Origin of the sequence: Pseudomonas sp. NPDC087639, from assembly GCF_044743385.1 — a bacterium.
GTDB lineage: Bacteria > Pseudomonadota > Gammaproteobacteria > Pseudomonadales > Pseudomonadaceae > Aquipseudomonas.
In genome coordinates, this window is record NZ_JBIUWI010000009.1 from 54,952 (window position 1) to 108,716 (window position 53,765).

Annotated in this window: 39 protein-coding genes; 8 read left to right on the plus strand and 31 right to left on the minus strand. The window is 60.5% G+C overall.

Annotated elements, in window-relative coordinates; genetic code table 11:
* Together ACIOVB_RS06480 and ACIOVB_RS06485 are read left to right on the plus strand one after the other, a co-directional pair.
* A partial coding sequence (locus ACIOVB_RS06480) for a DnaJ C-terminal domain-containing protein (RefSeq protein WP_401265932.1) occupies positions 1-871 on the plus strand: 871 nt, incomplete at its 5' end.
* Positions 872-894: 23 nt separating this feature from the next.
* The gene (locus tag ACIOVB_RS06485) at positions 895-1,200 is read left to right on the plus strand and encodes a chaperone modulator CbpM (protein WP_401265935.1); all 306 of its coding nucleotides are present in this window, start codon (positions 895-897) and stop codon (positions 1,198-1,200) included.
* A gap of 148 nt (positions 1,201-1,348) precedes the next feature.
* On the opposite strand, the gene ACIOVB_RS06490 is transcribed toward ACIOVB_RS06485, so the two are convergent.
* From ACIOVB_RS06490 to cbiE, 26 genes are all read right to left on the minus strand, one after another.
* A complete protein-coding gene (locus ACIOVB_RS06490) occupies positions 1,349-2,476 on the minus strand; it encodes an ATP-binding protein (protein ID WP_401265937.1) in 1,128 nt (375 codons plus the stop codon).
* Positions 2,477-2,629: 153 nt separating this feature from the next.
* Positions 2,630-4,330, minus strand: a complete 1,701-nt coding sequence (ureC, locus tag ACIOVB_RS06495) for an urease subunit alpha (protein ID WP_401265940.1) — start codon at positions 4,328-4,330, stop codon at positions 2,630-2,632.
* Positions 4,331-4,486: 156 nt separating this feature from the next.
* On the minus strand, positions 4,487-4,792 hold the full coding sequence (locus tag ACIOVB_RS06500) for an urease subunit beta (RefSeq protein ID WP_007915947.1): 306 nt from the start codon (positions 4,790-4,792) through the stop codon (positions 4,487-4,489).
* Positions 4,792-5,325 carry a GNAT family N-acetyltransferase gene (locus ACIOVB_RS06505; RefSeq protein WP_401265943.1) on the minus strand — a complete coding sequence of 178 codons (534 nt, stop codon included), beginning with the start codon at positions 5,323-5,325 and terminating at the stop codon, positions 4,792-4,794. Before ACIOVB_RS06505 ends, ACIOVB_RS06500 begins: the two co-directional genes overlap by 1 nt.
* Before the next feature lie 5 nt (positions 5,326-5,330).
* Positions 5,331-5,864, minus strand: a complete 534-nt coding sequence (locus ACIOVB_RS06510) for a GNAT family N-acetyltransferase (RefSeq protein ID WP_401265945.1) — start codon at positions 5,862-5,864, stop codon at positions 5,331-5,333.
* Between the two features lie 9 nt (positions 5,865-5,873).
* Positions 5,874-6,176: an urease subunit gamma gene (gene ureA, locus ACIOVB_RS06515; RefSeq protein WP_008085431.1), complete on the minus strand. Its 303-nt coding sequence runs from the start codon at positions 6,174-6,176 to the stop codon at positions 5,874-5,876.
* Between the two features lie 157 nt (positions 6,177-6,333).
* Positions 6,334-7,173, minus strand: a complete 840-nt coding sequence (locus ACIOVB_RS06520) for an urease accessory protein UreD (protein WP_401265948.1) — start codon at positions 7,171-7,173, stop codon at positions 6,334-6,336.
* Positions 7,174-7,203: 30 nt separating this feature from the next.
* The gene (urtE, locus tag ACIOVB_RS06525) at positions 7,204-7,902 is read right to left on the minus strand and encodes an urea ABC transporter ATP-binding subunit UrtE (RefSeq protein WP_008031204.1); all 699 of its coding nucleotides are present in this window, start codon (positions 7,900-7,902) and stop codon (positions 7,204-7,206) included.
* A gap of 133 nt (positions 7,903-8,035) precedes the next feature.
* A complete protein-coding gene (gene urtD, locus ACIOVB_RS06530) occupies positions 8,036-8,905 on the minus strand; it encodes an urea ABC transporter ATP-binding protein UrtD (protein WP_008078129.1) in 870 nt (289 codons plus the stop codon).
* Entirely contained in the window at positions 8,902-9,981 is a 1,080-nt protein-coding gene (gene urtC, locus ACIOVB_RS06535; RefSeq protein ID WP_401265951.1) for an urea ABC transporter permease subunit UrtC, read from the minus strand. Before urtC ends, urtD begins: the two co-directional genes overlap by 4 nt.
* Complete coding sequence (gene urtB / locus ACIOVB_RS06540; protein WP_401265954.1) at positions 9,981-11,483, minus strand: urea ABC transporter permease subunit UrtB; 1,503 nt, start codon at positions 11,481-11,483, stop codon at positions 9,981-9,983. The genes urtC and urtB overlap by 1 nt, the downstream gene beginning before the upstream one ends.
* 238 nt (positions 11,484-11,721) lie before the next feature.
* Entirely contained in the window at positions 11,722-12,987 is a 1,266-nt protein-coding gene (gene urtA, locus ACIOVB_RS06545) for an urea ABC transporter substrate-binding protein (protein WP_401265957.1), read from the minus strand.
* A gap of 310 nt (positions 12,988-13,297) precedes the next feature.
* Complete coding sequence (locus tag ACIOVB_RS06550) at positions 13,298-14,308, minus strand: FecCD family ABC transporter permease (RefSeq protein ID WP_401265959.1); 1,011 nt, start codon at positions 14,306-14,308, stop codon at positions 13,298-13,300.
* Entirely contained in the window at positions 14,305-15,252 is a 948-nt protein-coding gene (locus ACIOVB_RS06555) for an ABC transporter substrate-binding protein (protein ID WP_401265961.1), read from the minus strand. Before ACIOVB_RS06555 ends, ACIOVB_RS06550 begins: the two co-directional genes overlap by 4 nt.
* Positions 15,249-16,037, minus strand: a complete 789-nt coding sequence (locus ACIOVB_RS06560; RefSeq protein WP_401265964.1) for an ABC transporter ATP-binding protein — start codon at positions 16,035-16,037, stop codon at positions 15,249-15,251. The genes ACIOVB_RS06555 and ACIOVB_RS06560 overlap by 4 nt, the downstream gene beginning before the upstream one ends.
* 221 nt (positions 16,038-16,258) lie before the next feature.
* A complete protein-coding gene (locus ACIOVB_RS06565; protein WP_401265966.1) occupies positions 16,259-18,403 on the minus strand; it encodes a TonB-dependent receptor in 2,145 nt (714 codons plus the stop codon).
* Between the two features lie 150 nt (positions 18,404-18,553).
* On the minus strand, positions 18,554-19,933 hold the full coding sequence (locus tag ACIOVB_RS06570) for a PepSY-associated TM helix domain-containing protein (RefSeq protein ID WP_401265969.1): 1,380 nt from the start codon (positions 19,931-19,933) through the stop codon (positions 18,554-18,556).
* A 110-nt stretch (positions 19,934-20,043) separates the two neighbouring features.
* Complete coding sequence (locus ACIOVB_RS06575; RefSeq protein WP_401265971.1) at positions 20,044-22,164, minus strand: TonB-dependent copper receptor; 2,121 nt, start codon at positions 22,162-22,164, stop codon at positions 20,044-20,046.
* 84 nt (positions 22,165-22,248) lie between these two features.
* Positions 22,249-22,698, minus strand: coding sequence for a DUF2946 domain-containing protein (locus tag ACIOVB_RS06580; protein WP_401265974.1), 450 nt, complete (start codon positions 22,696-22,698; stop codon positions 22,249-22,251).
* Positions 22,699-22,719: 21 nt separating this feature from the next.
* Positions 22,720-23,199, minus strand: a complete 480-nt coding sequence (locus tag ACIOVB_RS06585) for a copper chaperone PCu(A)C (RefSeq protein WP_401265976.1) — start codon at positions 23,197-23,199, stop codon at positions 22,720-22,722.
* Positions 23,200-23,247: 48 nt separating this feature from the next.
* Complete coding sequence (locus ACIOVB_RS06590) at positions 23,248-23,646, minus strand: DUF2946 domain-containing protein (RefSeq protein WP_401265979.1); 399 nt, start codon at positions 23,644-23,646, stop codon at positions 23,248-23,250.
* A 97-nt stretch (positions 23,647-23,743) separates the two neighbouring features.
* Entirely contained in the window at positions 23,744-24,034 is a 291-nt protein-coding gene (locus ACIOVB_RS06595) for an addiction module antidote protein (protein ID WP_401265982.1), read from the minus strand.
* Between the two features lie 3 nt (positions 24,035-24,037).
* A complete protein-coding gene (locus ACIOVB_RS06600) occupies positions 24,038-24,340 on the minus strand; it encodes a type II toxin-antitoxin system RelE/ParE family toxin (RefSeq protein ID WP_401265984.1) in 303 nt (100 codons plus the stop codon).
* Between the two features lie 192 nt (positions 24,341-24,532).
* A complete protein-coding gene (locus ACIOVB_RS06605; RefSeq protein WP_401265987.1) occupies positions 24,533-25,261 on the minus strand; it encodes a cobalt-precorrin-6A reductase in 729 nt (242 codons plus the stop codon).
* Complete coding sequence (locus ACIOVB_RS06610; RefSeq protein ID WP_401265989.1) at positions 25,258-26,355, minus strand: cobalt-precorrin-5B (C(1))-methyltransferase; 1,098 nt, start codon at positions 26,353-26,355, stop codon at positions 25,258-25,260. Before ACIOVB_RS06610 ends, ACIOVB_RS06605 begins: the two co-directional genes overlap by 4 nt.
* A complete protein-coding gene (gene cbiE, locus ACIOVB_RS06615) occupies positions 26,348-27,559 on the minus strand; it encodes a precorrin-6y C5,15-methyltransferase (decarboxylating) subunit CbiE (RefSeq protein WP_401265992.1) in 1,212 nt (403 codons plus the stop codon). Before cbiE ends, ACIOVB_RS06610 begins: the two co-directional genes overlap by 8 nt.
* 132 nt (positions 27,560-27,691) lie before the next feature.
* Here cbiE and cobG point away from each other — a divergent pair, with 132 nt between their 5' ends.
* The 6 genes from cobG to ACIOVB_RS06645 all read left to right on the plus strand — a co-directional run bounded on the left by cobG (position 27,692) and on the right by ACIOVB_RS06645 (position 46,768).
* A complete protein-coding gene (gene cobG, locus ACIOVB_RS06620; protein ID WP_401265993.1) occupies positions 27,692-28,984 on the plus strand; it encodes a precorrin-3B synthase in 1,293 nt (430 codons plus the stop codon).
* On the plus strand, positions 28,984-29,610 hold the full coding sequence (locus ACIOVB_RS06625) for a precorrin-8X methylmutase (protein ID WP_401265996.1): 627 nt from the start codon (positions 28,984-28,986) through the stop codon (positions 29,608-29,610). The genes cobG and ACIOVB_RS06625 overlap by 1 nt, the downstream gene beginning before the upstream one ends.
* Complete coding sequence (locus ACIOVB_RS06630) at positions 29,607-30,341, plus strand: precorrin-2 C(20)-methyltransferase (protein ID WP_370872600.1); 735 nt, start codon at positions 29,607-29,609, stop codon at positions 30,339-30,341. Before ACIOVB_RS06625 ends, ACIOVB_RS06630 begins: the two co-directional genes overlap by 4 nt.
* Positions 30,341-32,029: a precorrin-3B C(17)-methyltransferase gene (cobJ, locus tag ACIOVB_RS06635; protein WP_401265998.1), complete on the plus strand. Its 1,689-nt coding sequence runs from the start codon at positions 30,341-30,343 to the stop codon at positions 32,027-32,029. Before ACIOVB_RS06630 ends, cobJ begins: the two co-directional genes overlap by 1 nt.
* 309 nt (positions 32,030-32,338) lie before the next feature.
* A complete protein-coding gene (locus ACIOVB_RS06640; protein WP_401265999.1) occupies positions 32,339-39,421 on the plus strand; it encodes a TcdA/TcdB pore-forming domain-containing protein in 7,083 nt (2,360 codons plus the stop codon).
* 285 nt (positions 39,422-39,706) lie between these two features.
* Entirely contained in the window at positions 39,707-46,768 is a 7,062-nt protein-coding gene (locus ACIOVB_RS06645; RefSeq protein ID WP_401266002.1) for a TcdA/TcdB pore-forming domain-containing protein, read from the plus strand.
* 79 nt (positions 46,769-46,847) lie between these two features.
* Here ACIOVB_RS06645 and ACIOVB_RS06650 read toward each other — a convergent pair whose 3' ends face one another.
* From ACIOVB_RS06650 to fis, 5 genes are all read right to left on the minus strand, one after another.
* Positions 46,848-47,444, minus strand: coding sequence for a MarC family protein (locus ACIOVB_RS06650; protein WP_187678526.1), 597 nt, complete (start codon positions 47,442-47,444; stop codon positions 46,848-46,850).
* Positions 47,445-47,508: 64 nt separating this feature from the next.
* Complete coding sequence (locus tag ACIOVB_RS06655) at positions 47,509-50,286, minus strand: response regulator (protein ID WP_401266004.1); 2,778 nt, start codon at positions 50,284-50,286, stop codon at positions 47,509-47,511.
* A 99-nt stretch (positions 50,287-50,385) separates the two neighbouring features.
* Positions 50,386-51,681, minus strand: coding sequence for a phosphoribosylamine--glycine ligase (purD, locus tag ACIOVB_RS06660; RefSeq protein ID WP_401266007.1), 1,296 nt, complete (start codon positions 51,679-51,681; stop codon positions 50,386-50,388).
* A gap of 147 nt (positions 51,682-51,828) precedes the next feature.
* The gene (gene purH, locus ACIOVB_RS06665) at positions 51,829-53,436 is read right to left on the minus strand and encodes a bifunctional phosphoribosylaminoimidazolecarboxamide formyltransferase/IMP cyclohydrolase (protein WP_401266010.1); all 1,608 of its coding nucleotides are present in this window, start codon (positions 53,434-53,436) and stop codon (positions 51,829-51,831) included.
* 82 nt (positions 53,437-53,518) lie between these two features.
* Positions 53,519-53,765 (minus strand): DNA-binding transcriptional regulator Fis (gene fis, locus ACIOVB_RS06670; protein WP_401266013.1); only part of this gene is annotated, 247 nt, incomplete at its 5' end.

Genomic DNA, 53,765 nt, shown 5'->3' on the forward strand with positions numbered 1-53,765 from the left:
GCTGGCGCGCAAATACCACCCCGATGTCAGCAAGGAAAAGGACGCCGAGGCCAAGTTCAAGGACGCCTCGGAAGCCTATGAAGCGCTGAAAAGCGCCGACAAACGCGCCGAATACGACGAGCTGCGCCGCTATGGCCAGCACGGTCAGCCGTTCCAGGGGCCACCGGGCTGGCAGAGCCGTGGCGGTTTTGGCGGCGGCGGTGGCGACACCGGCGACTTCTCGGACTTCTTCAGTTCGATCTTCGGCAATCGCGGCCCCGGTTTCGGTGGCGGTGAAGGTCGGCAACAACGCAGTGCAGGGCGCCGAGGGCAAGACGTGGAAATGGAACTGCCGATCTTCCTCGAGGAAACGCTCTCGAACGAATCGAAGAAGGTCACCTTTCAGGTGCCGCAATACAACGCCAACGGCCAGCACGTCAGCAACACCAGCAAGAGCCTGAACGTGAAGATCCCGGCGGGCGTGACCGACGGCGAGCGCATCCGCCTCAAAGGTCAGGGCGCACCTGGCGCAGGTGGCGGGGCGAATGGCGATCTGTACCTGACCATTCGTTTCGCGCCGCATCCGAAGTTCGATGTCGAAGGCGAAAACCTGATCATTACGTTGCCGCTGGCACCGTGGGAGTTGGCGTTGGGCGCTGAAGTGGCCGTGCCGACCCTGACCGGCAAGATCAACCTCAAGGTTCCGGCCGGCAGTCAGAACGGTCAGCGCATGCGCGCCAAGGGCCATGGTCTGAAAAACAAGGCCGGCGAGCGCGGTTATCTGTTCGTGCAGCTCAAGGCCGTGATGCCGAAAGCAGCGGACGATGACGTCAAGGCGTTGTGGCAGGAACTGGCGAAAAAAGCCGCCTTCAATCCGCGAGAGAACTTCTGAACCCAGCGACGGAGTAGCCCATCATGAGCAGCCCCCTGATCGTTCAACTGGACATGGCAGAATTCTGTGAGGCGGCCGATTTGTCGGACGTCTACGTGATCGAAATCGTCGAACACGGCATCCTCGAACCTCAGGGCGCGCAGCCCAGGGAATGGCGTTTCACCGATTACGAACTGACTCTGGCCAAACGCGCCGCCAAGCTGCGGCGCGATCTGGATCTGGAGTGGGAAGGCGTCGCCCTGGCGTTGAATCTGCTGGAAGAAGTGAAGGAACTGCGGGCCGAGAACCGTATGTTGCGCCAGCGATTGGGGCGGCTGGTGGTCGAGTAGTTTTACCGTTGTTTACAGTTTGCACTGAAGGGCCTCTTCGCTGGCAAGCCAGCTCCCACAAGTATCGCGTCGAATGCATATTTTGCGACCGACGCAGAACCCTGTGGGAGCTGGCTTGCCAGCGATGAATTCCCCTCGGTTTATCTGCTTAAACCTTTCTGGGCAACACCACTCTGAACAGCGTCCCGTCAGCCGCGTTCGAGCTGACTTCGATTGTCCCGCCATGGGCGATGACTACTTCCTTGACGATAAACAACCCCAAACCGAGGCTGGTAGAAGGCTGCCCGAGCTGTTCGTCGGCGCTGCGCACCAGCGGGTCGAAGATCGTACCGACTGCTTCTTCGGGAATCGGTGTGCCGAAGTTATGCACCGTAAGGCACACGCTATCGCCTTCTGCGCTGAGGCTCACGGTCACGTCGTGCTGGTTTGAACCGTGCTGCAAGGCATTGCCAATCAGGTTTTGCAGCAGTTGATCGATGCGCCCGGCATCCCATGTTCCCCTGGTATCGCCTTCTACAGTCAGCGTCGGATCGCATTCCGGATTGCCCGCGCAAGCCTCGGCAATCGCTGCCCGCGTCGCGTCGGCCATGTCCATCGGCGCCGGCTCGATCGGCAGGCTTCTGCCCAGACGACTGCGCACCAGTTCCAGCAAGTCGCTGACCATGGCCGCCATGTGTCGTGCGCCACGTTTGATATTGAGGGCGCACGTCAGGGCATCGCCTTCCAGACGGGTTTTGCGCAGCAGCAATTCGGTGGACATGCTCACCGCTTGCAGCGGCGCGCGCAGGTCATGGCCAAGGATGGCAAGGAAGATGTCGCGCGAACGGTTGACCTGTTCGGCATAGGCGGCGGTCGATTCGGCCAGGGCCTCGTCGATGGCTTCGTTGAAGCGGATCATGTCCTGGAAATAGGCGACGTCAGGGGATTGCAGGCTGTTGACCCACAGGCGAATCACACAGGCCCGCAGATGGCGGAATTCACTGGTCATCTGCACCAGATCAAAACCCACGGTGTGGCGCAACTCGCCATGGCTGGCGCCGGCCTCGTCCAGGCTTGGGGTTTTCTCCGGGCCTTCGCCCTTGGCTTTGGCAGCCTGTTCGGCGGGGCTCTGTGGTTTGTTCATGTCGCGAGCGGCGGCCCGCAGAATTTCGCTGGCGTGATCGCGCAGCGCGGTGGAGTCCAGATGGTCGGCGGCCGGGGTAATGGTAGCGGCAAATTGTTCCCACTCATCGACGATAGGGTCGATGTTGGCCACGATGAACTCGGAAAGACGCATGGGCGGTCCCTGAAAATAGTGAAGCGAATCGAATATTAGTCCCTTTGGCGGGAAATACACGACCGTTTGTGCGGTGGTTTTCTACCGCCATCAAAAAGGCCCCGAGACCGTGCTGCAGGGCACGGTATCGGGGCCTGTTTTATGGCGTTGAGGTCAGAACAGGAAATAGCGCTGAGCCATCGGCAGGGTGTCTGCCGGTTCGCACCACAGCAACACGCCGTCGGCCTTGACCTGGTAAGTCTGCGGATCGACATCGATGTTCGGTAGGTAATCGTTGTGGATCAAATCGGTTTTCTGCACCTCGCGGCAACCTTTGACCACGGCGATTTTCTTCTTCAGCCCCAGCGTTTCCGGCAACCCGGCTTCCTGCGCGGCCTGACTGATAAAGGTCAGGCTGGTAGCGTGCAGCGAACCGCCATAACTGGCAAACATCGGGCGGTAGTGCACCGGTTGCGGTGTCGGAATCGATGCGTTGGCATCACCCATCAGGCTCGCCGCAATGGCCCCTCCCTTGAGAATCAGCGTCGGCTTCACGCCAAAAAACGCCGGGCGCCACAGCACCAGGTCCGCCCATTTCCCTACTTCGATCGAGCCCACTTCATGGCTGATGCCATGAGTGATCGCCGGGTTGATCGTGTATTTGGCGATGTAGCGCTTGGCGCGGAAGTTGTCGTTGCCTTCACCGTCCTGGGGCAGGGGGCCGCGCTGCTTTTTCATCTTGTCGGCGGTCTGCCAGGTGCGCGTGATGACTTCGCCGACGCGGCCCATGGCCTGGCTGTCGGAACTGATCATCGAGAACGCGCCAAGGTCATGGAGGATGTCTTCGGCGGCAATCGTCTCGCGGCGGATGCGGCTCTCGGCGAACGCCACGTCTTCGGCAATGCTCGGGTCGAGGTGGTGGCAGACCATCAACATGTCGAGGTGTTCGTCGATGGTGTTGCGGGTGAACGGCCGGGTCGGGTTGGTCGAACTCGGCAGCACGTTGGCAAAACCGCAGGCCTTGATGATGTCCGGCGCATGACCGCCACCGGCACCTTCGGTGTGATAGGTGTGGATGGTGCGGCCCTTGAAGGCGCCGAGGGTGGTTTCCACAAACCCCGATTCATTGAGGGTGTCGGTGTGGATCGCCACCTGTACGTCATATTGATCGGCGACATTCAGGCAGTTGTCGATGCTCGCCGGGGTGGTGCCCCAGTCTTCGTGCAACTTAAGGCCGATGGCGCCGGCCTTGACCTGTTCGATCAGCGGCTCCGGCAGGCTGGCGTTGCCCTTGCCGGTGAGGCCGATGTTCATCGGGAAGGCATCGGCGGCCTGGAGCATGCGCGCCAGGTGCCATGGGCCCGAAGTGCAGGTGGTGGCGTTGGTGCCGGTGGCAGGTCCCGTGCCGCCACCGATCATGGTGGTGACGCCACTCATCAGCGCTTCTTCGATCTGCTGCGGGCAGATGAAGTGAATGTGCGTGTCGATGCCGCCAGCGGTGAGGATCATGCCTTCGCCGGCGATCACTTCGGTGCTGGCGCCGATGGCGATGTTCACGTTGGGCTGCACGTCCGGGTTGCCGGCCTTGCCGATCGCGGCGATGCGCCCGTCCTTGAGGCCGACGTCGGCTTTGACGATGCCCCAGTGGTCGATGATCAGCGCATTGGTGATCAGTGTGTCGACCACTTCGGCGGCGAGCAGTTGACTCTGGCCCTGGCCGTCGCGGATGACTTTACCACCGCCGAATTTCACTTCTTCGCCGTAGGTGGTGAAGTCTTTTTCGACTTCGATCCACAGCTCGGTATCGGCCAGGCGCACCTTGTCGCCGACGGTGGGGCCGAACATGTCGGCGTAGGCTTGTCTGGAGATTTTCATGCTGCGTCCTTCAGGAAAATAGTGGTGAGCCGTCGACCCTCACCCTAGCCCTCTCCCGGAGGGAGAGGGGACTGATCGCGGTGTGGCGGCTATCGGTGCTCGGCTCCCTCTCCCTCGGGAGAGGGCTGGGGTGAGGGGCAGCGGTGCGCACGCAATTCAGAGATCACCCATGACCCGCCCGGCAAAGCCGAACACCCGTCGATGCCCGGCGTAATCCACCAGCTCAACCTCGCGGCTCTGCCCCGGCTCGAAGCGTACCGCCGTGCCGGCCGGAATATTCAGACGCATGCCACGGCTGGCCGCGCGATCAAAGGTCAGCGCGTCGTTGGTTTCGAAAAAGTGATAGTGCGAACCCACCTGGATCGGCCGGTCGCCGCTGTTGGCGACTTTCAGGCTGACGGTGCGGCGGCCGACGTTGAGTTCGATGTCGCCGGGCTGGATCTGGTATTCACCGGGAATCATCACTGGGCTCCTTGCAGAATCTTGTAGTAGAGGGCGGTCGGTCGATAGGTGCCGTTCGGGTCGCAGGCGTAGTCGGGTATTTCGCCGGCGCGGGTGTAACCCAGGGCTTTATAGAAATCTTCAGCGGGGGAGCCGGCCTCAGTGTCGAGGAAGAGCATGCCGCGCTTGTGCTTGGGCGCTTCCAGTTCCAGCGCATGCATCAATTGCTGGCCGAGGCCGCGACGGCGGGCGTGTTCGCGCACCAGCAGTTTCTGCACCTCGGCGCGATTGAGACCGTTGGCCTTCTGGCACAGTCCCAGTTGCACGCTGGCCAGCACCTGCTCGTCCTTGACCACCACCCAGAGCAATACGCTGCCCTTGTTGACGTTGTCCTGAACGTCATCGAAGTAGGCGCGGGCCTGGGCGGCGTCGAGGTCGGCCATGAAGCCGACACTCGCGCCATAGCCCACCGCATCGAGCAACAGATCGATCAGGCCCTGACGATAGTGCGCAAAACTTTCAGCGTTGACGCGGCGCAGTTGGGCGGCGTTCATCAGTGTCACTCCTTGTTGGCTTCGGGCGGCTCCGCGCCAGGGTTGAGGGTCAGTTGCATGAAGGTCAGATCGAGCCAGCGGCCGAACTTGGTGCCGACTTGCGGCATCTGTCCGGTGATGATGAAACCGGCACGTTCATGCAGACGAATAGAGGCGGCGTTGCCGCTTTCGATGGCGGCCACCATCACGTGCTTGCCGCAGGTTTTTGCCCGCGCGATCAGCGCCGTCATCAGTTGCGGGCCAAGACCGTTGCCGCGTTGGTCGCTGCGTACGTAAACCGAATGCTCGACGGTGTGGCGGAAGCCGTCGAAGGGCCGCCAGTCACCGAACGAAGCGTAGCCGAGCACGCTGTTGTCGATGTCGCAGATCACCAGAATCGGATAGGCCTGCGACTGACGGGCGCTGAACCACGCCTGACGGTTGCCGAGGTCCACGGCGGATTCGTTCCAGATCGCCGTGGTGTTGAGCACGGCGTCGTTGTAGATGTCGCGGATCGCCGGCAGGTCGGCGTGCAGCGCATCGCGAATGCTGTAAGTCATGGCGCGGCCTCAGACGATCGGTTGGTGGACGGTCACCAGTTTGGTGCCGTCGGGAAACGTCGCTTCGACCTGGATCTCCGGGATCATTTCCGGGATGCCTTCCATCACTTGTTCGCGGGAAAGCAGGGTGGTGCCGAAGTGCATCAGCTCGGCCACGGTCCGGCCGTCACGGGCGCCTTCGAGCAGCGCGGCGGAGATGTAGGCCATGGCTTCCGGGTAGTTGAGCTTCACACCGCGAGCCAGTCGGCGCTCGGCGACGAGGCCGGCGGTGAAGATCAGCAGCTTGTCTTTTTCGCGTGGAGTCAGGTCCATTGTGGATTTCCATCAGGGCAGATTGAAAAGAGTCGGGACTGTTGGCACAGATCCCTGTGGGAGCGAGCCTGCTCGCGAATACGGACTCATATTCAGCGAATTTGTTGGCTGACATGACGCTTTCCCGAGCAGGCTCGCTCCCACATTAGATTGCATTTCAGGTGTTCCAGATTCGTGGGGGCATGGCCTCGCGACCGAGCAGGGCGGGTCTGAGCAATCGCCACAGATCAATCAACCAGCCTCGCGCCAACAACGCCTCACTGGCCAGACACCTGGCAACCAAAAGCCCCGGCAGCTGCGTCAGATCCCCGCGCACTTCATGCCCCAGCGAGCGGCAGCGCTCAAGCAGTTCGGCATCAATTTCGCCAGTGACCAACAGCGTCGCAAACACCGGTTGCCCGTCCAGCCCGATCGGCGACTCAAGCAAACCGTCACCGCCGACAATGCGCTGGCGTTCATGCCAGAGCAATCGACCATCGCGACGAATATCCAGATGGCTCTGAAAGTGCCCGAGGTCGAAACGCTCGCCACTGGCCGGTCGACCCAGCGCAACCACATCCCAGTAGAACAGCCGCGCATCACCCTCAAGATCGATCGAGGTGGTCAGTTCAGCCTGAGCGGCGCTGTAGACGATGGTCTCTTGCGGCAACCATTCCAGTGTCGCCCCGGCAGCCACCTTCAAGTCGAGCTTCTGATAAGCGGGCCCCGCCGCGCGATACCACTTGGCCGCGCCGGGGCTGGTGATCTGTGCCCAGGCGTCTTGTTCGACACGGGCGCTGATATCGAGCCGATCACCGCCGGCAATCCCGCCCGGTGGGTGGACGATGATGTGCTGACAGACCTCAGGGCCCTCGGCGTACAGATGCTTTTGCACCCGCAGCGGGCCGAGATGGCGGCGCATGACCGGGCGCGTGCAGTCGCCGAAGCGGGCGTAGGCCAGCTCCAGCTCGGCGTGCCAGCTCGGGGTAAACAGGGCAGGTGAGACAGTCGAGTTCATATTTTCTAATTATCGTTAGGAAGCTACAGGTTAGATGGTTACCAGCCCACGCACACCCTCGGCCTCCATATTTTCTCCGCGACCCTGCTGGACGATCTCGCCCCGGGACATCACCAGGTATTGATCGGCCAGTTCGGCGGCGAAATCGTAGAACTGCTCGACCAGCAGAATCGCCATGTCGCCGCGAGCCGCCAGTTTCTTGATCACCGCGCCGATCTCCTTGATCACCGACGGTTGAATGCCTTCGGTGGGTTCGTCGAGGATCAGCAAGCGCGGACGGCTGGCCAGTGCGCGACCAATCGCAAGCTGTTGTTGCTGGCCACCGGACAAGTCACCGCCGCGCCGCTGCTTCATTTGCAACAGCACCGGGAACAGTTCGTAGATGAACGCCGGGACTTCCTTGGCCTCGGAGCCGGGAAAACGCGACAGGCCCATCAGCAGGTTTTCCTCCACCGTCAGCCGCCCGAAAATCTCCCGGCCCTGTGGCACATAAGCGATACCGGCGTGTACCCGCTGGTGTGGCTTGAACGTGGTGATCGGTTTGCCTTCCCAATTTACTGCGCCTTCCTTGGCCGGCAACAGGCCCATCAGGCATTTGAGCAGGGTGGTCTTGCCCACGCCGTTACGGCCTAGCAGGCAGGTGACTTCGCCGACCTTCACGTCAAAAGTGAGGCCGCGCAGGATGTGGCTACCGCCGTAATACTGGTGCAGCTTGTCGACTTGCAGCATTCTCAAATTCTCCTCAAGTCCCCTGTGGGAGCGAGCCTGCTCGCGAAAGCGGTGTGTCAGGCGATGAATGGTTTGAATGTCAGTCCGCATTCGCGAGCAGGCTCGCTCCCACAGTCTTGATCAGTGTTCAGGGCTAGCGGCCGAGGTAAACCTCGATCACCCGCTCGTTTTCCTGCACCTGCTCAAGCGACCCTTCTGCCAACACGCTGCCCTGGTGCAACACCGTCACATGGTCGGCAATCGAGCCGACAAAGCCCATGTCGTGTTCCACCACCATCAGCGAATGCTTGCCTGCCAGCGACTTGAACAACTCGGCGGTGAACTCGGTTTCGGCATCGGTCATGCCCGCCACCGGCTCGTCGAGCAGCAGCAGTTGTGGGTCTTGCATCAGCAACATGCCGATTTCCAGGAACTGCTTTTGGCCGTGGGACAACAGGCCCGCCGGGCGATTGACCGAGGTGGTCAGGCGAATGGTCTCCAGCACTTCGCTGATGCGATCTTTCTGCTCACCACTCAACCGTGCCCGCAAACTGGCCCACACCGACTTGTCGGTCTTCTGCGCCAGTTCGAGGTTTTCAAACACGCTCAGCGCTTCAAACACCGTCGGTTTCTGGAACTTGCGGCCGATGCCAGCCTGGGCAATCTGCACTTCGCTCATCTGTGTCAGGTCGAGGGTTTCGCCGAACCATGCCTTGCCGTGGCTGGGGCGCGTCTTGCCGGTGATCACGTCCATCAGCGTGGTCTTGCCCGCGCCGTTGGGGCCGATGATGCAGCGCAATTCGCCGACACCGATGTACAGATTGAGATTGTTCAGCGCGCGGAAGCCGTCGAAGCTGACGCTGATGTCTTCCAGGGTCAGGATCGTGCCGTGGCGGGTATCTAGGCCCGGGCCGACGCGTTGGCCGAGACCGATGGAATCGCGGCTGGTGCCGGCGTCCTTGTTCGGCTCGACGGGGAAGAAGGCTGGCTCCAGCATGAATTCAGCGCTTGCCGTGACTCTCATGATTCACCTCGTTTCTTCAGCAGACCGATCACGCCTTTGGGCAGGTACAGGGTCACGACGATGAACAGCGCGCCGAGGAAGAACAGCCAGTATTCCGGGAAAGCCACGGTGAACCAGCTCTTCATGCCGTTGACCACACCGGCGCCGAGCAAAGGCCCGATCAGCGTGCCACGACCGCCAAGGGCGACCCAGACTGCCGCTTCGATCGAGTTGGTCGGCGACATCTCGCTCGGGTTGATGATCCCCACTTGCGGCACATACAGCGCACCGGCCAAACCGCACAGCACCGCGCTCAGTACCCAGACGAACAGCTTGAATCCGCGCGGATCGTAGCCGCAGAACATCAGACGGTTTTCCGCATCGCGCAGCGCGGTCAGCACCCGGCCGAACTTGCTCTGCGCCAGACGCCAGCCGATAAACAGACTCGCCACCAGCAGCAGTACGGTCGCCAGAAACAGCACCGCGCGAGTGCCCGGTTCAGTGATGCCGAAGCCCAGAATCGTACGGAAATTGGTGAAGCCGTTGTTGCCGCCAAACCCGGTCTCGTTGCGGAAAAACAGGAGCATGCCGGCGAAGGTCAGGGCCTGGGTCATGATCGAGAAGTACACGCCCTTGATCCGCGAACGGAAGGCGAAGAAGCCGAACACCAGCGCCAGCAAACCCGGCGCCAACACCACCAGGCACATGGCCCAGACAAAGCTGCTCGTGCCGGTCCAGTACCACGGCAACTCCGTCCACGACAGGAAGGTCATGAACGCCGGCAAGCCATCACCGGCGGCCTGACGCATCAGGTACATGCCCATCGCATAACCGCCGAGGGCGAAGAACAAGCCATGGCCGAGGGACAACAGACCGGCGTAACCCCAGACCAGATCCAGCGCCAGCGCGACAATGGCGTAGCAGAGGATTTTGCCGACCAGCGTCAGGGTGTAAGCGGAGACGTGCAGCGTGCTGTCCGGTGACAACAGCGACAGCAACGGCAATGCGATCAGTAACGCGAGAATCACTGCGCCGATGGCAATCGTGACTTTCGGGCCGGCCTTTTGCGTGGCCGTGACTAACAGAGGCTGGTTCATCAGTCGATCACCCGTCCTTTCAGTGCGAAGAGGCCTTGCGGACGTTTCTGGATAAACAGAATGATCAGCGCGAGGATCAGGATCTTGCCGAGCACCGCACCGATCTGCGGTTCAAGGATCTTGTTGGCGATACCGAGGCCGAACGCCGCGAGCACGCTGCCGGCCAACTGGCCAACACCTCCGAGCACCACCACGAGGAACGAGTCGATGATGTAGCTCTGACCCAGGTCCGGGCCGACGTTGCCAATCTGGCTCAGCGCTACACCACCGAGGCCGGCGATGCCCGAGCCAAGTCCGAAGGCGAGCATGTCGACGCGTCCGGTCGGCACGCCGCAGCAAGCGGCCATGTTGCGGTTCTGGGTGACCGCGCGGACGTTGAGGCCCAGGCGAGTCTTGTTCAGCAGCAGCCAGGTGAGGACAACCACAAACAGCGCGAAGGCGATGATGACGATGCGGTTGTACGGCAGCACCAGATTCGGCAGCACTTGAATGCCGCCGGACAGCCACTCCGGGTTCGCCACTTCGACGTTTTGCGCACCGAACAGCAGGCGCACCAGTTGAATCAGCATCAGGCTGATGCCCCACGTCGCGAGCAATGTTTCCAATGGTCGCCCGTAGAGGTGGCGAATCACCGTGCGCTCCAGCGCCATGCCGATGGCGGCGGTGACGAAAAACGCCACCGGCAGCGCGATCAGCGGATAGAACTCGATGGCCTGCGGGGCGTAACGCTGGAACATCAGCTGCACCACATACGTCGAGTAGGCACCGAGCATCAGCATCTCGCCGTGGGCCATGTTGATCACGCCGAGCAAGCCGAAAGTGATCGCCAGGCCGAGGGCCGCCAGCAGCAGGATCGAACCGAGCGACATACCGCTGAATGCCTGACCGAGTATTTCGCCGATCAGCAGTTTGCGTTTGACCTGGGCGAGGCTGGTTTCGGCGGCCGTGCGCACGCCAGCATCGGCTTCGACACCGGGTTCGAGCAAGCCTTCGAGGCGGGTGCGGGCCAGTGGGTCGCCGGTTTCACCGAGCAAGCGCACGGCGGCCAGACGCACCGCCGGATCGGTATCGACCAATTGCAGATTGGCCAACGCCAGGCTCAGAGCGGCGTGGACACTTTCATCTTTTTCGCCAGCGAGTTGCTGGTCGAGGAATTTCAGCTGCGCGGGTTTCGCGCTTTTCTGCAATTGCTGCGCGGCAGTCAGACGGATTTTGGCGTCGGCGGCGAGCAATTGGTGGCTGGCCATGGCGGTGTCGATCAGACCCCGCAGGCGGTTGTTCAGGCGCAGGGTTTTTGGTTGGCCGTCGACGGTCAGTTCGCCTTGTTGCAGGGCGTTGATCAGTTCGATACGGGCCGGGTCGGGCTGCGCGGCCCAGGCTTCGAGCAGTTTGGCCTGCTGCACGGGATTGGCCGCGACGAAGTCTTCGGCGTCGCCGGCGTGGGTGGCCATCGGCAGCAACAGTGCGATGGCGCAGATAAAACGGTAGAGGGCAGTGGGCATAGTCAGTCGCCTTGACGCGGACATTGTGGGAGCGAGCCTTTGTGGCGAGGGGATTTATCCCCGATCGGCTGCGAAGCAGTCGCGAAATCAGTCGACGCGATCAATCTGATACACCGCGACTGCTTGATTGGGGGCTGCTTCGCAACCCATCGGGGATAAATCCCCTCGCCACAAAAGCCCGCTCCCACAGGGGAATTGCATCAGCCCCACGCCAAGCGCAAGGCTGACATCCAGTGACTCAGTTGCTCTTCACCGCATAATCCGGCTTCTTGTCGTTGCCATCGATGAACGGGCTCCACGGCTGCGCACGGATCGGCCCTTCGGTCTGCCAGACCACGTTGAACTGACCATCGGCCTGAATCTCGCCGATCATTACCGGTTTGTGCAGGTGGTGATTGGTCTTGTCCATGGTCAGGGTGTAGCCAGACGGTGCGGCGAAGGTCTGGCCGGCCAGCGCTTCGCGGACTTTGTCGACGTCGGTGGACTTGGCTTTCTCAGCTGCTTGCGCCCACATGTGGATGCCGACGTAAGTGGCTTCCATCGGGTCGTTGGTCACCGCCTTGTCGGCGCCCGGCAGGTTGTGTTTCTTCGCGTAGGCTTTCCAGTCCGCGACGAATTTCTTGTTCTGCGGGTTCTCCACCGACTCGAAGTAGTTCCACGCCGCGAGGTTGCCCACCAGCGGTTTGGTGTCGATGCCGCGCAGTTCTTCTTCGCCGACCGAGAACGCCACGATCGGTACGTCAGTCGCCTTCAGACCCTGGTTGGCCAGCTCTTTATAGAACGGCACGTTGGAGTCGCCGTTGACCGTGGATATAACGGCAGTTTTGCCGCCAGCCGAGAATTTTTTGATGTTGGCGACGATGGTTTGATAGTCGCTGTGACCGAACGGGGTGTAGACCTCTTCGATGTCCTTGTCGGCCACGCCTTTGGAGTGCAGGAACGAACGCAGGATCTTGTTGGTGGTGCGCGGGTAGACGTAGTCGGTGCCGAGCAGGAAGTAGCGCTTGGCGCTGCCGCCTTCTTCGCTCATCAGGTATTCACCCGCCGGGATCGCTTGCTGGTTCGGCGCGGCGCCGGTGTAGAACACGTTCGGCGACATCTCTTCGCCTTCGTACTGCACCGGGTAGAACAGCAGACCGTTGAGTTCTTCAAACACCGGCAATACCGATTTGCGCGATACCGAAGTCCAGCAACCGAACACCACCGCTACCTTGTCCTGGGTCAGCAACTGCCGGCCCTTTTCGGCGAACAGCGGCCAGTTCGACGCCGGGTCGACCACCACTGGTTCAAGCATCTTGCCGTTAACACCGCCTTTGGCGTTGATCTCGTCGATGGTCATCAGCGCCATGTCTTTGAGCGATGTTTCGGAGATCGCCATGGTGCCGGACAACGAATGCAGAATCCCGACCTTGATGGTCTCGGCGGCCTGGACGGTCCAGGTCATGCCCATCGCGGCAATGGATGCCGAGAGTGTGAAAGCCTTGATCAAACTGCGACGCTTCATTGTGCGATCTCCATGAACGTTAAAGTTTTTTATGGTTGGCAGATGCGGACGACTGAAGGGTGTTTTGCAAGGGCTGTGCCCGGTCGGGTTTGGGCAGGAAAATGTCGGTTTAGAGCGCTTGCGCGCGATTGCGATGCACCATGAAGGGACGCTGGTGGAGCGTTGGTGCAGGCGGCCGCGCCAGATTGGGGCGCGAACCGATCCCTGTAGGAGCTGCCGAAGGCTGCGATCTTTTGATCTTGTCTTTTAAGCAAAAAATCAAAAGATCGCAGCCTTCGGCAGCTCCTACAGTGGGGAGGGGGGTGTTGGGTCAGCGGCGGCGCATCAGGCCGATAAAGAACAGCCCGCCAATGGCCGCGGTGGCGACACCGATGGGCAGGTCTTCGGGGGCGATCATTGTGCGGGCGGCAACGTCGACCCAGATCAGAAACACACTCCCGATCAGCACGCACACCGGCAGCAAGCGCCGGTGTTCGGCGCCGACCAGACGCCGCGCAATGTGCGGCACCATCAGCCCGACAAACCCGATGGAGCCGCTGATCGACACCAGCACCCCGGTCATGAGCGAGGCTATGACGAACACCCGCAAGCGCACCGACCGCGCGTTCAGGCCTAAGGTGACGGCGGTCTGTTCGCCAGCCATCAACGCGTTCAACGGACGCGCCATGCCCAACAGCAAGATCAACCCGAGCAACACGCTGGCCGCCGGCACCGCGAGCAACTCCCAACGCGCCAGCCCAAGTCCGCCGAGCATCCAGAACATCACCGCTGAACTGGCGCGGTGGTCGCCCATGAACAGCAGCAAATTGGCGATCGCCATCATCACGAACGACACCGCCACACCGCACAGCAGCAAGCGATCGCTGTCGAGCCGGCCATGCCGACTGGCTATCGCCAGCACCACCAGCATGCTCAGCAACGCGCCGATAAACGCCGCGATCGGCAAGGTCAGCAGGCCGATGATTTCACCGACATGCAGCACCACAATCACCGCGCCCAATGTCGCCCCGGAGGTGACGCCGAGCAGATGCGGATCCGCCAGAGGATTACGCGTCACGGCTTGCAGCACCGCGCCGATCAGCGCGAGGCCGGCGCCGACCAACGCGCCGAGCAACATGCGCGGCACGCGGATCAGCCATACGATATGTTCCTGCCCAACGCTCCAGCTCACCTCGCCGAAACCAAACGCCTTGTGCAGCAAAATCCGCCACACCACATCGACCGGCACCCGCGCGGGGCCGAAGCCGAGCGACACCACGCACGACACCAGCAACACGGCGCCGAGGGCAATCAGCAACAGGGCGTAGCGACGGTTGATCATTGGCCGTGGAAACCTTTGGCCAGGGTTTCAACGGCCAGCACGTTGTCGATCCCCGGCGTGGCCTGCACGTACGGGATGACGATGAAACGCTGATTCTTGATCGCGTCGATCGATTGCAGGGCTTTGTTCTTCAGCAGGAATTCAATCTTCTGCTCGGCGGTGATTTCGCTGTAGTCGACGATCACGATCACCTGCGGATTGTGTTCGACCACGGTCTCCCAGTTGACCCGCGTCCAGCTCGCTTCGACGTTCTCGAGAATGTTGCGCCCACCCGCCGCATCGATCAACGCCTGCGGCATGCCGAGGCGGCCGGAGGTCATGGCGCGGTCTTCGCCGCTGTCGTAGAGGAACACGCGTGGTTTTTCTGCCGGCAGGTCTTTGCGCACTTGCGCGACTTGCGCCTGCATCTGGGCGATCAGCACATTGGCGCGATCCTGCACGTCGAAGATTTTGCCGAGGTTACGCAGGTCGTTATAGGTGTCCTCAAGCGTTGCGGCGGGGCGCTTCATCACGAACGCGCAGGACTCGGTCAGCTCATAGACGTTGATGCCCAGCGGTTGCAGGGTTTGCGGCGTGAGATCGCCGCCCACGCGCATGCCGTAATCCCAGCCGGCGAAGAAGAAATCGACGTTGGCGTTGAGCAGGGTTTCCACCGACGGGTACTTCGCTGCCAACTCCGGCAGGCCGTCGAGGAGCGACTGCATCTCAGGGGTGACCGACTTCCAGCCACTGACGCCGCTGTAACCGGCCATCCTCGATTTGAGGCCGAGGGCGAGCATCATCTGGGTCATGTTGATGTCATGGCTGACCGCGTGTTTTGGCGCTTCTTTAAAGGTCACTTCGCGGTTGCAGCTTTGAACGGTCAGTGGGTACTTCGTGGCCTCGGCCAACGCTTGGGCACTGCACAGCAAAAGAGCGACGCAAAGCAGGGAACGCAAAGTCATGGTCGGGTTATCCAGGTGATTCGCGGGTAGCCGTGAAGAGGGTGGGAGTCGATCAACGCCTCGACGCCGAAAACGTCGCGCAGCAATTCAGTGGTGAGGACTTCTTGCGGTGTGCCGCTGGCGACGATGCGGCCGTGGTCGATCACGTACAGTCGGTCGCAGAACGCGGCGGCCAGATTCAGATCATGGATGCTGGCGAGGGTGCCGATCTGCAAGCGTTTGACCAGTTGCAGCAGCTCCAGCTGATAGCGCGGGTCGAGGTGGTTGGTCGGCTCGTCGAGGATCAGCAGTTGCGGTTGCTGGGTCAGGGCGCGGGCGAGAATCACCCGCTGCTTTTCGCCGCCCGACAGCGTGGCGAAGGCATGGTCTTCGAAGCCTTCGAGACCGACGGATTTGAGCGCCTGGGTCGCGAGGTTTCGATCCTCAAGGGTTTCGCCGTCGAACAGACCTTTGTGCGGCGTGCGGCCCATGGCGACAACTTCTTCGACGGTCAGGCCGAAAGCGTCGGGGAACTCCTGCAAGACCACCGCGATGCGTTGCGCGCACCAGCGTGAGGATTGTTTCCACACGTTGTAGTGATCGAGTTTGACCTCGCCGTGTTCCGGTTGGCTGAAGCGGTAGGCGCATCGCAACAGGCTGGTCTTGCCGCTGCCGTTGGGGCCGATCAGCCCGACGAACTCACCGGCGGCCACCTGCAAGGAGGCGTCACGCAGCTGGAACTGGTGATGGCAGTGGCCGTGGCCCAAGGGTGTCCAGGCGAGATCAGTGAGGGTGAGTGACGTCATAGGGCGTTCGGTGTGTTCTCGATTTCATGTTTTTTCGGTAGATCCATCCCCCTCACCCCAGCCCTCTCCCCTAGGGGGGAGAGGGGGAAAGGGAGCCGATCTTCATGCTTTTCGAGCCTGAGCTCGACTCGGTCTTTCAGGTCGGTGCAACTTGTCCAGACAACACGGTCAGTCCCCTCTCCCTCCGGGAGAGGGCTAGGGTGAGGGGCAGCATTCTTCGATCAAAAGGTGTAATCAGCGGTGACAAAAAACGACCTCGGCTCGCCAAGGATCCACTGCTGCCCGCCATTGTATTGGCTTTGCGCATACCGGCGGTCAAACAGATTGTTCACCTGCAAACCCAAGGTCGTGTTACGCAAGGCCTGCCACGACATTGTCGCATCCACCACGGTGTAACTCGGCAACTCGTTACGGTTGGCCATATCGGCGTAACGTGCATCGACATAGCGCACGCCCGCACCGGCCTTCAGGTCATCGCTAAGCGCTTTGTTCAGCCACAGATTGGCGGTGCGTCGCGGCACGTCCACCGGGCGGTTGCCGTTATACGACAGGGTTTGCCCGTTGACCACTTCCGAGAAGTCGTCGTACCTGGCCTTCACAATTGCGGCGTTGGCCTGCAGTTGCCAGGCGTTCGGCAGTTGCAGATCAAGGCTGGCTTCAAGTCCGTTGGACGATTGCTGGCCGACCTGCTGCTTGAGCGTCGGGTTGCCCGGATCGTCAGTCAGCAGTTTCTTTTTGACGATGCGATACGCCGCCAGCGTGAACTCTCCACGCTGATCCCAGAACAACTGCTTCAGGCCTATTTCCGTCTGCCGGGCAGTCGATAGATCGTATTGCTGCTGGCTCGGGCTCAGCGAAATCAGCCCGCCGACGCCATCGGTGCTGGTCGCGACCTGGCCATAGAGCGACGTCTCGGGCGTCAGCGCAAACACCAGACCGGCCTTCCAGTTGTTGCCGGTCAGGGTCTGGTCGCTCTGGCTGCCATTGGTCAAGTCGTTACGATCAACATGCACATAATCACGACGCACGCCGGTCACCAACGACCAGCGCTCGCTCAACTGCGTGCGGTTTTCGGCGAACACCGACATCTGTCTGGTGGTGCTGTCGAACTGATCGCGGTACGGATCGGCACTCTCGAAATACCCGCTTTGTGGGTGATGCAGATCCAATGGCTGACCGTTCGGCAGCACATCGTTGAACGGCGAGTTGCTGTCGAGCTGGAAGCGGATGCGGTTGTAATCGACGCCGGTGACGGTCTGGCTGTCGAGGCCGAACAGCGAGTGCTTGAAGGTGAACGTCTGACGATCACCAACCTGTTCCTGCTTGTGGCCGATGCCGAAGTAACCGCTGCGACTCAGTTGCTGACTGCCCGCGTCGAAGTTGACGTTCTCGGCGTTCTGCCAGCGGCGCTGGGCCTTGAGGTAGTAGAACTCGTTGCTGGCGCTGACGGCATCGTTGATCTGCCAGTCGCTGGTCAGGCGCGTCCATTGATCGTTGTAGTGCTGCTTGTCGTCACGCACGTTGTAGTTGTTGTTGTTGTTGTTGTTGTTGTTGTTGCGCAGGCTGCTCTTCAAGTGGCCGTTGATCAGCGGCGTGCCGAAGTAATTCTGCGGGCGCTGGTCGCCGTAGTCGTGGGCGAGGGTAAACGCCAGATCATCAGTGGCCTGCCAGCGCAGGGCCGCACTGATGAAATCACTGGACGAATCGCCGCGATCGATCCAGCCGTTGCTGCGCAGACGATTGAGATTGAGGCGATAGCTCAGGGTATCGCTCAGCGAACCGCCGCTGTCGAAGGCCTGTTGCAGAGTGTCGTAGGAGCCATAGCCGACGCGCGCGTGGTTTTCGATTTCACCTTCGAACGGCTTCTTCGGGATCACGTTGACCACCGCACCCGTCGCGCCTTCGCCGTACAGCACTGAAGCCGGGCCGCGCAGTACATCGACGCGCTGCACTGACCAGGTATCGACCGGGAACGTCACCGTGCCCATGCCGCTGTACAGGCGATTGCCGTCATACAACTGCATCACTGAACTCTGCCCGGTAAAACCCCGGGCCTGCAACGAGGTGCCGCCATCGCCCGGCGTACCGGTGCGGCTGATGCCGGTGCTGCGCGACACCGCGTCCTGCACGCTGCGATCACCCCGGGCGCGGACCTGTTCGCCGCTGAGGCTTTCGACGCTGGCCGGAGTTTGCATGGCGTTGAGGTTCAGGCGCGAGCCGGCGGTGGTTGGCGTGGTCAGGCTGACGCTTGCGTCGTCGATGGCCGGTGCGCTGATGGTGCCGGTGGGCAGCGTCAGCGCCTGGTTGTCGGCATGGGCGTTGTTCAGGCCGAACAGGCAGAGGCTGGACAAGAGGTACTTGTTCATCGGGGATGGTGAATCACTTCTTCAAAAGAATGCCCGCAGCTTTTGGCTGCGGGCAGAATGGTGAATTATGGTTATACAGTAACACTAAAAAACACCGACTTATAAGGCCGGCATTTTATAGACCTCTCTAAAACGCGCATCTCGGTGGACTCATGATGAAGGTGAGGCAGATTCAGGTTGCCCGCCAAACCGCGACAGCAGCAGTCGATCAAGCAACCAGACCACCACCAGCGAAGCCCCCACCAGCGGAAAAATCAACGCCAGCGCGAGCATGATCACCACCCCGGTTTTCCACTTCGGCAAATCATGACGCAGCGGCGGCACGCCGAACTTGCCCTGTGGTCGGCGCTTCCACCAGATCACTACGCCGCTGACGGCGCTGAGCAGGATCATCAGGCAGATCAGCAGCACGACGATCTGGTTGAAGGTGCCGAACATCTTGCCTTCATGGAGCATCACGCCGATTTCCGTGGCGCGGGCCACTGTGCCGTACTGCTCGAAGCGCACATCGGCGAGGACTTTGCCGGTGTATTGATCGACGTGCAGGGTCGCGTCGTTGCGCGGGTCATCGGCGAACACGGCGATGGTGAAAACGCCGGTGGCGGTGGTCGGCAGGGTGATACTGTAGCCCGGTTCGACCTTGCGTTCAGTGGCGATGTTCTGCACGTCTTGCAGGCTGATGGTTGGCGAGGCTGGGCCTGCATTTGCGCTGCCATGGGCCATGTGTTCGGCATGGTCGCCGGACATCGGCATCGGCGTGTTTTCCATCGCCCAAGGCACGGTCTGGCGAGTGGCGCTGTTGAGGCTGCGGGCCTCGACGTCGGAGGTCGGCACGTTGTCCCACATCGCCGCCGGGAACACGTTCCACACCTGGGCGTATTGCTTGCCCCAGAAGCCGGTCCAGGTCATGCCGCTGAGCAGCATCACCAGCAACAGTGTCGCCCCCCAGAACCCGGTGACGGCGTGCAGATCGCGCCACAACACGCGCCCGCGACTGTTCAGACGCGGCCACAGAATCCCCGCTGCCTGGCCGCGCGGCCACCAGAGGAAAAGCCCCGACACCACCAGCACCACGCCCCAGCCAGCGGCCATTTCGATCAGCCGGTCACCGACCGTGCCGATCATCAATTCGCCGTGAATCGCTCGGGCGATAGCTTGCAGATTCTGCTTGGCATCCTGCTCGCCGAGGACGTCGCCGTGGTACGGATCAATGAACACGTTGAGTTCGTCGCTGGCGTTCTTCACGACAAATTGCGCGCTGCGTTCGGCATTTACCGGCGGCAGATACTGAGTGATCTGGCCTTGTGGATAAGTACTTTTCACCCGTTGCAGCAGGTCATCGGCCGGCACCGTGTGATGCCCGGCCGGGACGTTGAGCAAACTGCTGTACATCAGCGAATCGAGCTGCGGTTTGAACAGATAGATGATGCCGGTCAGCGACAGCATCACCATGAAGGGCGCGACGAACAATCCGGCATAAAAATGCCAACGCCAGGCCAGGTTGTAGAAATTCGGTTTGGGCTTTTGCATCACGTTTGCTCCGCTTGGCTTGGATCTTTTAGTTGTCTTTTGCGGTTGCAGCGCAACCGATCGCGAGCAGGCTCGCTCCTACAGTGGGAGCCAGCCTGCCGGCGATGCTGTTAGAAACTCATATCCACCTTGGTCCAGAGCGTGCGCCCCGGTTCATTGATGGCTTGCGGGTCGTTGGCCGGGTAGCCGAAACCGGCGTTGCCCGCCAGGTTCAGGTGTTCGGCGTAAGCCTTGCCGAACAGGTTGTCGACGCCGCTGCTGACCTTCCAGTGCTTGTTGATCCGATAGGCACCGTTGAGCGAGAACACGCCGAAGCCCGAACTCTTGTCGTAATCCTTGCCGACCACGTTGCCCTTGTTCTGATCGATACGGTTTTGCCTGGCCACCACCCTCCACAGTGCGCCGGCACTCCAGTTGTCTTCGCTGTAGGTCAGGCCGAAACGTGCATCCAGCGGCGGCATCTGCGGCAGCGCTTTACCGTCGCTGCTGTTCTTGCCCCAGGCGTAGGCCAGGGTTGCGTCGGCTTTCCAGTGGTCGGTGAGGTTGTAAGCGGCACCGAGTTCACCGCCCATGATTCGCGTGTTGATGTTTTCGGCGCGCGAAGTGCTCATGCCCATCATCGCGGGGGTGTAATCGAACAGGATGTAATCGCGCACCACGCCGATGTAGCCCGAGGCCCAGGCCTCAAGGTCGGCGCTTTTGTAGTTCACGCCGAAGTCGAGCTGAGTGGTCTTTTCCGGTTTGATCGAATCGAATGCATTGACCGAACCGGCAGGTCCCGACTTGGGCGAAAACAGCTCCCAGTAATCCGGGAAGCGCTGCGCGTGACCGAGGCCGGCGTAGAGCGTGGTCGGGCTGTCGGACAGGTCATGCTCATAACGCACGAAGCCGCTGGGCAATGTGTCAGCGCGAGTGTCGTCGGCGGTCGGGTTCGGCCGGGACATCATTCCCGAACTGGTGGTTTGCCGGTAATCCTTTGCTGAAGCGCGATCGATTCGGGCGCCGGTGATGAGCCGATCACGGTCGGCGGCGTACCAGGTCATTTCGCTGAACACGCCGTAGTTATGGAAGTCCGCGTCTTTGTTGCGCGGCACGTTCTTGTAGGTGTCGATGCCCATCGCTTTGCGCTGGCGATGCTCGTTGGTCTGTGCGTCGAGGCCGGTGATCAACTGGATGTCGGCCCAGCGCCAGGTGGCTTTTATCCGCGCGCCGAGAGTGCGGCGGTCGACGTTCGACGCCATGGGCCCGGCCATCATCCCGGTGCCGGACGGCGTGCGCAGGGTGTAGTTGTCCATGACGTGGTCGGCGTAGTTGTAGTAGACCTGCGCCTCCAGTTTCTCCAGCACGTCAGTGATGTTGGACTTTTCGAAACGCAGACCGAGGCTTTCGCGCAGGAACTGCGAGCCGTCCATGCCACGTCCGGCGTAGCGGGCTTCGCCGTCGCCCTTGCCGGCGGTCAACTCGATCAGGGTGTCGGCGTCCGGGGTCCAGCCGAGCGCCACGTCGCCGTTCCACTTGTCGTAGCGCGAGGCGACGATATCGTTATTGCCGTCGCGATAATCGTCGGAGTGCGCGGTGTTGCCGATCACTCGCACGTAGCCCAATGGCCCGCCAGCTGCGGCGTCGACGACTTTGTCGAAGCGACCATGGGAGGCGGCCAGAATGCTCGCGTTCACCCGCGTGCCGAGCTCACCGAAACTCTCCGGCTCACGGTCGAACAGAATCGTGCCGGCCGATGCGCCGGGGCCATAAAGCACGGTTTGCGGGCCTTTGATTACGGTGAGTTTGTCGTAGGTTTCCGGCGAGATGTACGAGGTCGGCGCGTCCATGCGGCCGGGGCAGGCGCCGAGCATCATGCTGCCGTTGGTGAGGATATTCAGCCGCGAACCGAACATGCCGCGCAGCACTGGATCGCCATTGGTGCCGCCATTGCGCACCAGCGCGAACCCCGGAATGGTCTTCAGATAATCGCCGCCATCACTGGCTGGCACTGGTTGGCGCGGGTCTTTGGGGTTGGTGACGATGGTCAGCGGCGAACTCGGCGCGATGGCGGTGATCACCGTCGGACTCAGTTCATCCGCGTGTGCGGCGTGGTCATCGGCCAGCACCAGCGGGGACAGCAGGACGCCGCAAAGGACGGCGATAGCGTGCCTGAAACGAATGCGCGATTCGTTCAAAGCGAAGGTCGCCCGGGTAGAACCCAGACGTGGAACAGCAGAAAACCTGGACATGACAATTTCCATCAAACAGTCGTAAACGACACGGCCGGCAGCCTGAAGCTGTCTTCTCAACCGTGTGTAATCAGCGGTGGGTGATTACGCTGCGATGGGCGGGGCGCGCGTGCGGGCGCCGGGGAAGAAGGTTTGCCGGGCATGGCCCAGGCGCGGGAAAGGCGAGGTGAAGGTGTTGGCGTGGGCGATGCTGAATGCGGCGAACGTGCCGCCGCCGGTCAGTGCCGGGCAATTGAACAGCAGGCTGCAGTAGCCGCACTTTTCCCACAGCGCGTGGTGCGAGGATTGCGGCGGGCAGTGTTCGACGGAGGGTTTGGCGTCATGCGCGGTGTGATCCATACCGGGCATGTCCATCGACATGTCCATGCTCATCGACATGTCCATGCTCATCGGCATGGACGTCGAGGCGTGTTGATCCATCGGCATCGACTGAGAAATCAGTGGGCCGATGAAGATCATCAACATGGCGAACAGGGCGATCCAGCTACCGTGCTCACGGTTGTTGCGGATAGACCTGGCGCTGGACGGGCGCATGATTGCGGTCAGCCGAAAGGCTTACTGAGCGTGCGCGTGGGCTTGTGTGGTTTCCGGCGGCTTCTTCTGCACGGCTACTTCGACGGTGACGTCACCGGCCTTCTCGAAATGCATCGTCAGCGGGAAGCTTTTGCCGTCGCTGAGCAGGCTGCGATCCGTCGGGTTGAGCAGCATCACGTGATAGGCCATCGGCGCGAAAATGACATTGCCGCCCGCCGGGATTTCCACGCTCGGCACTTGCTGCATCTTCATCAGATCGCCCTGCATTACATGCTCGTGCAATTGCGCCTCGGGGGCGATTGGCGAGTCGACGCTGAGCAAGCGGTCGGCGTTTTTGCCGGCGTTGTGAATGATGAAGTAAGCGGCAACGGTCGGCGCATTCGGTGGCAGTTCCTGCGACCACGGGTGAGCGATTTCCAGCTCGCCGGCCTTGTATTCGTGGGCATGGGCGAAGCACGCAGGCAGCAACAGCGCAGCGATGACGAAGAGTTTGTTCAACATGGCAGTTCTCCAGAACGATTTGAAACGCAGGTCAATTGCGCGAACAAATCAAACCAGAGGGGAAGCGCGGGGATTGAGGCTCGGCCATTGCTGGCGCGGTGTGGGTGTTTGCAGTGAGGCGGGCGCCACGCTGCGATTGCTCTCAAAGCGGGCGAAATACAGCTGCGGCGTATGCCCCGGCAGCGCCACCAAAGGCGATGAACCCGAGCAGCACCAGCAATGCTGCATGTTGGAGTGGTTGTCGTTGGACGGGGCTTTCTGCTCCGTGGTGCCGATGTTGATCGCCACCATCTTCGTCCCGCTGCCGGTGCAGAAACTGCTCCACAGCAATTGCTCGGCCGGTGAATTGGCCGCTTGCGCCATCGCTCCCGTCATCGGCATGGCGAGCATGTTGAACAGCACTGCAAAGCAGGCGATCCAGGCAAATGCGAGCCGGTGTCGGTTCATGGGACAGATCCGTTGGGTGGGCGATCAGGCGCGGCTATTTAGCCTGATCAGGGCCGATAAGTAAAAAAGCGTCGTGCGGTTTGGTGTCGCAGATCAATCAAATTGCCACGGCATGTAACTTCAGACCCAGTGCTTTCATGACTTTCATAATAGTTGCGAATTCAGGATTGCCAGTGCTGCTTAGAGCTTTATAAAGGCTTTCCCGGCCCAGGCCGGCATCACGAGCCACTTGGGTCATGCCTTGGGCTCGGGCAATGTCATTGAGTGCGGCACGGATCAGGACTCCATCCCCGGCATCTTCGTCAAAGCATGCGTCCAGGTAAGCCGCCATTTCCTCGGGTGTTTTCAGAAACTCGGCAGCATCGAAACGGGTGAATTTTTCGGTCATGACTTACTCCTCATTACCGATACGTTGCGCCATCTTTATGGCACGTTTGATATCTCGTTTTTGCGTCGACTTGTCTCCCCCGATTAGCAGCAGATAAATCACTTCATCTCGCCGTGTGAAGTAAATCCTGTAGCCGGGGCCGTAATGAACCCGCATTTCATAAACGGAGTCGCCTACGAACTCGCAATCACCAAAGTTGCCATGCTCGGCCGCTCGAAGCCTGGCGATGATTCGCGCTTTACCGATGGTGTCTCTCAGGATATCGAGCCACTCGGCAAATGTGCGGGATCGTTCAAAGTCGATCATGTCCGGATCGTATTCCTTGGGATACAGGCTGGCAAGACAGAATTTCCCCGGAGGCAGTTGATGCTTCCCGGAAACTGCCGAACTGTCTGCCTGTTTGGATTAAAGGAAGCGGAATAGTGGAGTGAAGCTGTAGTGGGGAACAGTCGGCCGCTTCTTAAAAATCTGCCGGCTAATTCGCGGGTAAATTTGAAATCAGGAAACGTCTGACGCAGAGAAGGCATCAAGGACTTCAGACACCGATCCAAACTCCCGATCAACCCCAGGCAATCCCGGCCGCTTCAACACCATCACTGGCACCCCACGCTCGCGCGCCACTTCCAGCTTCGGCTCAGTCGCCGCACTGCCGCTGTTCTTGCTGATCAGCACATCGATCTGCTGCCGCTCGAACAACGCGCGTTCATCTTCCAGCAGGAACGGCCCGCGAGCGGCGATGACTTCGCAGTGTTCGTTGCCGGGATAAACGTCGAGGGCGCGCAGCGTCCAGAATTGATCCGCAGGGATTTCGTCGAGGTGTTGCAGTGGCTCGCGGCCCAAGGTGAACAAGGGGCGGTGGAACGGTTTGAGGGCAGTCATCAACTCAGCCCAGTCGCTGACTTCGCGCCAGTCATCACCCGGTTGCGGCTGCCACGCAGGGCGGCGCAAGGCCCAGCAGGGGATGCCGGCCAGTTGCGCAGCGTAGGCGGCGTTGTGGCTGATTTGCGCGGCGTAGGGATGGGTGGCGTCGAACAGCAGGTCGATGCCTTCGTCACGGATGAATTGCGCCAGACCTTCGGCACCACCGTAACCACCGACGCGCACCTGACAAGTCAGATCCGTTGGCACCCGACCCACCCCGGCCAGACTGTAAATGTGCTCAGACCCCAGCTTACGGGCGATGGCCAGCGCTTCAGTCACGCCGCCAAGCAGCAAAATCCGCTTCATGCAAAACCTCCGGCGTGGCCGACAATGCCGCCCTGACGATCAATCGCAAACACTTCGACCTGCACCTGTGCCGGCACCACACTGCGGGCGAATTCCAGCGCGTGGCGACAGACCTCATCCCCCAATGCGATCCCCGCCGCACTGGCCATGGCCAGCGCTTGCTGACTGGTGTTCGCCTCTCGGATGCCCTGCTGCAAAATCTCATCCGCGCCAATCGCCGCCGCCCATTCCGCCAGTTGCGGCAAGTCGATGCTGGAATGGCGCGAGTGCAGATCCATGTGCCCGGCCGCCAGTTTGCTGATCTTGCCGAAACCGCCACACAAACTGAGTTTATCCACAGGCACTTTGCGCAGATGCTTGAGCACCGCGCCGACGAAGTCACCCATTTCGATCAAGGCGATTTCCGGCAGGTCGTAGACCCGGCGCATGGTGTCTTCGCTGGCGTTGCCGGTGCAGGCCGCGATGTGCAGGTAGCCGTTGGTCTTGGCAACGTCGATGCCCTGATGAATCGAGGCGATATAGGCCGCGCAGGAAAACGGCCGGACGATGCCGCTGGTGCCGAGGATCGACAGGCCGCCGAGAATGCCCAGGCGCGGGTTCATGGTTTTCAGTGCCAGGGCTTCGCCGCCCTCGACGTTGACCGTGACGTCGAAGCCGCCGGCATAACCGGTCTCGGCGGCGAGCAGGCTCAGGTGATCGCTGATCATCTTGCGTGGCACCGGGTTGATCGCCGGTTCGCCGACGCCCAGCACCAGTCCGGGTCGGGTCACGGTGCCAACGCCTGCGCCGGCATTGAAACGAACGCCCGGCTCGGCCATCAATCGCACCCGCGAATACAGCAGTGCGCCGTGGGTCACGTCCGGGTCGTCGCCAGCGTCCTTGATCGTTCCTGCTTCAGCGCCGTCGTCGGTCAACCGGCAGAACTCCAGACGCATCTGCACCTGTTTGCCTTTGGGCAAGACGATCTGCACCGCGTCGGCCGAGATGCCGCCGAGCAACAGGCGAGCAGCGGCGAGGCTGGTAGCGGTGGCGCAGCTGCCGGTGGTCAGGCCGCTGCGCAGGGGCGCGGGTTGTTCGGCGGTTTCGTCACGCATCAAGAGGTTTGACCAGATCGAGCAGAGTGATTGGCAACGCCTGACGCCAGGTGTCGAACTCGCCCAGCGGTTGCGCCTGGGCGATATGGATGCGCGTCAGTTCGCCGCCGTAGCGCTCCCGCCAGTTCATCAGGGTGATTTCGCTTTGCAGAGTTACGGCGTTGGCGACCAGTCGGCCGCCGGGTTTGAGTTGCTCCCAGCAGGTCTCGAAGACGCCCTCGCGGGTCACACCGCCGCCGATGAAAATCGCGTCCGGGCGCTCCAGCCCTGCGAGTGCCTGCGGCGCGCGCCCACGGATCAATTGCAGCCCGGGCACGCCCAGCGCATCGCGGTTGTGCTCGATCAATTGTTGGCGGCCGTCATCGGCTTCGACGGCCAATGCGCGGCAACTCGGATGCGCGCGCATCCATTCGATGCCGATCGAGCCGCTACCAGCGCCGACGTCCCACAGCAGTTCGCCAGGTGTCGGGGCGAGGCGCGCGAGAGTGATGGCGCGCACATCGCGTTTGGTCAGTTGGCCGTCATGTTGGAAAGCCGAGTCGGGAAGGCCCGCGAGGCGTGACAAACGTGGAGCATTGGCATCGGCCAGGCATTCGATTGCGACCACGTTGAGGTCGGCAATCGGCGCGTCGTTCCATTCATTGGCCGTGGCGTCGACACGTCGCTCGGCGTCGCCGCCCAAATGTTCCAGAACGCTCATCCGGCTCGAACCAAAGCCGCGCTCGCGTAGCAATTGCGCGACTGCCGCCGGACTTTGTCCGTCATTGCTCAACAGCAGCAGGCGCACGCCACTGAACAGCTGCGCATTGAGGGCTGCCAGCGGCCGGGCCACTAGCGACAGTGTCACTACTTCCTGCAACGGCCAGCCGAGACGGGCGGCCGCCAGCGCGCAGGAGGACGGCGCGGGCAGGATCAGCATCTCGTCTGCCGGCAGCTGCCGCGCGAGGCTGGCGCCGACGCCGTAGAACATCGGATCACCGCTGGCCAGCACGCACACTGCTGCGCCGCGTTGTTGCAGCACTGGCGCAAGGGAAAACGGGCTCGGCCACAACTCACGCTCGCCACGAATGCACACCGGCAGCAAATCCAGTTGCCGCTGGCCGCCGACGATCCGCGAGGCGCCCATCAGGGCGCGCCGGGCGTTTTTGCCCAGGCCCTTGAAGCCGTCTTCACCGATTCCCACTACCGTCAGCCAGGGTGACATCTATATTCCTCTAAACAGGCCGATCCGACGGGCAGACTTTTCATGCCACCGGACAAAGCAGGCATAATACCGCGCCTTCGCCCGCGAAGCGCCTTTCCCACGCAGCCGGTCAGCCCCTTGAACGAACGCCCGATGTCCACCGCCATACGCCCCTCGGCCTGCCCGGGGTTGCTGCGTATCGTCCAGGCATTGGACGGCGGCATCTGCCGGATCAAACTCAACGGCGGCTCGATCAGCGCCGATCAGGCTGACGCGGTGGCCAATGCCGCCGAACAGTTCGCCGGCGGTGTGATTGAGGCGACCAACCGCGCCAACCTGCAGATTCGTGGCATCGCTCAGCAATCCGCTGCACTGATCGACAGTCTGCTGTCCGCTGGCCTCGGCCCGCGAACGGCGGCGGGCGACGATGTGCGCAACCTGATGCTCAGCCCGGCCGCCGGGATCGACCGGCAGATGCGCTTAGACACTCGCGCGCTCGCCGAACAGATCCTCGACACCCTGCAAAGCCATCCACGTTTCCATGAATTGAGCGCCAAGTTCGCCGTGCAACTGGATGGCGGTGAAGCGCTGGCGATGCTCGAACATCCGCATGACTTGTGGTTATCCGCGTTCGAGCACGACGGTGAAACGCTGCTGGCATTCGGTCTCGCGGGTTGCCCGACGGATCGCGCGGTTGGCGCCGTGGCCCTGGAAAGCGGCCATGCGCTGGTGGTCGCGGTATTGGAGTTGTTCCTCGAACTGGCGCGACCCGAGCAGACGCGGATGCGCCATTTGCTCGACGAACTGCCGATGCTGGCGTTTCTTGAACAGCTCAGGACGCGCCTGCCGATCAAGGCGATCAGCGCTTGGCAACGCATATCAGCGGCGGACGATCTGCACATCGGCGCACATGTGCAGAACACAGCCAACTTCGTCTACATCGGCGCGGTGCCGCCACTCGGTCGCCTCGATCCGGACATGCTGCGCGGCGCCGCGCAACTGGCCCGCCGGTTCGGCGATGGCAGCCTGCGTTTCACGCCGTGGCAAAGTCTGCTGCTGCCCAACGTGAGCGCGAGCGATGCCGCGCAAGTGCTCGCAGGGCTCAAGCAACTGAACCTGCTGACCGACGCTTGTGAACCATTGTCGAAAATCATCGCCTGCACCGGTTCCAGCGGCTGTGGCAAAGGCCTGGCTGACACCAAGCATGATGCCCGTCTTCTCGCAACGCTGTTGCCCCGTGCACAAAGCGTGCATCTGTCCGGCTGCCCGCGTTCATGCGCCGCGGCCCACTGTGCCCCGGCGACTTTGCTGGCCGTCAGTGCCGGGCATTACGACCTCTATTTTCGCGATGCAGCGCAGCCGGGTTTCGGCGCGCTGCACGCACGCAACCTTACTATTGAAGCGGCCGCGACCTTGCTCGCCGGCCGCTCCCGGAGCCCCCTTTGATGCTTGATTACATCCGCGACGGTCAGGAGATCTATCGCAACTCCTTCGCGATCATTCGCAGCGAGGCCAATCTGGCGCGCATCCCGGCCGATCTGGAAAAACTCGCGGTGCGAGTGATCCACGCTTGCGGCATGGTCGAGGCCGTCGACGGTCTGCAATTCTCTGAAGGTGCGGGCAAGGCCGGGCGCGATGCGCTGGCCGCCGGTGCGCCGATCCTCTGCGATGCGCGGATGGTTTCCGAAGGCGTGACCCGTGCGCGCCTGCCGGCGAACAACGAAGTGATCTGCACCCTGCGCGACGAGAGCGTGCCGGAGCTGGCCCGTGAGTTGGGCAACACCCGTTCCGCCGCCGCGCTGGAACTGTGGCGCCCGCATCTGGAATGCAGTGTGGTGGTGATCGGCAACGCGCCGACCGCGCTGTTCTATCTGCTGGAAATGCTCGACGCCGGCGCACCGAAACCGGCGCTGATCCTCGGCTTCCCGGTGGGCTTCGTCGGTGCCGCAGAATCCAAAGCGGCGCTGGCGGCCGACAGCCGTGGCGTGCCGTTCGTGATCATGCAGGGCCGCCTCGGCGGCAGCGCCATGGCCGCTGCGGCAGTCAACGCCCTCGCCACGGAGATCGAATGATGCAGGCAAAAGGTCGTTTGATTGGCCTGGGCGTGGGCCCCGGAGATCCGGAGCTGATTACCGTCAAGGCCCTGCGCCTGCTGCGCGAATCGCCAGTGGTCGCGTACTTCGTCGCCAAGGGTAAAAAAGGCAACGCCTTCGGCATCATCGAAGCGCACCTGCAGGAGGCGCAGAATCTGCTGCCGCTGGTGTACCCGGTGACCACTGAAGCGTTGCCGGCACCTCTTTCTTATGAACAAGTCATCAGCGATTTCTACGATGAAGCCGCCGAGACTGTGGCCGCGCATCTGGATGCCGGTCGTGATGTCGCGGTGATCTGCGAAGGCGATCCGTTCTTCTACGGTTCTTATATGTATCTGCATGATCGCCTGGCCACCCGCTACGAAGCGCAAGTGGTGCCGGGCGTGTGTTCGATGCTTGGCGGCGCTTCGGTGCTGGGTGCGCCTTTGGTGTACCGCAATCAGAGCCTGTCGGTGCTTTCCGGCGTCTTGCCCCACGAGGAACTCAAGCGACGTTTGGCCGATGCCGATGCGGCAGTGATCATGAAGCTGGGGCGCAATTTCCCCAAAGTGCGTCAGGTGCTGGAAGAACTCGGCCTCGCCGAACGGGCGCTGTACGTCGAGCGCGCGACCATGGCCAATCAGAAGATCGTGCCGATGGATCAGGTCGAGCCGATGTCGTCGCCGTACTTCTCGCTGATTATCGTGCCCGGCGAACGGTGGCAAGGCTGATGACTCCATCCACTCCCGCCATTGTCATTCTCGGTCAGGGCAGCCTGGCCACCGCGCGGCGCATTCAGCAGGTGTATCCGGCGGCGCAGATCCACGGCCTCGCCGGTCGGGTCGAAGGCGCCGACTGCACCTATCAGGAATTCGGCGCGACCCTGCGCGCGTTGTATCAGCGGGACACGCCGATCATTGCACTGTGCGCGGCCGGCATTGTCATCCGCACCCTGGCGCCGCTGCTGCTGGAGAAGGGCGTCGAGCCTGCGGTACTCGCCGTCGCTGAAGATGGCAGCGCTGTGGTGCCGCTGCTCGGTGGCCTCGGCGGGGTGAATGTCATGGCGCGGGAAATCGCGGCCAGGCTGCAAGTCGCGGCGGCAATCACCACCAGCGGCGAGCTGCGCTTTGGCACCTGTCTGCTCAATCCTCCGAGTGGCTACGCGCTCGCGGATCTGGAACTGGGCAAGCGGTTTGTCTCCGACCTGCTGGCCGGGCACCCCGTACGCATCGAAGGTGCGGCGCCGTGGCTGGCGCAGGCACAGCTGCCGGAAGATCCGCAGGCGCAGCGTTCGATCCATATCGGCAGTGTCGAACGCGAAGCGAACGCTAATGAATTGCTGATTTACCCGCGCAGTGTCGCGGCGATGGTCAGCGCTGAAGTGCCGGATCTGCCGAACACCCTGCGTAGCGCGTTGCACGAGGCAAAAGTGGCGGTGCAATCGCTGGCCTGTCTGGTGGCGATCGACACTGAAATGGCCGCGGCGAATCTGCGTGAAGCGGCGCTGGAGTTGGGCGTGCCGCTGCGGTTTATCGCTGCAACGAGCGACCTTCATGCGCTGCCGGATGTGTCGATTATCGGCTCAGCACACGGCATCACTTTGGCTGTTTCCGAGCAGCCGCTGGACGTCGCGCAAATCGGTCGCCCACGCGGGCGCCTGGCGGTAATCGGCCTCGGCCCCGGCGCTGCCGAACTGATGGTGCCGGCGGTGAAAGCCGAACTGGCCCGCGCCACCGACGTGCTCGGCTACGAAACCTACGTGCGCATGGCCGGCCCGTTCCGCGACGATCAAATCCAGCATTGCACCGACAACCGCGAAGAAATGCAGCGCGCCCGCCACGCCTTCAGACTGGCGGCTGCGGGTCGTTCGGTGATCGTGGTGTCTGCTGGCGATCCGGGTGTGTTTGCCATGGCGGCGGCGGTGCTCGAAGCGTTGCACGAATCGACCGATCCGGCCTGGCACTGCGTCGATCTGGAAATCCTGCCGGGTGTGTCGGCCTCGCTCGCCACCGCCGCTCAGGCTGGGGCGCCGCTGGGGCACGACTTCTGCGTGATGTCGCTGTCGGACAACCTCAAACCGTGGTCGATCATCGAGAAGCGTCTGGATCTGGCGGCCGAAGCGGATCTGGCGCTGGCGTTCTACAACCCGATCTCCCGCGCCCGTCCGTGGCAACTGGGGCGTGCGCTGGAGATCGTCGCGCAGCATCGCACCCCCGAGACGCCTGTGGTGTTGGGCCGCGATATCGGCCGGCCGGGCCAGACCCTGCGCACCACGACGCTGGGCGCGCTGACCGCGGATCAGGTCGATATGCGCACAATGGTGCTGATCGGCTCGTCCACCACGTGCACCTTTCCTCGCGCTACGGGGGGCGAGTGGGTTTACACGCCGCGCTGGTACGGCGAGAAGCCGGATGCCTGACGGTGTTTCTTTCAGGGCTCATGAGAAGTTGTAAGTAACTTCGCGCATTTGTGAGCTTAAGTTAACTCCGCCGGGTACAACTTCCCGGAATATAAACAAGGCTGCGAACCATTGGGTTCGTGGCCTTGTTTGCTTTTCAGCAGACAATACTGGACGGCGGTGTTTATCCCCGATGGATCCCTGCTTAACAGTTGAATGTTGTTCGATGTTTCTCCTGACATTGTTTGAATTTTTTCGCGTTTGATTCATTCGTCTTTGCCCAATAGTTTTGTCCGTCTAATGCTTTATCAACTCAAGGATGGGGATGTAATGGGTACTTCGGAAAGTCACCAAGGGCGGTCTGCCTTTATTTCGTCGCAAGAATATTCAACTCTGCAAACGGTGTTGAGTGAGTTCTCCGGTTCTGCCGAGTACGCGGCACTTGCCAGGCACTATCAGGGGGTAAGTAAAGCAGTCGATGTGGCGGAGAAAATGCTGTCGGCAAAACTGTTTCAGGAAACACTCGCGTCCTTGCTGCGCCAAAAGGTTACACCGGTTCCTTCAGCAATCGACCAGATCTACGACGGACTAGAACAGTATGTGACGACGCTGTCCGATACGGTAACCCTGCTCTCGGGCGCTGCTACGCCCGTGCCCAAAATCATGCATTTCGTCTGGGTAGGCGGTAGCGAGGTTGGCAACATCCAGCGCGATTACATGAACATCTGGCGCGAGGTTTTGAAACCGCAGGACTACAAGTTCAACCTTTGGTACGACAGTGATGCGTTACTGGCTTTTGAGATGAACCGCGTGATTCTCGACAGTGCCAGGGTGCATGCAATGGAGTCAGGCGGGAGTGACGTGACGCAGTCCCGGCAGTTATCGCAAATGATTGAAGACCGCGCCCGGGTTTTGAAAAATCAGATGTTCGACTATCTCAACCAGCCGCAGTGGGCGGGTCGCACGGACGAGGCGCGTATCGAGCTGATGGTTCGTGCTTACGGCAAGGATCGCGCGACGCTAGAGGCTTTCCGACAACGCTGTCTGGACACGCATCAGGCGATGGCCGGGCAGGATCTGCAGTTGCGGGATGTCAAACATGAGTTCTCTGGTCACTTTTTACAGGACGTCTATCAGCGAGAAGTCGGTATGCGCGGTAACTTTGCGGCGGCCAGTGATGTGGTGCGGTTGCAGGCCGAGTATCTGGAGGGTGGTCGTTACAGCGATATGGATTACTTGCCGCCGCTGGCCGATAAGTTGGGGGGCGTGGATATAAGCGGCTTCAGTGATGAACAGCGGTTGGGCGTGTTGCAACTTTTGCTCAATCATAACGAGGCGTTGATGCCCGGTCGGGACCGTCAACGCTACGTGGATAAAACCGACGAGGTTCCGGCTCGCGTTAAGGAAGCCTTGCTCGCTTTCGCGCGCAGCCAACCCGATGTCCATGAAATATTCGTTGCGCCGCGCGATGCCCCAGTGCCCAAGAATGGATTTCGTATGGGGACTCAGTTCGACCGGGAAATGAATGCTCATTTTGTGGCTCACGCTCAAAGCGGTATGACCCTGGCAATCATGCAGTTGATTCGCTTCAACTATGACGCTCTGCAGGCGATTGAACGAAGGGCTGCCGAGGCAGGTGTCAGTTGGGCGCAAAGCGACAGGTTGCTGGATGTCATTGAAAACGTACTGAATGAAAAAAGAGCAGAAGGGGGGCTCAATCAATCCGTTAAGGATTTTTTGGGTAATTTGGGGCAGGCCATTTTCGGTTACTACCAGGACGGTATTCGAATCGAAGCTCGCGGCACTATCGCCCTGACCGGTCCCGGTGCCGCCATCACTGGCATCAAGCAATACATTGAAACGCATCTGCACGCGGACTCTCAGGTCGCTATCCAGGAACGACTGCGGCTGGCTGAAGGCTACAACGTCAATACCGAAGAGGAAATGATCTCCGGCTGGACCGTCAACGATGATCCCGAGAAATGGCTGGTCAAAGAACAGGAGAAATGGCAAACCGGCAAGCTCAAATCACGTTATGCCGGCGACCTGAATGACCTGCTCAAAGGGCAGACACTGACCTTCAAACAAGGCTGGCCGCTCATCGAAGGCAGGCCAGTGCTGTTGACCTCCGTCCTGCAACAACTGATGGAGACGCTGGGCGATCCGTTCATTCGTGCAATGAAGGACAAGTTGAGTGGTGACATCACGTTCGATAAACCAGTGGCCATCGGTTTCGACGTCCGCCAGCAAATTCTCGCTCAACCCGTCAGCGAGCTGCCGCCGTCTCACGGTGCCGAATCCACCAGCCACTTGAACGAACTGTTTACCCGGGTTGCACACGGGTCGCTGACGGTCGAGCAACTCAGCCCGTTGTTGCGCGTGGTGCTGGGCGGGATGTTTGGCGCTACGCGTCTGGACACCAGCGGTTTTGCCGGTGCGTGGCAGCAGGCCATGGACCTGGCAACGCAAACCGCCGAAGGTGGCCTGTTCGCCCGTTACAACGCGCTCGAAAAAGCCTTGCGCCAACACGCGTCCCCGGCGTTTGAAGTGGGTCTTGCGAACGCTCGTCAGCCAGGCACGCACACAGCGCGCGAACTCAAGGTACTGGCTCTGACAGATCCCTTGACGTTGCACCAGTGGGGTGAGCGCATCGGGCAAATCAACAGCACCGCACAACGTGAATATCACACGCAGATCCTCAGGCGCGGTGCGCAGGTTCGTGCCGAACTGTTCATGGCCGGGGCCATTTCCGCCAGGCAAATGCCGCAGGATCTACTGATGCGCACGCCGGGCGATCCCGGCCGTCGGTGCTATCCGCTGGCACTGTTGATGGCGGCGGCACTGTCCCAGGGCGACTCGGCCGAACGCGCGCTGATCGGTCGAGTGGCCAATGCCAGCCTGACCCCCGAAGACGCCGACTCACGGGCGTTGCTGTCGGCGCTGGACGAATTGCAAGCGCTGCCGTTGAACGATGTCGGCAAGCCCCAAGGCACTCACAGCCTGGAAAGCATCGCACAAACGCTGGAGGCGAAAACGGCTCCGAGCGTCATGCTGCTCGATACCGGCAATCACGCGATGCTGGTGGCAAAAATGCTCATGGGCAGTCAGACGGTCTACCGTTTTTATGAGCCTAACTTCGCGATCTACGGATTTTCACGGGTTGAACAGCTCAAGCAAGGCATGCAGCGCTACCTCGCCGGCGATAACGGCGCGATGGCCAGACTTTACGGTCTCGCGGATGGAGAGGCAGCGCGGTTCAACATCATTGAACTGAACACCACAGAGCTCGCCGGCAAAGTGCTTGCGTCGAATACGCGGCTCGACAGTTTTTTGCAGAGTGGGCCAATAGTCGAGCCCAAAACGGCTTCGGTCTGGGAAAAACAAGCGGTGGGGCGCCGGCGCTCGCTGAACGAAAACGCGCGGATGGGGGCCAGTCTGGCGCAAATGGACGCCCGTTACTGGGCGCAGGAATTCGATCAGGCCAGCAGCAATCTGCGAACCGAGCACTCGCTGGGCGGTGAATATTTGCCGCTGTTGGATACGCTTGAACAAAAGCCAGGCGCGGGTTACAGCGTGACGCTGGTGGATGCGCACAATCCGCAGAACACCCGAGTGGTGACCACCCATGATGTGCGGTTCAGCAAGGTCAAACAGCATATTCAGCGTCTGGTGAAGACGCTGGCAGGCAAACCAACCGCTTTGGGTGAAGCCGACGGCGGCAGTCGATTGAGTTTTGCCTTTGCGATCCAGACCCTGATCACCGAAATGCGCAATCGCGAATATCAGGCCGGGGAAGGTCAGGTACCGGCGTTGTCGATCGCACTTCAGGTGCAGGTCTATGTCAGCTATGCCCAGTTGGGTTTTGGCGTGTTGAGTGATTCTGTGCAGTTGATCAACCTGGTTCGGCAGGTGGCGGCCAGTGAGCAAGCGCTGGCCCTGCGCCAGTCATCGCTGTCGGCACGGCTGCTGGGCAAGGCTTCGATCGTGGGCGGGATCGGCTTTTCAGTCATCAATATCGGCTTCGATATTTATGGCCTGACGGTGGCGGAAAACCAGGAGCAGCGCTCGCGGCTTGCCACTCAATTGACCTTCAATGTGGCGGCGCTGGGGCTCGACATCGTGGCGCTGGCTGTTGGCGGAACGGTGGGCGCCGCTGCGGCGATTCTGTCGGTGCCGTTGCTTGGCGTCGGCATTGGCGTGACGGCCATCGCCAGTAATCTGGGGCAGATCAGCGACAAGGCCAAAGGCGTGGGCGCACATTTGCGCAAGGTTAAAAACGCCTACGGGACCGCCGGTTACTCCCGCAAGGACGGGGTGTTGCGATTCGAACCCGAGGCCGTCATCACGTTGCTGGATCTGCAAAAGAATCAGGTGAGCTTTGACAGTCAGAAGTTCTATCCCATGGTTCGCGGTGGTTTGGAGTTGCCGAAATACAACGACGATCCCATGCAAATTCACCGGGCAATCGATATCCGTGAGGCGTTGAAGCTTCCCGGCAAGATTGGCCTGATCCGGGTTGTCCCCGACGATATCCAGACTGTGGTGCTGCCCTGTACGCCTGTCTGCTATTACGGTTACGAATACCAACTGGGAACGCCAGGATATATCTATCAGTCCATGTCGGGAGAACGGCACGAGAGTCGGGCATCGAGTGAGGTTCCCACATCGGTATTCTCTGGTTTTTTCCCCGGCCTGGCGCTGGCGAGTCTGTTCGACGACCGGATCGAAACCTGGTATCCCGACTTGCGTAACAGCGTCGTGGAGAAGCTGGAGTATGACGAGCTAGGTAACCAGCGGTTCTATTTCACCGTCAATACACCGTTCCCGCACATTCTGTACAAGTTGCATCCGATCTATAAGCCGACCCATATCGAGGTACGGCTGGATGAGCATGTGCGTCAGCTACTGATTCCGGAGCTGCCGCCGGAATGGAAAAAACTGATCTCTTATGCGATTACCGCTCAGTCAGGGCTTTATCAGCTCTGGCTCACGCCCGGGGTTAAAGCGGTGACGCTCGATGATGTCAGCTACGCGAAATGGGTGATTCACGCACCTTGGGCTGCCCTTGAACGCGTCACTTTCGACGGCGCGAACCTGATCGTCGACGGCATTGTGCTCAATGCCTTCGAAGGAATGATCGAACTGGCCAAGGGTGAGCTATTCCAGGTGGACTGGCAGGAAAAAAGATTGCTTCTGCTGTCTGTCTCGCTCGATGCCAAGAGCACCGTAGCGCAGGTGCTCTCGCACATGCGTAAACGGGCCAGGGAAAAGCGTTTGGTATCGGCATACGTGCCGCTTTACAAGTACACGGTGCCTTACACCTCTGCCAATCAACCGGTCGTCACCACCGCGTTCTATGAGGTAGCGCGTGACCGCTTGCTCTACGCCCGCAACTTGCCTGAAACCGTCAATGAGGGTGTTGTTCTGGCAGGCGCCAACGCGCAGCACGCATGGTTCTACCATCCGGATCATGCAACGGTCTGGCGCGTCGATGCGGTGACCGGCACGGTCATCCACCGCTATCGACTGATGAACCCGGCGAGCGGTGCAAAGATCATTGGCTGTGTTCAGGATGCGCACAGTACTCTGCGGATATCGCAACGAATGCTGGAACAGAGCGAGGTCGAAACGACCCTGGAGTATCGGATAACGGGTTGGGCAATCGAGTTGACGGGTATCAAGACCTCATCCCGGCAGCACGACTACGTCCACAAGCCCGGTGCGGTTTACTGGTCCTCCTTGATACGTCACTTTGCCACGTCGCGCCCTTTCAAGGATGCAACGCCTGGCATGGGGGGGGCGATCAGCACCGGGGGGCTCGCCAGATTTGTGCATGCGCGTGCCTACGTTCTCGAAGGGCTGCGTGATCAGGCCTGGCTTGGCCTGAGCAGCGGCCGCTATTTCCGCGCGGGGCTTGGCAGTCAGCCGGACATGGTGATGCTGATGCCGCATCAACCCCAGGACTTCGCGATGCTCTTTTACAGTAAAGAAAACGGGGAAATCAGCCGTGGTATCGAACCTCGAACAGCAGGGGCCGAGTATAGAAATGAAGTGATCGAAAGGGGCGTCAGCGAGGTTACCCAAGCAGGCGAACGTTACATTGCCACCAAGAACGATGGTCGTTTGTTCGAGATCGACCCATTGGGGACGTTGAAGTTTGTCGGCCTTGGTCAGCGTTGGCTGCAACGTCACCCGGATTGGCTAAGCGCATTACCTGCGCTGGCCGCCACCTATCGAGCGGCGCCTTTCCCGATCATCGGTTTGGGCAGTGTTTCCGGCAGCGCGTTGCTCGCGGTGTGGTGTATCGAGGAGCAGGTGCTGCTGGCCGATGTCGCTGGCGGCAAAGAACTGGCGTTGCTTGGGCTGACCCCGGACAAACAAGCGGCCTGGCTACTGGATGTCTCGGCCGGGCAACTCTATCGCCAAGCGCTGGTGTCGATCGAGGCATTACGCGGGGCATTTGCCACGGGCACCCGGCTGCTGGACCCCGAGCAGTTGCCGATGGCGAAAAAAGTCTGGGACCCATGGTCATTTGCCGAGGTGCTGGTGCAGGGGCAGGGCTTGCTCGGGCGTACCGGCGAAGGCGTCAACCTGGAACTGCTGGATCAGCACCCGGCACGTATCGTCGGCGTCGAAAAACAATGGGTGTCTATTGCCGGACAGACTCCGCAGCAATTGCAGGCCCGCTTGAAGGCGTTGCTCAAAGGACAGTCCCATGCACCGGTTCTGCACGTCGAAAACTCTTCGGATCGCTACACGTACTTTGTGCCGGAACTGGACCAACTGTTCGATATTTCCGGTCGGGCTGATGGCCAGTGGGCGGTGTTTCTTGGCACGCGCAACCAGTCGATAGCGATGCTCTTCGATCCGCTGGATAGCCTGAACTCCAGTCGAGAGTCGGAACATGCCGTTTGGGTGCCTGGCCAATACGCCCGGCGCGAGGGTGAAGTACTGTCGCTTGAGATGAGCGGTGAGGTCACTGATGTCCTGGACATGTTGCCTGACGGGGTCGACAAGTTGATCCTGGGGTTTGGGGCGCAGGCGTTGAGTTATCAAGTGTCGGAGCAAGCCTGGCAACGGCTGGATTGCATTGTGGTCGATCCCCGGCGGCCGTTGGGAGCAGAAACCACCAGCGTCTGCACGCTGATGCTGGACATGGACGCCAATGAACGCCTGTTGGTGTCGTTGGTCGACGGACAATTGGTGTTCACTGACTCGGACAACGCTCACAGCCTGATCGTGCGGGACGTCGTGACGCAAGGTGAAGAGCAGGGCGTAGCGATGCAGATCGGCATCAGGATTCGCGCAAAGCAGTACCTGCGGGGAACCGGGGAGTGGCTCAACGCATTGTCAGCAGCGCGAGGCGATGAAGGACATGCCTCAGTGGAAACACTGATAAAACAGTTACATTGAAATATCAGGTCAAACTGAAAGTTCAGGGCCGCGAATATATATTCGCGGCCCTTTTTATTTTTAATTGGTTTTAATTTGTGTTCTGTTGCTCAGGTTTTATTGGTGTTTTTTCCATGAGGGGTTGCAGTGAAATATACAGAGTGAAATTTATTGTTCTCTCGCGCTGATGCGTTGTTTGGTATTTCTGGTCTTTGAAAGAAATTGAGTTTTATCTCGTTTGAGTTTTGCTTTTGTTAGTGGCTAGCTTGGCCCTGGAATGTTCTGTGGAAGTCATTGGGGTAAGTCATGTCAAATGTTGAAGGTGTGAGTAATGATAACTACGTTAACTTTTCTGAGCTGTTCAGGCGTGCGGATTTCGAGCGCACACTGTCGCTGCATAAAGAAAGTAAGCATTATGAAGCGCTGTTGCGCTATTACTCCGCCTGTGTGAGTGCCACCGATACGCAGCAGTTGATTGAACCACTGAGATTATTGCGCCAGACACTGGAACAACTGTTGGGCAATAGCCGAGTGCGGCGGGAGTTGGAACCGCCGGTGGCGACGATTGAAAAACCGGCCGCAGAGCTTTCGCGAATTTACGACAAAGTTGAAGCCTTCGAATCACGCGTTCATCTCGGCGTCGAACTGATTAAAACTGTACCGACACCCGTTCCAAAGACCCTGCACTTCGTCTGGCTCGGTGGTGGCGTCGGCCCCATCCAGCGTGACTACCTCAATGTCTGGAAACAGGTACTCACCGGGCAGGGTTACACCCTTAATCTCTGGTTCGACAGTGACGCGTTACTGGCGTATCAGACCAATAAACTGATTGTCGAGGCGGCCAAGACGGATGCCTTGGCGCAGGTCGCAGGTAAAACAATTGCCGAAGATGCACTGGCCGATCTTTACGAAGCGCGCGCCATTGTGCTTAAGCAGCAGATGCAGGCGCACATCGATGCCGCCGTGGCTAACGGTAAATCCGCCGATGACGCCCGCATCGATTTGCTGGTTAGCGCCTATGGCCAGGACGAGGCGCAACTGCAAGCACTCAGAGAACAAAATCGCAGCAGCTTGCAAGGCATGCTGGGGGGTGATCTGCAGTTGCGTGATCTCGACAACGCGACAACGCCATTACAACTGCAAGATATCTATGAACGGGAAATCCGCTTGCGCGGCAATCTGGCGGCCGCATCGGATGTCGTGCGTGCCGAAGTCCTGCACGGGGAAGGCGGCAGCTATGCCGATGTCGACAACTTGCCGCCTCTGGTGGAAAACCTGAGCGGTGTCGACCTCAGTGTTTTGAGCGTCGACGCCCGCCTGGGCATTCTGCAGTTGCTGCTCAATCACAACCCCGAATGGATGCCGGGCCGTCAGTCGTCCAACAGTTACGCCAAAAGCATTCCGGCAGAGCATCTTGCGACGCTTGAAGCGTTCGCCAAAAGCGGCCCGGCACTGAGTCAGGTTTTCCAGGCACCGACTGATTTGCTGGCGCGACCGTTCATGTTGCGTGCGGTGGCCGAAGGCAGTTCGACGACCAATGCTTTCTTGATGGCGCATGCCGGGTCGGCGACGCTGCAAGCGGTGATCGAGCGCATCCGCTTCAATTACCGGTTGGTCGACGAGACACTTCAGATGGCTGCGCAACGCAATGTCGCACCGACCGACTTCGACGGTGTGCTGCCACTGGCTCTGACCGTTTTGGAAAAAACCTACGGCCGGCTGCGCGAACTGCCGAATCAGGAGGAGATCCTCGCAGGCTTTCTCGCCAGTGCCGCCGCCAGCTACTTCAGTGACGGCATCCGTCCTCAGAGTGAAGGCACCATCTATCTGACCGGCCCCGGCGCGATACGCGACGGCATGGTCGATTACGCCAAGGCACACCTGACCCCCAGGCAGGCCGAGATGATCCGCGCCGAAGCGGCCATTGCGCGCTATGCGTCGGTCAACCGTGCCACCGAAGAAGAGCTGGATCACTCCTGGAAAGACAACGCGAACGATCCGGTGAAATGGGTGGAGGACGAGCAGGCGCGCTGGCAGCAAGGTCAGTACACGACCCGCTACAAGGGCGATATCGCACAGTTGCTCAAGGGCTCAATCATTGAGTTCGAACAAGGCTGGCCGTTGATTGAAGGTAGAGCGGTGCTATTGACTGACGTATTACAGCGTCTGGTCGACGGGCTTGGCGAACCGTTCACTGAGGCCATGCGAAAGGGGCATGATGGTGCAATCAGGTTCGAGAAGCTGTTGCCGTTGAGTTTTGCCGACCGTCAGTTGATCAGGAATCAGCCACTCAATGCGCGGCCACCGGTTTTTCTCAACGATCAGCGATTCCGGAGTCTGGGGCTGGATGAAGTGTTGAGTGCGCTGGCCCATGGCGAACTGTCTCTCGTCGAGACAACGCCACTGCAACGTCTGTCACTGGGCGTGTTGCTGGGGATTGATTCACTGCACAGCCAGAACTTCGACCGCTTCAGTGGCGAACTGGACAACCTGGCCAACAGTGTCCGTGAGTTGGGAGCTTCGAATCGTTATGCAGTCATTGAAAGACACCTCTATAGCCGCCGTGATGCGCAGTTTCTTAGCGGTCTTGCCGGCGATATCGCAGAGTCGGCCGCATCGATCAGCGCGCTGGATCTGAAAAAAGCCGCACTGATGAGGGCACAAACACTTCAGCAGTGGGGCCGATACGCCGCGCAAATTCAACAGACAGCCACCCTTGAGCATCGCTTGCAGATCAGCGAACGGATGGATCAGGTGCTCGGCCAGATCGAGGCCAACAGCGTAAAACCGGTGCCGCAGGATTTGTTACTGGGTGGCGCCGGCGAAGCCATCGGTGGGCGCTGTTATCCCTTGGCACTGATGATGGCCGCCGCTTTTGCAACCGGGGAAGTGGCTTCACATCGGTTGCGTGAACGTTTTTATCTGTCCGTCATTGAGCCGCAACAGAGTGATTCGCAGGCTTTCGTGCAGGTGCTGGAGGAGCTGCGAAGCGCTCAACTGAGCGAAGTGGGAACGACGCTCAGTCGTGCTGATCTGACACAGGTCACCGCTGCACTGGAGAACCATGCCAGCCCCCGAACATTAATGCTCAACTCTGACAACCACTCGATGCTGGTGGCGAAAACCGTTGTGGGTACGCAAGCCCTCTATCATTTTTACGACCCCAACTTCGGTCTGTTCGAATTTGAAAGCCCCGCCATGTTCAAGCGGGCGCTCGAGCACTTTTTTCTGAAAGTGGGCATGGCCAAATACTATGCCTCGTACGGTGGCAGTGTCCGTCCGACCTTCGATCTGATTGAACTGGATGGCGCAAAAGTAGCGGCCTTGCCATTGTCCGGCGGGATCGATGTGGCGAAAGTGCTGACGAACGATCCGCTCCCGGGTCAACCGCCAGGCAAGCTGCGTCAGCGCCTGAACAGTGCCCATGGTCGATCGCTGGTCGACAATTCGCATTTGGGTGCCAGCTTGCTTGGGCTGGATGGCCATTGGTGGGGGCAGCAGATCGCCGGCGCTACCACTGCGCTGCAAGAGCTGCATCCCTCGGTCACGCCGTTGGTGCCGTTGTTCGAAACGCTGGAGATCACCGCCGAAGGCAAATATCGGCTGAGCCTCGTCGACCCCTCGATGCCCGAACACGTGGTTCAAGTGGTCAGTGATGACCACCGATTGTTGCGGATCAAGAACTGGCTGTCCGAGCAGTTCTCCACTCTGGCACGCAAACCGATCGACAGCGTCGGTGTACTGGACCCTACCGAGGCCGGCGCTGTTCATACCCTGAACGCAGGGTTCTCGATTCAGGCACTGATGAATGCCTTGCGTGGACGTGAAGGCGAGGATCGGACGCTGACCACAGCGGTGCGCCTGCACGCCTACCTCAATTACGCGCAGTTGGTGCATGGCAATGTCGTAGACGTAGTCGGTCTGATTCAACTGGTCAAAACTGCGCTGGGGGAGGAGAAGATCATCGCCCGCACCTGTGCCTCGGTCGTCACCGAAGCGTTGGGACATGCGGCCAATGAAGGTGTCGGCGCCGTGCTGGGGCTGGCAAACGTTGGTTTTGATATCTACCAGTTGGCGAGCGCACAGAACGACGTCGAAAAAGCACAGTTTGGGACACAGTTGGCCTTTGACTCGGCCAGCCTGGCATTGACTGCCGGGGGGGTTGGTGCCGCCGTGGCAGGCGCATCCACCGCCGCTGCAGTGTTGGGTGGTGCCGGCGTGATTCTGGGCGGGCTGGCGGTCGGTGTCGCGGCGCTCGCCCAAGGGTTTGCCGGTATTGCGCGCAACGCCCAGGATGTCGGGGCGTTTTTTGCAGACATGGAAGGCGCCTATCGCGGGCTCGGTTACCGCTTCGATGACGCGCTGGGGGCGTGGGTCGCGCACCCGTCGCTGATTGTCAAAAGCATTGATCTGACCGCTGGCAAGGTGCTGTTCGACAGCCAGAAGCTCTACCCATTGCGCGACCATTTCGGCGTCCCGGATTTCGACTCCGATTACGATCGGGCGGTCAATATCCGTCAGCAGTTAGGCTTGCCCGGACAGGTCCAGTTCTTACCGGCTGCCAGACAAACCATCGTCCTGCCGTGTACGCCTCAGACTTGTTATGGGTATGAGTACAAGGCGCTACCATTTGCCTCTTGGCGGCATGATCGCGGTTTCGATACCGCCCGGCGCCTGGAGAGAAAACTGGCAGATGGTCAATGGCTGTTTCTGTTTTCGTTTTACTCGTTTCCTTCGCATTACATTGTTCATCGTCTGTTTCCCGAGTATCGCGACACCGTCATCGACGTTCACCTCGATGCGGTCGAACGCACCTTGGTAGTGCCGTTGCTGCCGACTGCCTGGCGGGGCAAGGTGTCATATCGGATCTCCAGCGCCGGTGCGTCCTGTTCCGTGCTGCTCAATCACGGCGCCAGCATCGAATTGCACACGCCGAGTCAGAAGCAGGGCCGCTGGGTGCTGCAGGCTGGCTGGGCCAATGAAGAGAACATCCGGGTCGAGCTGTATGGCGAGCTGTACATCGGCGATGTTCACCTGAAGATATCCGGCCATGGACGCCACTCGGTGTTGATCCGTACGGCCAATCAGCAACTCTTCAGCGTTGACTTCGGCAAGCGTCAGCTGAACATCATTGAACAAAGCGCGCATGAAGGGCTCGATGAACAAGCGTTGCTCGAACACTACAAAACCCTCGCCCGAGAGCATCGTCTGGTGCTGCCGTATACACCGGTTCATAACTGGTTGATCCCGTTCGAATCGCCGCAGGAGCCGCGTTACACCACCGCCTGGTATGACGCCCGGGAAGAGCGCTTTCTCTATATTCGCAACGAGAAAATCGCCGATACCGAGGACGCGCAACTGGCCTTGGTGGCCAATGGATTTGCTTATTTCTACCTGGCGGACAGCTACAACATCTGGCAGGTCGATGTGGTCAGCGGGCTGCTCAAGGTTCAATACCGGTTGCTGGTGCCGGAGGGCGAAAGTGCGATTGGCCCCGTCGAAGTCGATGAGCACGGCGTGATTCATTTGATACAAACCGTCAGCAGCCCTTATGGCACTCGCCGGTTCAATTACCTGATTCATCAGGAGCAGTTGCTGCTGAGTTCCGTCAACCATGCAATGGCGCGGGAGCTGCAGGCGAGCGTGTTCGCCCACGAGTCGCTGGCCGACTGGTCGACGGTGCTGGGCAAATACACGATGGCTCGTCCCAGTGCGGAACGGGACGGTGCGACGACGGTTGACTGGCAGCCGGCGACTTACGTTTCGGTCAGTTGGAAATTCGAACCGGACAGACGTGACATCGTATGGGTTCGCAGCCGTGATCGATTGTTGATCCACCCGTTGCCGCTTCCTCGCCATGCCCGTGGCTGGCCCGACTCGATCAAGAATCTGACCGAGCTGGTGCTGCTGCCGATGACGGGCGCAAGCGATGTGTATTTCATCTACAACCGCCTCGACCAGGTTCTTTGCCGACTGCAGCGCGACGTGGCGCCGGGCAAGCAGCAGTGGTCGCATCGTTGGGTCGAACCAGAAGGGCTCAAGCAGATTGTGGCGGTGGAGAACGGCTACCTGATACTGGATGAAGAGGGCCGACTCTTTAACCTGACCGCACAAGGTGAGGCACAATTGCACGGTGTCGGCGAGCAGTGGCTCAAGGGGCGTGCACATTGGTGGCAGGCACTGGAACCGATTTCCAAACGTTACCCGGTGGAGCGGTTTGCGATTGTCGGATTACGCAATGCCGCCGGTGATGGCCAACTGAGTGCCTGGCATATGAGCAACCGCGTGCTGTTATGCGATCCGGGGCGCGACAAGCCAGTGCGCGTGCTTGGCATGGCGCCGGATAATCGAACGGCCTGGTTGTTCAGTGTTTCCGATGGTGAAATCTGGCGTCAGGCGTTCGTCGATCCGCAGCAGCTTGATCGCGCGTTTGGCGAGGGTCAGCAGCTATTGCACCGCGATGCTTTACCGGCTCCCGAGCGGGTGTGGAGCGCCTGGCATTTTGCCGAGGTGACAGTCGATGGCGCCGGGTTACAGGGCACCACTGTTGAGGGTGTCACGTTGCGACTGGGTCATCAGCAGGCGCCGGTGGTCATCGGTGTTGAAAGTCGCTGGGTGACTGCGCAGGGCGCGCCTCTGATCGAACGCCTGCAAACCTTGTTGGCTTGTGCCGATCATGGTGACTTCGTATCCGTGGCGTCCGGGCCAGATCATTTGCAATGGTATGACGTGAAAAGCGCCCGACTGGTGAGTATTGCCGCCACCGATTTACCCACGGACTTTGTAATGCTGGGCACCCGGAATCAGTTCAAGGTGTTGTTGCATCAGCGCCGGGAGGGAACGGTGCAGGTTTATCCGGGCAAGCACAGCATCGGGCCGTTCGATTACATCCAGCGCGATGGGCACGTCTTGACCGTTGAAGGTCATAACAGAATGAATGATCTGCTACCGCTGCTTGCCGATGACATCAATACGTTGGTTGTGCGACTGGGGCAGGGCGGCGTGACCTGTCATTTGTCAAAGGCTGCCTGGCAGAGACTGGATGCTGTCATCGTCGATTGCCGGCATGCGCTGGGAGAAGTGCCGGCAGTGCCGGGCAAGTTGCTTTGGGATTTTGAATCGCCGGAAAAGCTGCTGTTCGAGATCGTTGAGGAGCATCTGGTGATCGTTGACCCTGAGAGTGAACACTCGCTGATTTTCCGTGATGTGTGTTCCCCTGATCCGGCGTTGCGCGGTGAAGTGTTCCTGGCGTTTGGCAAGCAGCAATCCCACGCTATTTCTGCGTGGGTGCAGCGGTTGCAGGCAAGGACGGCACGCACGGCCAACGTCACCCCGCAAACGCTACTCGCAGAGCCGGCCGCCCGCTAAAACCGGCGGATAACAAAACGCCGCGAACGGTATCGTTCGCGGCGTTTTACTGTCAGGCGACTCTCGCAGGCGCCGAGGCTCAGGGCACCAGATAGCCTTTGACCCCGGTGAAGATGATCTGCGCCGCCAGTGCGCAAACGAACAATCCCATCAAGCGACTGACAATCTGCAAACCCTGGTCGCCGAGAATCCGTTCGATGCGGTTGGACAAGTACAGCACCACACCCACGGTAAAACTGGCCAGCGCAATACTCATGATTGCCGTGAGCTTGTCGTCCCAGTGCGGCTGGCTGACGCCCATCACCAGCAAGGCACCGATGGTACCGGGGCCGACGGTCAGCGGAATGGTCAGCGGCACGATAGTCACGTCCTGCTGCACGTTGTCGCTTTGCACCACCGACTTGCCTTGCGCCATGCCCAGCGCCGAGATGAACAGCACACTGCCGGCGCCGATGCGGAACGCATCCACAGTGATGCCGAACACATCGAAAATCACCCGCCCGAACAAATACAGCAAAACGCTGGAGACCAGCGTGGCGATGGCCACTTTCCAGGCCAGGCGGCGTTGCTCCTTGCGCGAATAACCACGGGTCAGGCTGATAAAACAGGACAACACGAAGAACGGGCTGTAGAGCACCAGCATCTTCAGGTAAACGCTGAATAACACGTGGAGCATGGTGCACGCTCACTGGCGAGGGAAGTCGTGGGGGAGTCTATCAGGCGCTACCGGGTCTGTCGGCTCACGACGGTTGCGTGGTCGTCCGATTCTGCTCATCCCGCTGGGCGACCCAGTGTTCGATCAACTCGCGCAATTGCGACAACTCGACCGGCTTGGACATATGCCCATCCATCCCTGCCTGGCGTGCGCGTTCCTTGTGTTCGGCGAGGATGTGCGCCGTCAGCGCAACGATCGGCGTGCGGATGCGTTGGTTGCTGACTTCCCAGGCGCGCAATTGCTGGGTCGCGGAGAAACCGTCGAGGATCGGCATTTCGCAGTCCATCAACACCAGGTCGTAACGCTGGGCTTTCATCGCTTGCAGCGCTTCTTCCCCGTTGCTGGCGGTGTCCGGTTGCAGGTTGAGCTTGCCGAGCATGCCGCGAATCACTTTGGTCGAAATCGTGTTGTCTTCGGCGACGAGGATGCGGAAGTCGCTCGGCACTTTGGCCGCTGTGGCCGGGGTGAGCACTTGCGGCTGGAACACCACCTGGCCTTTGTTGCGCTGGTTGAGTTCGTCCGCCAGGGTGGTCTTGAGGGTGTAGCCGGCCACGGGTTTGGCGAGGATGCGTTTGATTCCCGAGTTGCGCGCAATGATCTTGCTCGGCGCGTTGCTGATGCCGGTGAGCATGATCAGCAGGATGTCGTGGTTGAGGCTCGGGTCTTCCTTGATCTTGGCCGCGAGCTGCATGCCGGTCATGCCGGGCATGTTCTGGTCGAGCAACACCACATCGAAGTAATCGCGCAGGTGCGCCTTGGTGCGCAGCAGGGCCAGCGCTTCCTTGCCCGATGGCACGGCGCTGACGTTCAGGCCCCAGGCGCTGCACTGCTGCACCAGCACTTTGCGGCAGGTGTCGTTGTCATCGACCACCAGCACCCGCGCGCCTTGCAGGGGACTGTCCAGATCAGAGGTCGGGTGTTCGAGGCGATCAGGGTCGAGCGGCAGGGTCAGCCACAAGGTGCTGCCCTGATTGGCGCCGCTCTTGATGCCGAATTCACCGTTCATCAAGCGGATCAATTGCCGCGCTATCACCAGCCCCAGATTGCCGCCCAGACGATTGGCCGAGAGGAAGTGCTTGCTGTGAAGTTCGGCGTGCATGAGCGCATCACGCTCCTCCTGTTCCATCGGCGCGCCGCTGTCCTGCACGGCAATGCGCAGGCGCGGTTTGCTGTTGCGCTCATCGAGGGCGACGACGATCAGCACTTCGCCTTCGGCGGTTTTCTTGAGGGCATTTTCCAAAAGGCTTAACAGGGTTTGACGCAGGCGGGTCGGATCGCCACTGATGACGCGCGGCACTTGCGGCTGAATGAAGCTGATCAGCTCGACGTTCTGCTGTTCGGCCTTGGCGCGGTAGATGCTCAGGCAGTCATCGATCAACGCGTTGAGGTCGAATTGCACGTCGTCCAGTTCGATCTGCCCGGACTCGAGCTTGGAGATGTCGAGGATCTCGTTGATCAACGTCAGCAGTTCGTTGCCGGCGCTGTGGATGGTCTGCACGTAGTCGCGTTGCTTGACCGACAACGGCGTGCCGAGCAGCAGTTCGGTCATGCCCAATACGCCGTTCATCGGCGTGCGGATCTCGTGGCTGATCTTGGCGAGGAATTCGGCCTTGGCGTTGATCTCGGCATTGCTGGCGGCGAGGTCGCGGCTGATGCTGAAGCGGCTTTCGGTGATGCTGCGCTGACGCTCGCCCAGCGCGATGCTCATCAACAGGCCGCTGATGCAGATGAACGCCATCAACGTCATGATCAGGCCTTGCGGTGCGACCAGTGTCAGCCCCAGCAAGGCCGGAAGAATGATCAATGTACCGATGTTGAACACCACCATCGCCGCGACGAACAGGCGTGCCGGGCGGTAGCCTTTCTGCCAGTGATAGAACGCGACAAACAACATGCTCAGGCCGGCCAGTGCCACCAGCGCGTAAGTGATGATGTTCAGCGGCAGGGTGTTGACGAACAACAGCAACAGACTGCAAATCACGATGAACAGAATGTCGCCCAGCAGCAGTTTGTTCAGCGGATGCGGGCCGAGTGGGGCGAAGAAGCGCAGTGCAAACATCAGCCCGGCCGGGGCTGTCAGCAGCAATGCCAGATAAGCGCCCGGGGTCTGGATCGCGTGCCAGTTCGGCAGCCACGGGCCGGCGAGATTGAGCAGCAGTAACAGGCTGAGCCCCAGCAGACCTTCGCAGACGGCCAGCCACAGGCTACTGCGCGAACGCGAGTAGGCATAGCGCACGAGGTTGTGCAGCAGCAACATGCCGAGGCAGCCGAACAGCAAACCGAAGATCAGCGTTTGATTGTGATTGGCCGCGCTCATCACGGCGGATTGCAAGGTGATGTGCGGGCGCAACTGATGGTCGGAGACCATCCGCAGATAGATGTCGAGGGGTTTGTCACTCTGGGGCAGTGGCAACAGGAAATCACTGCTTGGCAGCGGCCGTTCGGCTTGGGGCTGGCCGGTGCCGGTTTTGCGTTGCTCGATCAGCTTGTCGCCGTCCAGCACGTACAAATTCAGGTGGGACAGATCCGGGGCGAAGATGCGCAGCACTTGTTCGTGCTGGCCGGGTGCGAGCTTGAAACGCAGCCACAAAGCACCCTCGGGCCCGGCCGCGGTGAGGCGGTCAAGGTCGATAGGGCTGAATTGATTGATGTAGCGGGCAGAGCGGATGTCGCTCAGCTGAAGGTCGCCCTGATCGTCGAGCAATACCGACCAGCCACTGCCTTGCGTGGCCTGGGCCGGGAGCATGCAGAGCAAGGTCAGCAACGTGACGGTGAAGCTTATGGCAATCCTGAGCCAGCGCACGGCGAAATCCCTTCGTAGGTTGATGCCAGAATATAACGATGCGCGGCAGCGGAACAGCCCGGCGAGGGACTGCATCCCGCGCCGAACCTGAGCGACAGCTTACTCCTGGGTTTCGCCACGTTCACGGGCAATGGCGCGGTAGCCAATGTCCTTGCGGTAGAAGCAGCCTTCCCAGTCGATCGCTGCGGCCAGCTTGTAAGCCTGCTGCTGCGCTGCACCGACGCTGGCGCCCATCGCGGTGGCGCAGAGCACGCGACCACCGGCGGTCACGACCTGACCGTCCTTCAGCGCAGTACCGGCGTGGAAGACTTTACCTTCCAGGCTTGCCGCTGCGTCCAGACCGTTGATCGCCGCGCCCTTGGCGTAGTCGCCCGGGTAGCCGCCAGCGGCCAGCACGATGCCGACGCTCGGACGTGGATCCCACTGCGCTTCAACCTTGTCCAGCGCCTGCGCCAACGCCGCTTCAACCAGCAGCACCAGGCTCGACTGCAGACGCAGCATCACTGGTTGGGTTTCCGGATCACCGAAACGGCAGTTGAACTCGATGACTTTCGGGTTGCCGGCCTTGTCGATCATCAGACCGGCGTACAGGAAGCCAGTGTAGACGTTGCCTTCTTCGGCCATGCCGCGAACGGTCGGCCAGATCACCAGGTCCATTACGCGCTTGTGCACGTCGGCAGTGACCACCGGGGCAGGGGAGTAAGCACCCATGCCGCCGGTGTTCGGGCCGCTGTCGCCGTCGCCGACGCGTTTGTGGTCCTGGCTGGTGGCCATCGGCAGCACGTTCTTGCCGTCGACCATGACGATGAACGACGCTTCTTCACCGTCGAGGAACTCTTCGATCACCACGCGCGAACCGGCGTCACCGAAAGTATTGCCGGCAAGCATGTCGCGCACGGCGTCTTCGGCTTCGGCCAGGGTCATCGCAACGATCACGCCTTTACCGGCCGCCAGGCCGTCGGCCTTGATCACGATCGGTGCGCCTTTTTCACGCAGATAAGCCAGGGCCGGCTCGATCTCGGTGAAGTTCTGGTAATCGGCGGTCGGGATCTTGTGGCGTGCCAGGAAGTCCTTGGTGAAGGCTTTCGAACCTTCCAGTTGCGCAGCACCCGCGGTCGGGCCAAAGCAGTCCAGGCCACGGGAGCGGAACAGGTCAACGACGCCAGCGACCAGCGGCACTTCCGGGCCGACGATGGTCAGGGAAACGTTTTTCTCGGCGAAGTCCGCGAGCTGCTCAAGGGCCAGCACGTCGATGGCGACGTTCTCGCACTTGGCTTCAATCGCGGTACCGGCGTTGCCCGGTGCGACGAAAACCTTCTGCACGCGCGGATCCTGAGCCACTTTCCAGGCCAGGGCGTGTTCACGGCCACCGCTGCCAATGATCAAAACATTCATTTCAAAAACCTCAAAATTCTGTCAGGCGCTGCTGGAGCGCTTTATGTGGGAGCGAGCCTGCTCGCGAAAGCGGTGTGTCAGTCAAAACAGCTATGACTGACAGATTGCATTCGCGAGCAGGCTCGCTCCCACATTTGAACCGGTGTATCAGTGACGGAAGTGGCGCATGCCGGTGAATACCATCGCGATGCCGGCCTCATCAGCCGCAGCAATCACTTCAGCATCACGCATCGAACCACCTGGCTGGATCACCGCAGTGATACCGACCTTGGCCGCGTTGTCCAGACCGTCGCGGAACGGGAAGAACGCGTCCGATGCCATCACCGAACCTGCTACTTGCAGGCCAGCGTGTTCTGCCTTGATCGCGGCGATACGCGCGGAGTTTACGCGGCTCATCTGGCCAGCGCCGACACCGATGGTCTGACGGTTCTTGGCGTAAACGATCGCGTTGGATTTAACGTACTTGGCGACTTTCCAGGCGAAGATCAGGTCGTTGATTTCCTGTTCGGTCGGTGCGCGCTTGGTCACGACTTTCAGGTCTTCACTGCCGATCATGCCGATGTCGCGGCTCTGCACCAGCAGGCCACCGTTGACGCGCTTGTAGTCCCAGGCCGCAGCGCGGTCAGCCGACCACTCGCCACACGCCAGCAGGCGCACGTTGGCTTTGGCCGCGACGATGGCGCGGGCTTCTTCGCTCACGCTTGGCGCAATGATCACTTCCACGAACTGACGCTCGACGATCGCCTTGGCGGTCTCGGCATCCAGTTCACGGTTGAAGGCGATGATGCCGCCGAACGCCGATTCGGTGTCGGTGGCGTAGGCCAGTTCGTAGGCCTGACGGATGCCGCCTTCGGCGTCCGGGCTCACGGCCACGCCGCACGGGTTGGCGTGCTTGACGATTACGCAGGCAGGCTTGACGAAGCTCTTTACGCATTCCAGCGCGGCGTCGGTGTCGGCCACGTTGTTGTACGAGAGTTCCTTGCCCTGCAGTTGGGTCGCGGTGGCGATGCCGACTTCGGCCGGTTTGGCTTCAACGTAGAACGCGGCGCTCTGGTGCGGGTTCTCGCCGTAGCGCATTTCCTGAGCCTTGATGAACTGGCTGTTGAAGGTGCGCGGGAATTCGCTGCGACCTTCAGTGCTCAGTGTCTCGGCAGCCTGATTCACGGTACCCATGTAGTTGGCGATCATGCCGTCGTAGGCGGCGGTGTGTTCGAACGCCTTGAGCATCAGGTCGAAACGCTGTGCGTAGGTCAGGCCGCCGGCTTTCAAGCCTTCGAGGACGTTGGCGTAATCGCTGGCATTCACCACGATCGCAACGTCTTTATGGTTTTTCGCCGCCGAACGCACCATGGTCGGGCCGCCGATGTCGATGTTTTCGATGGCGGTCGGCAGGTCGCAGCCTGGCTTGTTGATGGTGGCTTCGAACGGGTACAGGTTGACCGCGACCAGATCGATCGGCTTGATGCCGTGTTCGCTCATGATCGCGTCGTCGATACCGCGACGACCGAGGATACCGCCGTGGATTTTCGGGTGCAGGGTTTTCACCCGACCGTCCATCATTTCAGCGAAACCGGTGTAATCCGCGACTTCCACTGCGGCAACGCCGTTGTCGCGCAGCAGCTTGAACGTTCCGCCGGTGGAGAGGATCTCGACGCCCAGCGCTTCAAGCTCCTTGGCGAATTCGAGGATCCCGGTCTTGTCGGAAACGCTGATCAAGGCGCGGCGGATCGGCAGGCGGGTAGTCTGGTCGGTCATCTCAATTTCCATCAAAAGCAAAGGAAGTCAGCAAAAATGGCGACCGGTTTTACGCGGGCGCCGTTCTGGTTTGATTGAATGCTTACAGCAGATCGTACTGCTTGAGTTTCTTGCGCAGCGTGCCGCGGTTGAGTCCCAGCAGCTCACTGGCCTTGGTCTGGTTGCCCTTGACGTAGTTCATCACGCTTTCGAGCAGGGGAGCCTCGACTTCGGAGAGCACCAGGTTGGACACAGCCGTGCCGGACGCGCCCTCAAGGTGGGCGAAATAATTGGGCCGCGCCCTCTCGACACTCCCGCGAAGGGTCTGGCCTACTTCGCTCGGAGTATTG

Excerpts from the sequence above, each read along its gene's own strand:
- ACIOVB_RS06490 (WP_401265937.1), bottom strand. The coding sequence starts at position 2,476 with ATGCGTCTTTCCGAGTTCATCGTGGCCAACATCGACCCTATCGTCGAT.
- ACIOVB_RS06605 (WP_401265987.1), bottom strand. The coding sequence starts at position 25,261 with ATGAAGCGGATTTTGCTGCTTGGCGGCGTGACTGAAGCGCTGGCCATC.
- ACIOVB_RS06580 (WP_401265974.1), bottom strand. The coding sequence starts at position 22,698 with ATGCGCCCGTCCAGCGCCAGGTCTATCCGCAACAACCGTGAGCACGGT.
- ACIOVB_RS06485 (WP_401265935.1), top strand. The coding sequence starts at position 895 with ATGAGCAGCCCCCTGATCGTTCAACTGGACATGGCAGAATTCTGTGAG.
- purH (WP_401266010.1), bottom strand. The coding sequence starts at position 53,436 with ATGACCGACCAGACTACCCGCCTGCCGATCCGCCGCGCCTTGATCAGC.
- ureA (WP_008085431.1), bottom strand. The coding sequence starts at position 6,176 with ATGGACCTGACTCCACGCGAAAAAGACAAGCTGCTGATCTTCACCGCC.
- ACIOVB_RS06550 (WP_401265959.1), bottom strand. The coding sequence starts at position 14,308 with ATGATCAACCGTCGCTACGCCCTGTTGCTGATTGCCCTCGGCGCCGTG.
- ACIOVB_RS06640 (WP_401265999.1), top strand. The coding sequence starts at position 32,339 with ATGGGTACTTCGGAAAGTCACCAAGGGCGGTCTGCCTTTATTTCGTCG.
- ACIOVB_RS06510 (WP_401265945.1), bottom strand. The coding sequence starts at position 5,864 with ATGACTTACAGCATTCGCGATGCGCTGCACGCCGACCTGCCGGCGATC.
- ACIOVB_RS06630 (WP_370872600.1), top strand. The coding sequence starts at position 29,607 with ATGATGCAGGCAAAAGGTCGTTTGATTGGCCTGGGCGTGGGCCCCGGA.
- ACIOVB_RS06560 (WP_401265964.1), bottom strand. The coding sequence starts at position 16,037 with ATGACGTCACTCACCCTCACTGATCTCGCCTGGACACCCTTGGGCCAC.
- cobJ (WP_401265998.1), top strand. The coding sequence starts at position 30,341 with ATGACTCCATCCACTCCCGCCATTGTCATTCTCGGTCAGGGCAGCCTG.
- ACIOVB_RS06590 (WP_401265979.1), bottom strand. The coding sequence starts at position 23,646 with ATGAACCGACACCGGCTCGCATTTGCCTGGATCGCCTGCTTTGCAGTG.
- urtB (WP_401265954.1), bottom strand. The coding sequence starts at position 11,483 with ATGCCCACTGCCCTCTACCGTTTTATCTGCGCCATCGCACTGTTGCTG.
- purD (WP_401266007.1), bottom strand. The coding sequence starts at position 51,681 with ATGAATGTTTTGATCATTGGCAGCGGTGGCCGTGAACACGCCCTGGCC.
- ACIOVB_RS06600 (WP_401265984.1), bottom strand. The coding sequence starts at position 24,340 with ATGATCGACTTTGAACGATCCCGCACATTTGCCGAGTGGCTCGATATC.
- ACIOVB_RS06595 (WP_401265982.1), bottom strand. The coding sequence starts at position 24,034 with ATGACCGAAAAATTCACCCGTTTCGATGCTGCCGAGTTTCTGAAAACA.
- ACIOVB_RS06505 (WP_401265943.1), bottom strand. The coding sequence starts at position 5,325 with ATGAACGCCGCCCAACTGCGCCGCGTCAACGCTGAAAGTTTTGCGCAC.
- urtD (WP_008078129.1), bottom strand. The coding sequence starts at position 8,905 with ATGAGAGTCACGGCAAGCGCTGAATTCATGCTGGAGCCAGCCTTCTTC.
- ACIOVB_RS06555 (WP_401265961.1), bottom strand. The coding sequence starts at position 15,252 with ATGACTTTGCGTTCCCTGCTTTGCGTCGCTCTTTTGCTGTGCAGTGCC.
- ACIOVB_RS06645 (WP_401266002.1), top strand. The coding sequence starts at position 39,707 with ATGTCAAATGTTGAAGGTGTGAGTAATGATAACTACGTTAACTTTTCT.
- urtA (WP_401265957.1), bottom strand. The coding sequence starts at position 12,987 with ATGAAGCGTCGCAGTTTGATCAAGGCTTTCACACTCTCGGCATCCATT.
- ACIOVB_RS06520 (WP_401265948.1), bottom strand. The coding sequence starts at position 7,173 with ATGAACTCGACTGTCTCACCTGCCCTGTTTACCCCGAGCTGGCACGCC.
- ACIOVB_RS06625 (WP_401265996.1), top strand. The coding sequence starts at position 28,984 with ATGCTTGATTACATCCGCGACGGTCAGGAGATCTATCGCAACTCCTTC.
- ACIOVB_RS06565 (WP_401265966.1), bottom strand. The coding sequence starts at position 18,403 with ATGAACAAGTACCTCTTGTCCAGCCTCTGCCTGTTCGGCCTGAACAAC.
- urtE (WP_008031204.1), bottom strand. The coding sequence starts at position 7,902 with ATGCTGCAAGTCGACAAGCTGCACCAGTATTACGGCGGTAGCCACATC.
- cbiE (WP_401265992.1), bottom strand. The coding sequence starts at position 27,559 with ATGTCACCCTGGCTGACGGTAGTGGGAATCGGTGAAGACGGCTTCAAG.
- ACIOVB_RS06575 (WP_401265971.1), bottom strand. The coding sequence starts at position 22,164 with ATGTCCAGGTTTTCTGCTGTTCCACGTCTGGGTTCTACCCGGGCGACC.
- ACIOVB_RS06500 (WP_007915947.1), bottom strand. The coding sequence starts at position 4,792 with ATGATTCCCGGTGAATACCAGATCCAGCCCGGCGACATCGAACTCAAC.
- ACIOVB_RS06570 (WP_401265969.1), bottom strand. The coding sequence starts at position 19,933 with ATGCAAAAGCCCAAACCGAATTTCTACAACCTGGCCTGGCGTTGGCAT.
- ACIOVB_RS06650 (WP_187678526.1), bottom strand. The coding sequence starts at position 47,444 with ATGCTCCACGTGTTATTCAGCGTTTACCTGAAGATGCTGGTGCTCTAC.
- cobG (WP_401265993.1), top strand. The coding sequence starts at position 27,692 with ATGTCCACCGCCATACGCCCCTCGGCCTGCCCGGGGTTGCTGCGTATC.
- ACIOVB_RS06610 (WP_401265989.1), bottom strand. The coding sequence starts at position 26,355 with ATGCGTGACGAAACCGCCGAACAACCCGCGCCCCTGCGCAGCGGCCTG.
- urtC (WP_401265951.1), bottom strand. The coding sequence starts at position 9,981 with ATGAACCAGCCTCTGTTAGTCACGGCCACGCAAAAGGCCGGCCCGAAA.
- ACIOVB_RS06585 (WP_401265976.1), bottom strand. The coding sequence starts at position 23,199 with ATGTTGAACAAACTCTTCGTCATCGCTGCGCTGTTGCTGCCTGCGTGC.
- ureC (WP_401265940.1), bottom strand. The coding sequence starts at position 4,330 with ATGAAAATCTCCAGACAAGCCTACGCCGACATGTTCGGCCCCACCGTC.